The sequence below is a fragment of the Nostoc sp. DedSLP03 genome (assembly GCF_034530815.1).
Lineage (GTDB): Bacteria > Cyanobacteriota > Cyanobacteriia > Cyanobacteriales > Nostocaceae > Nostoc.
Window position 1 is genome coordinate 115,344 of the sequence record NZ_JAVRCK010000004.1, and the last position, 57,671, is coordinate 173,014.

53 protein-coding genes (2 of these 53 cut by a window edge) are annotated in these 57,671 nt (G+C 41.3%); 23 read left to right on the plus strand and 30 right to left on the minus strand.

The window, feature by feature from the left end; all coding sequences use genetic code 11:
• Positions 1-770, minus strand: the 5' portion of a protein-coding gene (locus RM368_RS03310) for an AI-2E family transporter (RefSeq protein ID WP_322692727.1). It extends 316 nt beyond the left edge of the window; only the first 770 of its 1,086 coding nucleotides appear in the window; its start codon is at positions 768-770; its stop codon lies off the left edge, out of view.
• A 127-nt stretch (positions 771-897) separates the two neighbouring features.
• On the opposite strand from RM368_RS03310, the gene pdxH reads away from it, so the two are divergent.
• Positions 898-1,542: a pyridoxamine 5'-phosphate oxidase gene (gene pdxH / locus RM368_RS03315; RefSeq protein WP_322692728.1), complete on the plus strand. Its 645-nt coding sequence runs from the start codon at positions 898-900 to the stop codon at positions 1,540-1,542.
• Positions 1,543-1,704: 162 nt separating this feature from the next.
• On the opposite strand, the gene RM368_RS03320 is transcribed toward pdxH, so the two are convergent.
• Positions 1,705-2,328 (minus strand): FMN-dependent NADH-azoreductase, encoded by a 624-nt coding sequence (locus tag RM368_RS03320; RefSeq protein WP_322692729.1) that lies wholly within the window; start codon positions 2,326-2,328, stop codon positions 1,705-1,707.
• Between the two features lie 192 nt (positions 2,329-2,520).
• On the opposite strand from RM368_RS03320, the gene RM368_RS03325 reads away from it, so the two are divergent.
• Positions 2,521-2,829 carry a helix-turn-helix domain-containing protein gene (locus tag RM368_RS03325; protein ID WP_322692783.1) on the plus strand — a complete coding sequence of 103 codons (309 nt, stop codon included), beginning with the start codon at positions 2,521-2,523 and terminating at the stop codon, positions 2,827-2,829.
• A gap of 233 nt (positions 2,830-3,062) precedes the next feature.
• Here RM368_RS03325 and RM368_RS03330 read toward each other — a convergent pair whose 3' ends face one another.
• The 4 genes from RM368_RS03330 to RM368_RS03345 all read right to left on the minus strand — a co-directional run bounded on the left by RM368_RS03330 (position 3,063) and on the right by RM368_RS03345 (position 6,500).
• Entirely contained in the window at positions 3,063-3,197 is a 135-nt protein-coding gene (locus RM368_RS03330) for a hypothetical protein (RefSeq protein WP_322692730.1), read from the minus strand.
• Positions 3,198-3,218: 21 nt separating this feature from the next.
• Positions 3,219-4,796: a hypothetical protein gene (locus RM368_RS03335; protein WP_322692731.1), complete on the minus strand. Its 1,578-nt coding sequence runs from the start codon at positions 4,794-4,796 to the stop codon at positions 3,219-3,221.
• 222 nt (positions 4,797-5,018) lie between these two features.
• On the minus strand, positions 5,019-5,921 hold the full coding sequence (locus tag RM368_RS03340; RefSeq protein ID WP_322692732.1) for a DUF3153 domain-containing protein: 903 nt from the start codon (positions 5,919-5,921) through the stop codon (positions 5,019-5,021).
• Positions 5,922-5,957: 36 nt separating this feature from the next.
• Positions 5,958-6,500, minus strand: a complete 543-nt coding sequence (locus RM368_RS03345; RefSeq protein ID WP_322692733.1) for a tetratricopeptide repeat protein — start codon at positions 6,498-6,500, stop codon at positions 5,958-5,960.
• A gap of 170 nt (positions 6,501-6,670) precedes the next feature.
• Between RM368_RS03345 and RM368_RS03350 the strand changes: the two genes are divergently transcribed.
• Positions 6,671-7,129 (plus strand): hypothetical protein, encoded by a 459-nt coding sequence (locus RM368_RS03350; RefSeq protein ID WP_322692734.1) that lies wholly within the window; start codon positions 6,671-6,673, stop codon positions 7,127-7,129.
• Between the two features lie 71 nt (positions 7,130-7,200).
• On the opposite strand, the gene argB is transcribed toward RM368_RS03350, so the two are convergent.
• Entirely contained in the window at positions 7,201-8,097 is an 897-nt protein-coding gene (argB, locus tag RM368_RS03355) for an acetylglutamate kinase (protein ID WP_322692735.1), read from the minus strand.
• Positions 8,098-8,595: 498 nt separating this feature from the next.
• On the opposite strand from argB, the gene RM368_RS03360 reads away from it, so the two are divergent.
• On the plus strand, positions 8,596-9,198 hold the full coding sequence (locus tag RM368_RS03360; protein ID WP_322692736.1) for a Uma2 family endonuclease: 603 nt from the start codon (positions 8,596-8,598) through the stop codon (positions 9,196-9,198).
• Positions 9,199-9,209: 11 nt separating this feature from the next.
• Here the strand turns inward: RM368_RS03360 and RM368_RS03365 are convergent, their stop codons facing one another.
• Positions 9,210-9,755 carry a shikimate kinase gene (locus RM368_RS03365; RefSeq protein ID WP_322692784.1) on the minus strand — a complete coding sequence of 182 codons (546 nt, stop codon included), beginning with the start codon at positions 9,753-9,755 and terminating at the stop codon, positions 9,210-9,212.
• Between the two features lie 795 nt (positions 9,756-10,550).
• Between RM368_RS03365 and RM368_RS03370 the strand changes: the two genes are divergently transcribed.
• Positions 10,551-10,745 carry a hypothetical protein gene (locus tag RM368_RS03370; protein ID WP_289797223.1) on the plus strand — a complete coding sequence of 65 codons (195 nt, stop codon included), beginning with the start codon at positions 10,551-10,553 and terminating at the stop codon, positions 10,743-10,745.
• A gap of 19 nt (positions 10,746-10,764) precedes the next feature.
• On the opposite strand, the gene RM368_RS03375 is transcribed toward RM368_RS03370, so the two are convergent.
• The 3 genes from RM368_RS03375 to RM368_RS03385 all read right to left on the minus strand — a co-directional run bounded on the left by RM368_RS03375 (position 10,765) and on the right by RM368_RS03385 (position 14,750).
• Complete coding sequence (locus RM368_RS03375) at positions 10,765-11,466, minus strand: LapA family protein (protein WP_322692785.1); 702 nt, start codon at positions 11,464-11,466, stop codon at positions 10,765-10,767.
• A gap of 291 nt (positions 11,467-11,757) precedes the next feature.
• On the minus strand, positions 11,758-12,378 hold the full coding sequence (locus RM368_RS03380; protein ID WP_179065018.1) for a flavin prenyltransferase UbiX: 621 nt from the start codon (positions 12,376-12,378) through the stop codon (positions 11,758-11,760).
• 17 nt (positions 12,379-12,395) lie between these two features.
• Positions 12,396-14,750, minus strand: a complete 2,355-nt coding sequence (locus RM368_RS03385) for a ribonuclease R family protein (protein WP_322692737.1) — start codon at positions 14,748-14,750, stop codon at positions 12,396-12,398.
• A 1,084-nt stretch (positions 14,751-15,834) separates the two neighbouring features.
• Here RM368_RS03385 and RM368_RS03390 point away from each other — a divergent pair.
• Positions 15,835-16,722 (plus strand): hypothetical protein, encoded by an 888-nt coding sequence (locus RM368_RS03390; RefSeq protein ID WP_322692738.1) that lies wholly within the window; start codon positions 15,835-15,837, stop codon positions 16,720-16,722.
• 94 nt (positions 16,723-16,816) lie between these two features.
• Complete coding sequence (locus tag RM368_RS03395) at positions 16,817-17,671, plus strand: hypothetical protein (RefSeq protein WP_322692739.1); 855 nt, start codon at positions 16,817-16,819, stop codon at positions 17,669-17,671.
• A gap of 405 nt (positions 17,672-18,076) precedes the next feature.
• Here the strand turns inward: RM368_RS03395 and RM368_RS03400 are convergent, their stop codons facing one another.
• Both RM368_RS03400 and clpP read right to left on the minus strand, forming a co-directional pair.
• Entirely contained in the window at positions 18,077-18,550 is a 474-nt protein-coding gene (locus RM368_RS03400) for a hypothetical protein (RefSeq protein WP_322670747.1), read from the minus strand.
• A 649-nt stretch (positions 18,551-19,199) separates the two neighbouring features.
• Positions 19,200-19,811 carry an ATP-dependent Clp endopeptidase proteolytic subunit ClpP gene (clpP, locus tag RM368_RS03405; RefSeq protein ID WP_322692740.1) on the minus strand — a complete coding sequence of 204 codons (612 nt, stop codon included), beginning with the start codon at positions 19,809-19,811 and terminating at the stop codon, positions 19,200-19,202.
• A gap of 450 nt (positions 19,812-20,261) precedes the next feature.
• Between clpP and RM368_RS03410 the strand changes: the two genes are divergently transcribed.
• The 5 genes from RM368_RS03410 to RM368_RS03430 all read left to right on the plus strand — a co-directional run bounded on the left by RM368_RS03410 (position 20,262) and on the right by RM368_RS03430 (position 24,651).
• Complete coding sequence (locus tag RM368_RS03410; RefSeq protein ID WP_322692787.1) at positions 20,262-20,444, plus strand: hypothetical protein; 183 nt, start codon at positions 20,262-20,264, stop codon at positions 20,442-20,444.
• A 345-nt stretch (positions 20,445-20,789) separates the two neighbouring features.
• Positions 20,790-22,847, plus strand: a complete 2,058-nt coding sequence (locus RM368_RS03415; protein ID WP_322692741.1) for a thioredoxin domain-containing protein — start codon at positions 20,790-20,792, stop codon at positions 22,845-22,847.
• 25 nt (positions 22,848-22,872) lie between these two features.
• Complete coding sequence (locus tag RM368_RS03420) at positions 22,873-23,250, plus strand: VOC family protein (RefSeq protein ID WP_322692742.1); 378 nt, start codon at positions 22,873-22,875, stop codon at positions 23,248-23,250.
• Between the two features lies 1 nt (position 23,251).
• Entirely contained in the window at positions 23,252-23,848 is a 597-nt protein-coding gene (locus RM368_RS03425) for a molybdenum cofactor guanylyltransferase (RefSeq protein WP_322692743.1), read from the plus strand.
• A gap of 176 nt (positions 23,849-24,024) precedes the next feature.
• Positions 24,025-24,651, plus strand: coding sequence for a chloramphenicol phosphotransferase CPT family protein (locus tag RM368_RS03430; protein WP_322692744.1), 627 nt, complete (start codon positions 24,025-24,027; stop codon positions 24,649-24,651).
• Between the two features lie 112 nt (positions 24,652-24,763).
• Here the strand turns inward: RM368_RS03430 and RM368_RS03435 are convergent, their stop codons facing one another.
• The 5 genes from RM368_RS03435 to RM368_RS03455 all read right to left on the minus strand — a co-directional run bounded on the left by RM368_RS03435 (position 24,764) and on the right by RM368_RS03455 (position 30,027).
• Complete coding sequence (locus RM368_RS03435) at positions 24,764-26,260, minus strand: family 10 glycosylhydrolase (protein WP_322692745.1); 1,497 nt, start codon at positions 26,258-26,260, stop codon at positions 24,764-24,766.
• A 737-nt stretch (positions 26,261-26,997) separates the two neighbouring features.
• A complete protein-coding gene (psb27, locus tag RM368_RS03440) occupies positions 26,998-27,402 on the minus strand; it encodes a photosystem II protein Psb27 (RefSeq protein ID WP_322692746.1) in 405 nt (134 codons plus the stop codon).
• Positions 27,403-27,632: 230 nt separating this feature from the next.
• Positions 27,633-28,331, minus strand: coding sequence for a phosphatase PAP2 family protein (locus RM368_RS03445; RefSeq protein WP_322692747.1), 699 nt, complete (start codon positions 28,329-28,331; stop codon positions 27,633-27,635).
• A gap of 28 nt (positions 28,332-28,359) precedes the next feature.
• A complete protein-coding gene (locus RM368_RS03450; RefSeq protein ID WP_322692748.1) occupies positions 28,360-29,097 on the minus strand; it encodes a hypothetical protein in 738 nt (245 codons plus the stop codon).
• Positions 29,098-29,256: 159 nt separating this feature from the next.
• Entirely contained in the window at positions 29,257-30,027 is a 771-nt protein-coding gene (locus RM368_RS03455) for a hypothetical protein (protein ID WP_322692749.1), read from the minus strand.
• Positions 30,028-30,303: 276 nt separating this feature from the next.
• Here RM368_RS03455 and RM368_RS03460 point away from each other — a divergent pair, with 276 nt between their 5' ends.
• Positions 30,304-30,789, plus strand: coding sequence for a PepSY domain-containing protein (locus RM368_RS03460; RefSeq protein WP_322692750.1), 486 nt, complete (start codon positions 30,304-30,306; stop codon positions 30,787-30,789).
• A gap of 23 nt (positions 30,790-30,812) precedes the next feature.
• Here RM368_RS03460 and RM368_RS03465 read toward each other — a convergent pair whose 3' ends face one another.
• Together RM368_RS03465 and RM368_RS03470 are read right to left on the minus strand one after the other, a co-directional pair.
• Positions 30,813-32,045: a HAMP domain-containing histidine kinase gene (locus RM368_RS03465; protein WP_322692751.1), complete on the minus strand. Its 1,233-nt coding sequence runs from the start codon at positions 32,043-32,045 to the stop codon at positions 30,813-30,815.
• Positions 32,046-32,081: 36 nt separating this feature from the next.
• On the minus strand, positions 32,082-32,756 hold the full coding sequence (locus RM368_RS03470) for a response regulator transcription factor (protein WP_322692752.1): 675 nt from the start codon (positions 32,754-32,756) through the stop codon (positions 32,082-32,084).
• Positions 32,757-33,167: 411 nt separating this feature from the next.
• On the opposite strand from RM368_RS03470, the gene RM368_RS03475 reads away from it, so the two are divergent.
• Together RM368_RS03475 and RM368_RS03480 are read left to right on the plus strand one after the other, a co-directional pair.
• A complete protein-coding gene (locus RM368_RS03475) occupies positions 33,168-33,413 on the plus strand; it encodes a hypothetical protein (RefSeq protein ID WP_322692753.1) in 246 nt (81 codons plus the stop codon).
• Between the two features lie 23 nt (positions 33,414-33,436).
• Positions 33,437-34,108: a hypothetical protein gene (locus tag RM368_RS03480; protein WP_322692754.1), complete on the plus strand. Its 672-nt coding sequence runs from the start codon at positions 33,437-33,439 to the stop codon at positions 34,106-34,108.
• A 146-nt stretch (positions 34,109-34,254) separates the two neighbouring features.
• On the opposite strand, the gene cofH is transcribed toward RM368_RS03480, so the two are convergent.
• From cofH to RM368_RS03495, 3 genes are all read right to left on the minus strand, one after another.
• On the minus strand, positions 34,255-35,397 hold the full coding sequence (cofH, locus tag RM368_RS03485; protein WP_322692755.1) for a 7,8-didemethyl-8-hydroxy-5-deazariboflavin synthase subunit CofH: 1,143 nt from the start codon (positions 35,395-35,397) through the stop codon (positions 34,255-34,257).
• A 261-nt stretch (positions 35,398-35,658) separates the two neighbouring features.
• Entirely contained in the window at positions 35,659-36,828 is a 1,170-nt protein-coding gene (locus RM368_RS03490; protein WP_322692756.1) for a hypothetical protein, read from the minus strand.
• 309 nt (positions 36,829-37,137) lie between these two features.
• Positions 37,138-37,329 (minus strand): CbtB domain-containing protein, encoded by a 192-nt coding sequence (locus tag RM368_RS03495; RefSeq protein WP_292740972.1) that lies wholly within the window; start codon positions 37,327-37,329, stop codon positions 37,138-37,140.
• Between the two features lie 701 nt (positions 37,330-38,030).
• On the opposite strand from RM368_RS03495, the gene RM368_RS03500 reads away from it, so the two are divergent.
• From RM368_RS03500 to RM368_RS03515, 4 genes are all read left to right on the plus strand, one after another.
• Positions 38,031-39,056 (plus strand): multicopper oxidase domain-containing protein, encoded by a 1,026-nt coding sequence (locus RM368_RS03500; RefSeq protein ID WP_322692757.1) that lies wholly within the window; start codon positions 38,031-38,033, stop codon positions 39,054-39,056.
• A gap of 172 nt (positions 39,057-39,228) precedes the next feature.
• Entirely contained in the window at positions 39,229-40,266 is a 1,038-nt protein-coding gene (locus tag RM368_RS03505; RefSeq protein WP_322692758.1) for a helix-hairpin-helix domain-containing protein, read from the plus strand.
• A 179-nt stretch (positions 40,267-40,445) separates the two neighbouring features.
• Entirely contained in the window at positions 40,446-40,883 is a 438-nt protein-coding gene (locus RM368_RS03510) for a ferritin-like domain-containing protein (RefSeq protein ID WP_322670732.1), read from the plus strand.
• A 141-nt stretch (positions 40,884-41,024) separates the two neighbouring features.
• The gene (locus tag RM368_RS03515; RefSeq protein ID WP_322692759.1) at positions 41,025-41,993 is read left to right on the plus strand and encodes an FTR1 family protein; all 969 of its coding nucleotides are present in this window, start codon (positions 41,025-41,027) and stop codon (positions 41,991-41,993) included.
• Positions 41,994-42,277: 284 nt separating this feature from the next.
• Here the strand turns inward: RM368_RS03515 and RM368_RS03520 are convergent, their stop codons facing one another.
• Complete coding sequence (locus tag RM368_RS03520; protein WP_322692760.1) at positions 42,278-43,204, minus strand: ABC transporter substrate-binding protein; 927 nt, start codon at positions 43,202-43,204, stop codon at positions 42,278-42,280.
• A 143-nt stretch (positions 43,205-43,347) separates the two neighbouring features.
• Entirely contained in the window at positions 43,348-46,293 is a 2,946-nt protein-coding gene (gene polA, locus RM368_RS03525; RefSeq protein WP_322692761.1) for a DNA polymerase I, read from the minus strand.
• Between the two features lie 590 nt (positions 46,294-46,883).
• Here polA and RM368_RS03530 point away from each other — a divergent pair.
• The 3 genes from RM368_RS03530 (at position 46,884) to RM368_RS03540 (ending at position 50,745) form a co-directional block, all read left to right on the plus strand.
• Complete coding sequence (locus RM368_RS03530; protein ID WP_322692762.1) at positions 46,884-48,260, plus strand: dihydrolipoyl dehydrogenase family protein; 1,377 nt, start codon at positions 46,884-46,886, stop codon at positions 48,258-48,260.
• Between the two features lie 581 nt (positions 48,261-48,841).
• Positions 48,842-49,546: a PEP-CTERM sorting domain-containing protein gene (locus RM368_RS03535; RefSeq protein WP_322692763.1), complete on the plus strand. Its 705-nt coding sequence runs from the start codon at positions 48,842-48,844 to the stop codon at positions 49,544-49,546.
• Between the two features lie 347 nt (positions 49,547-49,893).
• Positions 49,894-50,745, plus strand: a complete 852-nt coding sequence (locus RM368_RS03540; protein WP_322692764.1) for a Cof-type HAD-IIB family hydrolase — start codon at positions 49,894-49,896, stop codon at positions 50,743-50,745.
• Positions 50,746-50,925: 180 nt separating this feature from the next.
• On the opposite strand, the gene RM368_RS03545 is transcribed toward RM368_RS03540, so the two are convergent.
• The gene (locus tag RM368_RS03545) at positions 50,926-51,807 is read right to left on the minus strand and encodes a DALR anticodon-binding domain-containing protein (RefSeq protein ID WP_322692765.1); all 882 of its coding nucleotides are present in this window, start codon (positions 51,805-51,807) and stop codon (positions 50,926-50,928) included.
• 311 nt (positions 51,808-52,118) lie between these two features.
• Between RM368_RS03545 and RM368_RS03550 the strand changes: the two genes are divergently transcribed.
• The gene (locus tag RM368_RS03550; RefSeq protein ID WP_012412419.1) at positions 52,119-52,838 is read left to right on the plus strand and encodes a Crp/Fnr family transcriptional regulator; all 720 of its coding nucleotides are present in this window, start codon (positions 52,119-52,121) and stop codon (positions 52,836-52,838) included.
• A gap of 56 nt (positions 52,839-52,894) precedes the next feature.
• Here the strand turns inward: RM368_RS03550 and RM368_RS03555 are convergent, their stop codons facing one another.
• The 4 genes from RM368_RS03555 to RM368_RS03570 form a co-directional block, all read right to left on the minus strand.
• Complete coding sequence (locus RM368_RS03555) at positions 52,895-53,941, minus strand: PstS family phosphate ABC transporter substrate-binding protein (RefSeq protein ID WP_322692766.1); 1,047 nt, start codon at positions 53,939-53,941, stop codon at positions 52,895-52,897.
• A gap of 303 nt (positions 53,942-54,244) precedes the next feature.
• Entirely contained in the window at positions 54,245-55,642 is a 1,398-nt protein-coding gene (locus RM368_RS03560) for an ABC transporter substrate-binding protein (RefSeq protein ID WP_322692767.1), read from the minus strand.
• Positions 55,643-55,843: 201 nt separating this feature from the next.
• Positions 55,844-57,244 carry a serine/threonine-protein kinase gene (locus RM368_RS03565; RefSeq protein ID WP_322692768.1) on the minus strand — a complete coding sequence of 467 codons (1,401 nt, stop codon included), beginning with the start codon at positions 57,242-57,244 and terminating at the stop codon, positions 55,844-55,846.
• Between the two features lie 218 nt (positions 57,245-57,462).
• Positions 57,463-57,671 carry the end of a LysR family transcriptional regulator gene (locus RM368_RS03570; RefSeq protein WP_322692769.1) on the minus strand. The gene runs 805 nt beyond the window's last position, so the window shows 209 of its 1,014 coding nt (coding positions 806-1,014); its start codon lies beyond the right edge, outside the window — the gene reads right to left on this strand; its stop codon occupies positions 57,463-57,465.

Consider the following 57,671-nt stretch of genomic DNA (forward strand, 5'->3'; position numbering starts at 1 on the left):
CCGAGAGACGCCCCAATAAAGGGAATGAGTTCTGAAATACCGATTAAAATGGCAAACAACAGGGCAAAAGGCACCTTTATGACTAAGAAAATTGGTGTCAGAGTTAGCACCATGAACAATCCTAGTAACAGCTGGCCAAGGAAGAAGTTCTGAAAGTTTAAGCGCAAAGATGTGGTGAGGGGATCTCCAATGTTAGAGGGTAAAAGATTGATCAGACCATACCAGACGCGATCGCCATATAAAAGCATATAAAATGCAAGCACAATGACTAACACTAAGTCAACTAATCCAGAAAGTAGTGTTCCAGCAAATCCTACTGCACCAGAAGCTAGCTGTTGCACTACATTTTGAATGTTGGCATTGATTTGACTGCTCACAACCCTCAGATCGATTGGCAAACGTCGTTGCTTTGCCAACATCTCAAACTGCTCTAGGTTTGCTTGACTAGCGCCTAACCAATCAGGAATTTTATTTAACAGTTGGATTGTTTGGTCAACGATCAACGGCACTAGGGTAACGCCCAGAATCCCAAGCAGGGTTAATGTTGCAAGTAAAACTATAATCACCGCCTGAGTGCGCGTGATCCGGGCACGTTCAAAGAACTTAACCGGGTAATTGAGCAGAAAAGCCAGAATCGCCGCAATGCTCAAAACAGTAATGGGATGCTGGAAATAGCGAAACAGCAAGGATAGTAGCCAGATATTGAGAGCGATAACTGGACCGCTCAGACCATAAATTAACAGACGTCGAAGGGAGGTCGAACGGCGCATCTGACGCAACCTATTTTAAATATTTCTTGAGAGAATTTGTAAAATTCTTGATGGCACTGATTATCATCATAGATATTTTTAACAAAGATATATATAAGCGTATCTGATAGCAAGGAAACAAATCACAATGGACAAAACTGTAGCTGGCCTTCGCAAAGACTACACCTTGGAAGGCTTGAGCGAACTCGAAGTAGAACTCAATCCTTTTATCCAATTTAAAAAATGGTTCGATCAGGCTCTAGCAGCACAACTCCCTGAACCGAATGCCATGACCATTGCCACAGCCACACCAGACGGTAAGCCTTCAGCCAGAATGGTGCTGCTTAAGGATTTTGATCGACGGGGCTTTACCTTCTTTACTAACTACAATAGTCACAAAGGACAAGAATTAGCAGAAAATCCCCAGGCCGCTTTAGTCTTTTGGTGGGCAGAACTGGAACGTCAAGTCCGAATTTCGGGGTATGTGGAGAAAGTTTCCGAAACTGAGTCTGACCAATATTTTCACAGTCGCCCAGCTAACAGTCGCCTGGGTGCATGGGTATCTAATCAAAGCGAGGTCATAGAAAGTCGAGAAGTCTTAGAGCGGCGCTTGCAAGAGTTTCAAAGCAAACATGAAAATCAGGAGATTCTTCGACCACCTCATTGGGGCGGCTTACGAGTTATCCCTACAGAAATTGAGTTTTGGCAAGGACGCCCTAGCCGTCTGCACGATCGCTTGCTCTATAGCCGTTTAGATAATAGCACTTGGAAGATTGAGCGGTTGTCACCCTAAAGAAGCAGGGGTAGCAGCACTTCGGCTTCGCTCAGTGACCGGGAGGTAGAGGAGACAAGGGGACAAGGGGGAATTCTTAAACAAGTCTCTCCCTTGTCTCTCTCCTCTTCCTTGTCTACCTTGTCTCTTCTCCATGCCCAATTCCCAATGCCCCGCATCACATTACCACTGGGCGATCGCATCTTGAATTGCTGCCTTTGCTTCTGATAGAGATTGGGTACGGGCATCACCTTCATTCAGGCTGTTAGCGTTAATAAATTGAATATCTGTAATCCCAATAAAGCCGAAAATTGCCCGCAGGTAGGGTTCTTGGAAATCATAAGCAAGAAAAGGAGATGTCGCGCTAAAGTCACCGCCGCGAGCTGTGATGATAACTGCTTTTTTGCCCTGGACTAACCCCTTAAAACCTTGAGCATCTAAGGCAACAGTTCGGTTAATGCGAACGATTTGGTCGATGTAAGCCTTAAAGGTGGAAGGTATATTGAAGTTATACATTGGCACTCCAAAGACGTAGCGATCGGCTGCCAAAAACTCATCAACCAGTTCGTCAGAAATCCTAAGTGCCTCAGTTAATTCTGGAGTATGGGTTTCTGGTGGTGAAAATGCCGCCGCAATCCAAGCTTCATCAACGTGAGGAACTGGGTGATGCCCTAAATCTCGATAGGCATAGGCGATCGCATCTTCAGGATGTGCTGCCTTCCAAGCACTGACGAATTCCTTAGATAATTCTCTGGAGTGCGATCGTTCACCACGAGGGCTGGAATCAATATGTAGAATGTTTACCACAAATATCTCCTGATTAACTAGGATTTCTGCTTTTACTTTTTTTGAATCTTTATCTCAAAGCATTACATCAGATACTAAAAGTAACTAGTTACTAAAGTAAAGTAGTTACTTTATAGTAACTATCGGATAATTTTGGCTAACTTATCGATGTCTGCTTCTACAAATCCTGATGCTTGCCCAATCAGTATTTTGATGTCCTTATTATCGGGGCCCTGGACAATGTACATACTATGGGTGTTGTGTAGTCGCGGCCCTATTCGCTTTGGTGCATTGAAGCGCCAAGTAGAAGGCATATCAACTAAAGTGCTGACAGAAAGACTGAGGATGCTTGAGGCAGCAGAAATTATTTATCGCCAGTATGAACCAACTATCCCACCTCAAGTCACTTACGGTCTTACAGAACGCGGACAGGAACTCATTGAAATCCTTCATCAACTCAATGCACTTGCTGAACGTTGGTATGGCAGCGAACAACGAGAACATAGCAATAGTAATGTTTGATATGATGTTCTGCAAATTGCCCATAGTTCTCGCATTATCCCTACCCAACCCTTACGGCACTTGCTTTATGCAGGGAAGTTGTCCACCGCAGTGCCTCACTTTGGCAAAGTGAAGCACTGCGGCAGGGTGGGTGGGGTAGTTATTATGGGTGTAATTGAGCAGACTTGATATGATTGTAGGAACTTTGGATTAAAAAAACGCAAAACTCCTTTTTGAAGGGACTACAAGCCTCTTTAAAAAGGCTGTACTGGTCGTTCCGGTCCCTCAGTTTTGGGGGGTTTTCCGATGGTTGGTGGTGGTTTTGGTTTTGATATTTTTGGTTTTGATTTTTTTTCAGAGTCATCCTTTGGTTCTTGGTTATCACTCATTTTGATTCATCTCCTTTTTAATTACAACGACTGAACTATTTTGATGACTTCTTGTATATGCTTGGCAAATTCCTTGCCTCTCAATATGGGAAGTTCGGGAACTTCATTTAATTTCTTCAACAGTGGGAATGTCAATTCCGCAACAACTTTACCAATGCCTTGTAACTCTGGATCTTTACCTGCCCAATCCCAGAATAGGCGATCGCGGTCTCTGACGAGGGAATAAACCAAGTAGCAACGGGCTTTTAGAACTGCGTTTTCTACACTGAGGTTTTGACGGTGAGCGATCGCATACCAACATGCCAGGTCATATAAAACACGGTAGTTTAACTCTGATGTGTCATCCCATTCCAACAAAATATGCTCAATTTTCTGTTTTGCTGCTTGAATCTCAATTTCATCACCTGTTAATAGCCCAGCAATGCTTTTGCGAACTGTAATCCGACGTTCAACAGATACATCCTGACATTTTTCTAGGGCCTCATCGTATTGTAGAATCGCCTGACGTTGCCAATGAATACCTTCCTTACCTTCAGATTCTTGTCCCAAGATACTATATGTTTCAGCCAAATTTTCGTAGGGTTGATACCAGTGTGGGTACAAATATATCGCTTGTTTAAAATCCTCAATCGCTAACTGGTAAAAGAAGTTGCCATGATCGGGGGCGCTAGCTTGATTGAGAGTGCCAAAAAAGTTATGTATCTGTCCTTGATAACGCTGGCGTCGGCGACCAAAGTAGCTCCAAGGTACTGCTACTACCATTTCCCGTCTACACAGTTCTAGTGCTAGCCAACGAGCAGATGGTTTTAGAAGCCTCCTGTAGCGGTCTTTAAGTGTCTGTGTTGACGACTTATTTTGAGTTTCTGCTGGCTTGTGATCATCTAACTCCCAAATGGTGTAGAGCTTAGAGGACAGGCGACCTTCTATATTTGTGATTTCAAAGGTAATCCCTAACTTGCTATATTCTTTTCCTTGACTTTGAAGGATAGTAGTAACTTTAGTGCCAAAAGGTGGGAATATTACTTTAAGTAGTTGCACTACTGGATCTATTTGGTCAGGCGTGAACTCGTTGAGTGAAGCCACTAATTCAGCGAGACGTTGTTCTGGAGTTGCTTGTGGTAGTGGCAACATATCACGAGGACGATAGGTTTCTGGCCCAACACTTTTAATATGCTCCTTCATTCGCTGCCGGACACTTTTCATCTCTTGTACCAGCATTTCTCGTGCTAGTTGGCTCAAACCTGGTAATACTCTGTCCAGTTCTTCATCAGCGCCAGAATAATTGCTGAAGTTATCGATAATCAGTTGGGATGAGCGGTAGGCAATTAGTAAGACGAGCCGATAAAGTACGATAATACTTAGTACAGCAACTACTCCTTTTGCCAAGGAAAAAGCGATCGTAGTTAAGCTTTTATCAAGTGCTTCCAAATCCTCTGCAAATGTCCTTAGGGGAACTGTCTTCTTGGACTTGCTAGGTATTGCTATTGCAGTAGGTTTTGGGGTAGCAGTGAACCGTGGTCTAGATATGTTCGTTTGGGTAAAAGCTGGGGTAGAGGTGAGAGGCAACAAAGCCAACAATAAGAAAATGTAAGCGTTCACAGGTTCAATATTTTCAGCTTCTAGTAAGTGGTAAATGTTACTTGCTCATCATAAACTACCAAGAGGTTCCCAAAATTTATGGTGAAAATTTTTAACAACTATCGACGAACAATTTCTTTGGCTAATTCGTTATGACTCATTTTTACAAAACGCTGGGTAAAGTGTAAAAAAGCCGATGTATTCTCCATCGGCTTCGCTAACAATATTCAACAAATAAATAGTCTACTGTTCCTGAATAGCTGCTGCTTTCGGAGGAAACTGAATTCTGGGATCTGGCATGAAATTGTATCTCAAGTACAATCCTCCTGAGACAAACAAGATAATTAACAACCCACCGATCCCAAGGGGACTAGGAAGCCAGAAAACTACTTCTATATGATTTAGCTCACCAGGCTGGAGTTTCCACACTAATCGATTGCCATTTTTTTCTGGCTCAATTGCAGTTTCAGTTAGTTGAATATTTTTAGCTCCCCAAGGAGTCTTCAAGCTAAATTCCAAATCGAGAATTGAACCAGCATTAGCTAGTACATTACCTTTGCTAGCAATTAGAGAGAGCGATCGCAAATCCAAATCATAAATCAACCGATTTCGGACTAAAAGTAAAAAATTATTCTCCTCCAAGAGGACGTTTGATTCAATTTTCGGCAGTTCTGAGTTAGATTCGCTCTGTACAGACTCAGAGGGTTGATTCGCACGGGAGTTAAAGAATTCGTTGAACTTCTCTTGCAATTCCCTACCACTGCTAAAAGGAATTGTGACGATGATTTCTTCTGGGGAAACTCGCTGTGCTTTACCCTCAAGTTGACGGGCGCGGCGTTCTATGCTCTTTAACCACTCATACACCGAATCGCCGCTAAAAGTGGTTAGCCGTTCTCCCAACTTAATATGCTGTACTAGTTCGCCACTATTTGAGTTGTCAAAGTTAAGCCCCACATCGTACTTCACACAGCCAGTCAGTAGCAGAGATGTTAACAGCACGAGCCACAGAATAGGATTTCGGATGGGAAAGATCCGGTTTATTCGATTTCGACCATTCACTCGTGAAGGCAATTTCATATTTGCCAACACAAAATTAAACGATCTGACTAACCACAAGAAAATCTTTCCGAAAATTGAAGAATTCATAACTATAAATCTCCCCAAAAGTCAACAGATTTATTATCAGCCAGGGGTTCCGGAAAAATTCAACCAAACCAAGTACGAGATGGTTAAACCAATGGCAATTAGCGCCACCCAGATAAAGCGATTATCTCTGGTATTGACCTGACTGAGGTCAACAAATTCTCGCTCGGCAGGTTTAGGCTTTTGCTCCCCAGAAGATTTAGTAGACTTAGCAGGTACAGAAATTTTGAGTTCATTATCGGCTAATGCGCCCAAATCGGGGATTTCGGTCATCCATTCGCTGGGTCTTTTTAGCTTTGGTGCTTTTAAGATATAAAGCATCCGCCGCGCTTGTTTGCTGATTTCAAAATGGGCATGGCGTTTGAGTCTTTCGCAAAGAGCGATCGCATCATCCGTGCGTCCAGCCGCTTCATAAGCTGTCACTAAATGAATTTCTACTTCGCCCCCAAGACGAGAATTACGAGCTAATAGAGCGCTGGCCTTTTCTAAATTTTCTACGGCTTTGCGGTATTGCCCATTCTCAAAGGCGACTTTCCCAGCCTGGTAGCGAGTTTTAGCAATTTCTAGACTTTCTGTATTCACGTCTTATACAAAAATTAGCACTATTTTCATTTTGCCAATGCCAGCAATCTTTTTGTAATCTTTTCAAAAGCTGCCAATCTGAAAGTGGATAAACTTCTAAAATTTTAAGTAAGTAGCTGCGACTATTTTCTGATTAAAAATTCCGGTATCTTATGCAGGTGAGCAAAATTATGTTGAAAATCAAGCATTCGCAACTGAATTGGCTCTTAGCAGGTATGACTTTAGCAGTGATGGGTGTAAGCATTGCTCCAGCTTCCGCCCAGCGCGCGTTCGTAAATGATGGTGGTTATGGAGTCAGGCGATCGCATTCCGCCGAGCGCGTGTTCGTAAATGATGGTGGTTATGGTTATGGAGTCAGGCGATCGTCGCCTTCTGTGGGTTCCTTTATTTATGGTAGTCCGATTCCCACACCTATGCTTGTAGACCCAACAACAGGACTGATACCACAACGCAATCATTACCGCGATTATTCCTATCCCCAGTTTAGGCAAAACGTGAGAAATTTCACGCCGATCGATCCAACAATTCGAGATTCAACCCTAATTAATCCAGTAATTATCAATAATTCATGGCCTCGTACACCATTTAGCGGTGGGCGATCGCGGGTTATTATTACCTATCCCCGGTAGAGTAGGGAGATGAGGGGATAATAAGAACTTTTTACTCCTCACTCCTCACTTCTCACTCAGCACTCAGCACTCTAATAGGTAAACTGCGAACCGAGAATCATTGTCCCAATCCCAACATCAGTAAAGATTTCTAGTAACAGGGCGTGGGGAATGCGGCCATCAATGATGTGTGCGGCACGAACTCCTTGAGCAAGCGATCGCACACAACAATTCACTTTGGGAATCATCCCACCGCTAACTATACCATCAGCAATCAACTCGCGGGCTTCACGAATATCTACTTTCGGAATCAAAGTAGATTGGTCTTTGTAATCTTTTAAAATTCCACTGGTGTCAGTCAGTAAAATTAACTTTTCTGCCCCTAATGCTGCGGCAATTTCTCCAGCTACAGTATCGGCGTTAATATTATAAGCTTGTCCCGTTTCGTCTGCGGCGACGCTAGAAACTACCGGAATATAGCCATTGCTAGCGAGGGTTTCCAAAATCTTGATATTCACATTGGTGACTTCCCCCACAAAGCCGATGCCTTCTTCACCTTGAGAACGGGCTGTAAATAGATTACCGTCTTTACCGCAAAGTCCTACAGCCAATCCACCAGCTTGGTTAATCAGGGAGACAATTTCTTTATTAACTCGACCAACTAAAACCATTTCCACCACATCCATTGTGGCGGCATCAGTGACTCGCAGACCATTTTTAAACTGTGGTTCGATGCCCAGCTTATCTAACCAACTGTTAATTTCTGGGCCACCGCCGTGGACTACAATCGGACGCAAGCCCACGCAGGATAAGAATACAATGTCGCGGATAACTTTGTCTTTGAGTGCGCTATCTTTCATTGCTGCGCCACCATATTTGACAACAACAGTGCGACCTGTGAATTGTTGAATATAAGGTAGTGCTTCGCTGAGTACACGTACACGAGTGGCTTCAGCTTGCCTGATGTATTCAGAATCGTTGACCGTCATGAGGAGCCTAACAGAGAGAGTTAAAACCTATGCAGTCAGTGTAGAAGACTTTGTACCTTGTAACAATATCTCATAGCTGCCAAGAGCAAAATAAGCTTTTTGGGTTCTATCGATCCCTTTATGGAGATTTAACACTAAAATGCCAGGATAGTAGGCAGCGTCACCCACACTTAAAAAAGCGCAGGTTTTTGGGGTTGCGTAGACGCTTTGCGGCTTGCTATCAGACATCGCGCATCGTAAGCGCAAACCGAATTATTGGAAACAAACAAATAATTTTATTTAGGGCTAATCTCAAATGCTAAATCAGCACGATAAAAACATACATTTAATTCTAAGAAAAAATTCATCTGTCCTAAAACAAGGGGAGCATTTCTGTCTCTTGTCCAAGCAAAAGCTAATTCCACATTTGGAAATTGTTCGACTTGTTGCTATCACAACCAATGCTCTTGCTTCAAATCTCTAGAATTGAAATCATTCGGCTGAAGCTAGAAAATGAAAATGACTACGCTGCTAATTCAAACTGAAAGCACACCCCTAACGGTAAATTTCCCCTCGCTGGTGCAGATGACAAAAGAGCAGTTCTATGAGTTCTGCCAAGCCAATAGAGATTTACGAATTGAGCGCACTGCTAATGGGGAAGTCATCATTATGCCACCAGCTTTTTCAGATACGGGCAACCGTAACTTTAACATTGCTGCACAGCTTGGATATTGGACTGAACAAGATGGTACTGGCATAGGCTTTGACTCCAGTACAGGTTTTACGCTACCTAATGGAGCGATACGTTCCCCTAATGCTTCTTGGATTGAACTGGAGCGTTGGAACGCCTTAACAGATGCACAAAAAGCCTCATTTGCACCAATTTGTCCCTGCTTTGTGATTGAGTTACGCTCCTCTAGCGACCGCCCGATCAAATTACAAGAGAAAATGCAGGAGTACATCGATAACGGTGCATCATTAGGCTGGTTAATCGATCGGCAGAATCGAAAAGTCTACATTTACCGTCCGAATCGAGAAGTTGAAATTTTGGAAAATCCCGAAGCAGTTAATGGTAATCCAGAATTACCAGGATTTATCCTACGGATGGGCAAAATTTGGTAATTTGAGTCTTCTTAATGAGAAACTTGTGTTTTGAGAACGCCAGGAATTGCCTCAAGTATTTGCTTGGCAACATCTTCAGGTGTATCTCCCTCTCGCTCGATGATGTGCAAATCGGCTTGAGAGTAAAGTGGTGTTCGTTGTTTGAGGAGCGATCGCAACTTACCTTTAGGATCGGCATCTTGCAGCAGTGGTCTTGTGGTATCCTCAGCTAAACGACTGTAAATTATCTCCACTGGCGTATCTAGCCACACTATCAAACCGTGGTGCAAGTAACCCCAATTTTCTTGCCGCAGTACAATTCCGCCACCAGTTGCGATAGTTAACTTTGTAAAAGCACAAACTTGTGAAAGTACGTCGCTTTCTAACTGGCGAAACTTGGCTTCACCAACTTCTGCAAATAACTGATTGATAGATTTACCTGTTGCTTGAACAATTACATCATCGGTATCTACAAACCCATAACCCAGTTCTTTTGCTAGTAAGCGCCCTACTGTCGTCTTACCAACGCCCATAATACCAATTAAGTACAGGTTGACTCCTTGTAATAAGCTGCTCACCAGTTGCTTCGCTCCAATTATAAGTTTTGAGTGCTGAGTCACAGCTTTAAATTATAAACTCAACGATTCAATCTAGGACTTAAAAATACGGAGTTTGATACATAATCGCGCAAACTCTAATAGTTTACTACGACTTGATGCCGATATTAGTAATTTACGCAGGCATACAAAAACAAAATAAACCTTCAATAATTTTATTTTCAACAAATATCAAAGTTTTTCACTTTGTCTATCTCAAATTTACTTATAACTTTTATAACTTGCAATTAGTTTTAAAATCTGCAAACTCATCTTCTATTTTAAGAGGAACGAAATGACATAATTACCGTTATTAATGTATTTAAAGTAACTTATGCAATAAATTAACGATTCTTCTCTGAAATTATCATCAGTAATAACTGATGAATTTCTTAGAAATGTAGTAATTTACCTGAAGTAACTAGGTAATTGCTGCATAATAATGCCTATGCTTAACCAAAAAATTAACCTAACTTGTTTGAAACTTTATTTAAACAATATCTGTCTATCTGAATAATCAGGGTTTTTACTCTGATGGTTAATTTTAAGTATACATAATACTGTGTTTCTAACAGCACAGGGTCGTTATTCTAAAAGTTCACTTATAACAAGACCCGCTCAATTAAATGTTTCTAATAAAGGTGTAAATAATGACTGATTTACCGCGATCGCCCAAAAAAAACTTGCAAAAAAATTGAAGTTTCGACACAAAGACTACTGCATATTCCACCCCGATAAGTCTGAATGAATAAATATAGAATGAATGAGGTGTCAACCATGACTCGAATTCGTGACGTTGTAGAAAGAGCTTTAGCAACTGGTTATTTGACAGTTGAAGCTGAAGATCAACTACGACAACTGTTGACTACTCGATATGACTTGGAAGATTTTAATGCTTTCATGACTTTGCAAGAAGCCGCCATGACTGGTAAGGTCAAGCAGGAGTCTAGAGAGCGGTGTGGCATTAAATAGAGATGTCGCCTGCTACATCTCACTGACGGGGGCGTTTACCATCATCTTCAAAATCATCATCATCCTCAAAAAATTCCCAATCATCATCATCGGCTTGATTGGTAGTTGGCGGCTGGTAAGGGGGGATAATTACTCGATAATCAGCATCGTAAATTGATTCAGTTTTTCCCGCTGCCGTATTTTTTGGCTCGCGGTAGCTGTAGGAGTAAACTGAACCAGACCGAGAGCTGCTTTTGGCTTCTGATTGACGTTCGTAAGTTGTTGAGTCTCTAGGTTGTTGAGCTTGAGAATTAGGAATAGGCGCTTCTTGTGACTTTTCATCAAAGTTCCAATCATCATCTCTACTGCTATTTGTCTCCCAATCATCAAATTCCTCACTGCTAGACTCTTCATTTTTACTAGCTGGTGGTGGAGGACTAGCAGGGCGAGATGTCGGTTCTTGTCTTTGAGTTGCCTTCGCACGACTTGAAGGGGCGGTTGCTCTATTAGAAGTTTGGCGTTGTCCTGCCACAAAATAATTGGATAAATTAAATAAGGTAGCAATCAATATTGATGTGAAAGCACCAGTGGCAGTACTGAACAAAATCCATATCGCTAGTGGTAATGGTTGAGTTCGCACGCCCAAAAATACTAGCGATAGAGCAGGTGAGAAATTTTGGACTAATAACAGCGTTAGTCCTCCCAGTACTGCCACCAATAGAATTAAGCGAATTACAGCCATAGCAATTTTGTCGATTGTCAATTATCAGCAGTCAATTATCAATAGTCAGCGATCGGTCTAGTTATTCTTCACTAATTACTGTTCGCTGACTACTGACACTATCAGCCATCTCTATCATTACCTTTTTAGGACTATTGTGAAATTTACAATAGACTTCTTGGCATTTGTCGGGGTAAAGGTGAAGGGGAAAAGGGTAAAGAAACTCAAAACCTTTCCCCTTTAACCTTTACCCTTTTCCCTGTCTTGGAAAAATATATTTTTGCAAGAGGTCTAATAAATCTACTCAGGGTGTTAGCGACGACCTTGCCACCGCTGAATTGGAATACAGTCAATATCTAGTTGATCTAAAGCACGGGCAACTACAAAATCAACTAAATCTTCGATGGTTTGGGGATTGTGATACCAGGCGGGAATAGCGGGGACAACTCTAACTCCAACTTCTGCTAAAGAAGTTAAGTTACGCAAGTGGATGAGGCTAAAAGGCGTTTCACGCGGGACAATAACTAGCTTTCTCCCTTCTTTGAGTTGGACATCTGCTGCCCGTTCTAGTAAATCGGAACTCAAGCCAACTGCTAGCTTTGCTACTGTACTCATGCTGCATGGAATAATCATCATCCCCAGAGTGGCAAAGGAACCGCTGGCAATTCCGGCTCCGACATCGCTCCAAGGATGACACCGGAGTTTACCGGCAAGTGCAACACCGGCTTGCTCTCGCCAGAATTGTTCTTGCCCAGTTGGTTCTGGTGGCATCCGAATTTCCTGTTCTGACTGCCAAACCATGTAAGTTGATTTAGAGGCAACCAATTCAATGCTATACTCTGCTTCTAGCAAAAATTTGATCGCGCGAACAGCGTAAATCAGACCAGATGCGCCTGATACGCCTAAAATTAAAGGTTTGGTGTTATTTGACACGTAATTTGTAGTGGATTTTACTCGTCTTCAGAGTAAGGATCTAGGTCATCAGGCTCCATATCATTTGGTAAGTAGAGGTCTGAAAGGTCTTCACGGGAATCATTGCCAGTTAAACCTTTGGCAATGCCATCGCTGCCGACTGTTACCAAATCAATTTGCTGACGGTAGTAATCGACACTCTTAACTTGGACGGCGACGCGATCGCCTAATCGATAAGAAGCGCGATTTTTGCGCCCAAACAGTGCTTGTTGTCTGGCGCGATATTCATACCAATCATCTTTGAGAGAACTGACGTGTACCAATCCCTCTACTCGCAAAGGCACACCAGGATTACTGCTGGACTCCACCTCAGCCGCGGGCACTTCAATTTCCACAAAGAAACCGTAGGATTGAACCCCAGTAATCACGCCTTGAAATACCTGACCGATGCGTTGCTTCATTAGTTGGGCTTTTTGCAGTCCGGCTAAATCAGCTTCGGCTTCTTGAACTTCTTTTTCTCGGTCGTTGATTTGGACAATTACCCTAGTCAAATCGCTTTGCAGTTCTTGTTGCAATTCTGGGGGTAAAACGTTCCAGTTAATTTCCTCGTGGCTAGAGGAGTGGCGCAAGTTAACGCGCTCTCTGACACGGGTATTGCGGCGATCGCGTCCGTTTTCCAGTAGCGTATAATACACTCTCTGCATCAGCAAATCTGGGAACCGCCGCAAGGGAGCGCTAAAGTGAACATATTGCGGTAATGCCAGACCAAAGTGAGATCCTTTGGTGGTACTGTATGCAGACGGCTTCAGTGTATCTTGTAATAAGTAAGTAAGAACTTGCTCGGAGGGAGATTCAGCAAAAGCTGTGGTCAAGTGTTGGTAATCTAAAGGTTGGATATCAACTTCTGGATCTAATGTGAGGTCAACGCCTAAATTGACTGCCAATTTCAGCATTTCCTGGACATCTTCAACATCAGGTGTGCCTTGAACTCGCCAGATAGCCGGAACACCAAGAGCATTTAAGTGAGTTGCAAACAGTTGATTAACTAATAACACCAACTCCGTGAGTAGCGATCGCACTGGTAAATCATTCACCACCACAGCGCCGAGAATCCCCTCATCATAATAGGCGTTTTGGCTAGGCGGCAGATTCAACTGGAGGCTACCACGATTTAATCGTACCTGTTTCACGGCTGTTTGCAAGGCTTGGAGGTCTTGCAGGATTTGGAAAACCTGGGATGATTTATCTTCAGCTTCACCTGTAAGAATTGCTTGGGCTTCTTCTGTACTCAGTGCAGTCTCGATATTGATTACACTGGGTTGAATTTCCCATTCCAGTACTTCTCCCGATTGGGGATCGATGGTAATTAAAAAAGAGATGGTTAAGCGATCGCTCCCAGGTACTAAAGAACAGCGTTCTGCTACAGCTGGGGGCAAGATTGGCAGCACCAATTCTCCTAGATACACTGATTTGCCTCGTTTGAGTGCTTCTCTATCTAAGGCTTCGTCAGGTTGGACATAGTGAGAAACATCGGTAATATGAACGCCCAAAAGCCAATTTCCAGCTAAGTTTTTTTCTAAACTAAAAGCGTTTTCTATAACTTTGGTATCGCTATTTACTCCTTCAATCGTGAGAGTAAACAAATTACGTAAATCCAGCCGATTTTTCAGGTCTGCTTTCAGGAGCTTTTTGGGCAACCTCGCAGCTGCTTCTAAAACATTATCTGGAAAAGTCCGGGAAAGGTCGTGTTTGCACGTAACTAAATCTATATCAGCAGCAGCTTCGGCATCGCTACCGAGGATTTGCACCACTCGACCAAGGGGAGGATATTGTGCCAACGGGTAACGCAAAACTTCCACATGAACCAGATGATCGATCGCTTCTTCTAACTTTGCCCCGTTCGGTTGAATCTTGAGTTCAAACAGTAAGCGATCGTCTAAAGGCACAGCCCGAAAACCAGTTTCTACCTGCTTAATTCGTGCCAGTAAAGTGTGGTTAGAGCGTTCGAGAATCAGCTTCACCTCCCCTTCGGGAGAGCGACGGCGACTGCCTTCTTTGAGAACTCTTACCAAAACGCGATCGCCATTCCAAGCATTACTCAAATGGCTTTCGCGGATGTAAATATCCTCGGCTCCTTCCACATCTTGAATAGCAAAGCAAAAGCCTTTACTAGAACAACGGAGTTTTGCCTCGATTATTCCTTCTTCTGAAACACGGCGGTACTTGCCCCGTTCCTTCACTAAAATACCGATTTTTTCCAGAACATCTAAGGCAATGTGAAGTTTTTGTAAACTTTTTTCATCTTCACAGCCAAGTTTCTTTTCTAAAACCTTCCGAGCTACCAATTTATCATCGGTGAAATTGGCAAGGAGTGTAGCGATTGAAAATTCCATGCAGTGAACCGACCTTTGGTCAAAACATCATTTGTTGTTTAATCTGGTTCTTTTCTGTATACTCTCACGGCTTACAGAAACAAGCTGGAAACTAATTGCTCTGAAGCAAGCTTCCTAAGTTCTAAGGAAAGGAAGCCCGACCCAGTAAGAGCGGGAAACTACTCTCGCAGTTCCTTTGCAAAGAAGCCGACCCACGGACAACTCTGGGCGTTTACGAACTTCTCACTGCACGATGCTCTCAGAATTTGCCTGCGTTCAAGTCCCTTCACCTAACCAAACTTAAGATTGCACGCCTGATTAAAATTTAGCCCCGCTAGTTAATTACGCGACGGGTTTTTAAGAAGCTGGGTTTAGAGAATCCATACTGCCCAAAAGCGCTATGCAAGGGAGCCACTGCGGTGAGGTAGCCCCCGTCTTGGCGTTTCCCGTCGATAGCGCAGCGTTAGCGAGTTATCGAGCGTCTGGGGTCTCCCCAAGTAAAGGAGGCAGTGCGGTCTTGGGGTCTCCCCAAGTGGAGCAACTGCCGTCAAGTGGCATGGAAACTACAGGTGTTTGATTGTCTAGAGAGAAGGTAATTTTACGCCATTAGACTCTGATTTTTAACTAAAAGGAACTGCTGGTGAACCCAATTTTCCCACATGTAGAATCGGTAACAATTAGGTAAGCAGCTTAATAAGCAGCGAGGGCGAACCTTATCTCCATTATTGTAGATTTAGAGCGCACTTCCAGAAAATAGTTCTAGATATAGACTTGGGTAATCAGTATAGCATTGCAAGCAAGACTACCCAGATAAGTTAGCACTGACCAAAAATTTCGTCAAAAAAGAGCTACTGCTACAATTGGGACACTAGGCAAAGCAAGAATATCATCTTGACGGCTGCTTAGAGGAGAGAATTATACCTACTCATCGCCTGCCAAGAAGCTAGATGATACATAGTAGGCAATTAAAAATGAATAAATGCAATATTGGCAGGCATCCTGAGTATCGAGTAGATGTAAATTAAAGTAAGGGCAGCCGATCTCGCTTGAATATACAGGCAGTATCAACCCCGTTATTAAAAATATTTAGATTGGTAGCAGTATTATGTTGGCTCAATTCCAGAGCTTGTATCCCAAGGGCAATTTGATTTCTGAATTAGTGCAAATTTTTCAAGGAAAATATATTGTTCGGGCAAGCGTGCAAATTGAAGGCGTAACCCGTGCTACGGGTATGGCAGCGGCAGAAACAATAGAAGCAGCAGAAGACCAAGCTAGAAACAGGGCGCTGATAGTTTTGGGTATTACAAACGCACCACCAGAATCAGTAGCGTTAACCTCAAATCCAGTTTCCCCAGCACAGCTAAATCCTGACTTAAATATTAATAAAGCTGGATTGAGTGAGCCTGCTGCTTATTCCTCTGCAAAAAATGAGGATTTTGTTAGTACTCAGTGGCCAGCAGTCAGCGACAAAGAAATCTCTATACCGCCTTCCAAACAACGGAATATCAAACCAGAAGTAGTAACAAGCAGTAAGGAACAATACGGGTACAGCAATGCTGCGCCTCTAAACGATACCTATACCCAGGATTTAGGTCAAAACTTTCCTATGACTGCCAAGCAGGAGCTAGAATTCGATCCGCCAGTTGAGAACTTGGAAATAAATTTTGATAACCAGCCAGAAAATCAAACCTTTCCGGCAATTTCTGCCAACAATGTCACACCATTTACACCCCGGACTTACAGCCCTCAAGAAAATGCCACTAGCCCGTCAGTGACAGGAAAGAGAAAGAAAAAAGCTGAACCCGTAGATTTATCAGATGTAATTGCGAAAACAGATGTCGAACTTCAGCGCTTAGGCTGGACACCAGAACAGGGACGGGAGCATCTGATTGAAACCTACGGTAAGCGCGGGCGGACTTTGCTCACTGAAGAAGAATTACACGGATTCCTCAAATACTTACAATCTCAGCCAGACCCAATAGCAGGATTTTGATTTGTCATTTGTCATTTGTCATTGGTCATTAGTCATTTGTAAGGGCTAATGACTAATAACATCGGCTCTTGAAACAGTAACGAAGCTATGATCTGTGAATTTTTCTGAAGTAATTGCTCAAACAAACGTTGAAATGCAGCGACTAGGGTGGACAATAGACCAGGGACGGGAACATCTGATAAAAAATTATGGTAAGCGATCGCGTACTTTACTAACACAATTAGAATTACTAGACTTCCTTCAATACCTTGAATCTCAACCATTAGAGCGAGTTGTGAGTGCCAAAATTAATGTTGACATCGAACAGTTATGTTGGATGGAACAGCAGGGACAAATTAATTCTGAAATCGAACGGTTATGTTGGATGAAAGAGGAGGAACAGGAGTATGTTACAACAACTTCTAGCAAGCAAAGTCAGAATTCGCCTACTCAAGAAGAACTATTAGAATTACTCAAATATTTTGAAGCTCAACCTATAGTAGAATACCCCAGCAATCTTGATGCAGAATATGAAGAGTTCCAATATCTCTCTACATACTCAGAAGAATCAGACAATGTAATTACTAGAATATCTTCTGAGGATTTATCTCGGATATTAGCTAAGACCGATGTCCAAATGCAGCGTTTAGGCTGGACAACAGAACGGGGACGGGAGCATCTGATTAAAACTTATGGTAAGCGATCGCGTACTTTGCTGACAGAAGCAGAATTACTAGACTTCCGGCAATACCTTGCATCCCTTGCATCTCAACCAACACCAGCAGATTTGTCGGATGTAATTGCTAAAACTGATGTCGAAATACAGCGTTTAGGCTGGACACCAGAACAAGGACGGGAACATCTGATTGAAACCTATGGTAAGCGCGGGCGGACTTTGCTGACTGAAGAAGAACTACACGGATTCCTCAAATACTTACAATCTCAGCCAAACCCAATAGCGGGATTTTGATTAGTCATTTGTGATTTTTCATTTGTAATTAGGGCTTACGCATACTCTACGAATTCTCGGCGCTCTTCTTTTCGATACGCTGCGCGTTGGCGTCAGCCTCTCACAGAGAAGGTGGTTCGATAAATTAAGCTTTTTAGCAATTTTTGCATAACTCCTAGTAATAACTAATACGAATTTGCCAAAGATAGTATTATTTGGACGGAAATAAAACTGTGATTAACTATGCCTCGTGTGCGAATTGAAATTGTACCGCACCTGGGCTATCCAGAATTGATTCGTCTAGAACTTATGTATTGACAAAGAAGACAATTAGTGGATTAGGGTTAACGAGGGAAAAATACCCTCTTGAGTTGAGAAAGATCAAAAGTGCGATCGCGCTTTTGATCGGCGAGTTTACAGGATTGATTACACCCGTGCATCTACACTGACTTGATACTGAACTTTGTTTGAGCTAAACTGTCTGCTCCGGATAATGACGAAGTAATTTCCTGCGGCTAGATTCTGGCGTGTAATTTGGTGGGAAAATGAGTCGCGACTTTGGCCAATCACTTCGCCTTGATTGCGATCAATTTGACCATTGTTGTTTGAATCCCTAACTAATAACAAATCTGTCCGTCCTCCGTTCGGGGCAACGCCTTCCAGTCTTAAACGTAAATTAGAGCGCCCCGTAAGTAGGACTTTTCTAAAGTCTTCTAAGTCATCGGTGGTGGTCACATCGCCTTTAATCTGAAGAAATCCTTGACCACTATTCAAATTACCTTCAAAATCGGCTGCAAAAATGCTATTGTCGTTATCGGGTGTCGCAAAAGCTGGGGAAACCAATCCACAAGTTAATAAAGTTAGCAACGTTAGCTTAAGACTTGATTTGAAGCAATTCATGATGTTTCTTCCTGAAGATAAATGTATTGATTTTTGGTATTACACACTGTACAAAATGACTTAGTGTCTTTGTAATCTAAATCTAAATTAAGCTTTTAATAAAAAAAATACAGTCTGAAAAAGACCTTAATAGTATGAAGTTGAAAATAAAATTTAAATTGCTTGGTATTATTTAGTCACAAAAAGTTTGTTTTGATAACATCGCTGCACTCCAGCAAACTAGTTTTGAGGCTAGTGTAAAGCGACAAATTATGGTTATTCACAACTTTTGACGATCCTATGTCAGGATCGAAATGTGTATCTTCAGACAATCAAAAGTTGGAAATTATTCAATATCTGCTACCGGATCGAGACTACCTTCATCTCGACAAATAGGATCTTGACGCTTTAAAATCGAGTTTTTACAGCTATTTTCAGGTAAATGAACCACAAATAGACCTCACTTCCATTCCTCTCTCCTACGAGGAGAGAGGCTTTGATTTTCTCCCCAACGCTAGTAGGGAAGGGGCTGGGGTTAGGTCTCATAATTGTGGTCTAAATACATAAAAACTGCTGTAATTCAAATAACCCCTCTTCAGTTATGAAAAGGGGTTATTTTTAGGGTTTAAAAAATTAAAAGTGGTAAATCACTATTTACCAATCGTGACTATTAATTAAGAACAGCAACTGCTGGGCGGCTACCAGCGGAGTGACGGTCAATTACTTGGTCAATCAAACCGTAGTCCCTGGCTTCCTCTGGCGACATGAAAAAGTCACGTTCAGTATCTTCAGCAATCCGCTCAATTGGTTGACCTGTATGTTCGGCTAAATAGTCATTTAGCCGCCGCTTATGATAGAGAATTTCCCGCGCCTGAATTTCAATATCAGTCGCCTGTCCTTGAGCGCCGCCTAAAGGTTGATGAATCATAATCCGAGAATGGGGTAGACTCATCCGCTTACCCTTAGTACCCGCGCTGAGGAGAAAAGCGCCCATACTCGCCGCCAATCCGGTACAAATTGTACAGACATCAGGGCGAATATGTTTCATAGTGTCAAAAATGCCCATACCAGCCGTCACCGAACCACCGGGAGAATTGATGTACATATAAATGTCTTTCTCCGGGTCTTCAGCATCCAAATACAGCAGTTGGGCAACAATCAAGTTGGCAATATTGTTATCAACTTGTTGTCCCAAAAAGATGATGCGCTCACGTAACAGCCGTGAGTAGATGTCAAAGGCGCGTTCACCTCGACCCGATTGTTCAATAACGATAGGAATCATGGAAGCGTGTTTGTGGCTACTTTAAATACATTTTATCGGTGACAGCACGAAACTGGGGCTGATCTCTACTATTCCCAGATGGATATAAGTAAATCTTGCCTATTCTGTCTTATTCAACAAAGGAGCAAAATTTGCTTTTGCAATAGATTCAACCTCCAAGGGCACTTTTTAGCGACAAAAGCTGTCTAAGAAAATATCCCGGTTTCGGGAAGAATAAATCAAAAAACTTCGATTGTCGCCAATCTTATATCTCGGACTGTGCTGTACAACCTTGGCGATGTATCGACTAGACCGATAACCGAAATCCGATTTGCTTAGGGAATTATGTTAACGAGCAGTAACATTTTAAACATTTTTTTAGGATTTCCTTCGGCATTTATCAAGTTATTTTTGTTAGATTCGGTAAATCGTGAGTACGAGGTGTATTTAGAATAACCAGTCGCAGTTGAAATGCTATCCATTCACAAGAGACGTGCCATGCTGGAAAAACTTATACAAGCCGCCATCATCACCTTCTTGCTCCATCTGATAGCAGGACTTAGCCCAAATACTTTAATACAAACAAAGACAGCATCACCTGTGCGAGAAACGCCACCAAATATTGTTAGCTTGCTATTGCGATCTTTTCAATAAAAATGTTTCATAAATTGCAATGGTGTAAGTAAGAAGGCGTACATAAACCCAATTATTTGGGACTGAGAAAAAATAAATTATCCTAAATTATTTGTAGATTTGTAGAGGCACAAGGCCTTGCGCCCCTACGTTCGCTGAAAGTCCCTTAGATAAAAATAATTAATTGCTTTGTAGTTAGCGCTGACTACAAAACTGCATTTTTTACACCAACTTACTTAGGCGAGATAAAAAACAAAGGGATAATTCGCTCGTTGAGTTTCTTACTTAATGTATATAGCTGTCTTAAGGTAACATTCTTGAGAACGGGGTAGACTGAGCAAAGAAGGCAACTACTGGCATTTGATCATGACTAATCGCCTTGCTGAAGCTAAGAGCCTCTATCTCCGCAAACACGCCGAAAACCCAATTGATTGGTGGCCTTGGTGTGATGAAGCACTTGCAACTGCAAGGGCGCAAAATAAACCGATTTTTCTTTCCATTGGCTATTCTAGTTGCCACTGGTGTACTGTCATGGAAGGCGAAGCTTTTTCTGATATTGCGATCGCTGACTACATGAATGCTAATTATCTTCCCATCAAAGTAGACAGGGAAGAAAGACCAGACCTCGATAGCATTTATATGCAAGCTTTGCAGATGATGAGCGGTCAAGGGGGTTGGCCTTTAAATATTTTTCTTTCCCCAGAAGATTTAGTACCGTTTTACGCTGGTACTTATTTCCCTGTAGACCCCCGCTATGGTCGTCCGGGATTTTTGCAAGTTTTGCAAGCGCTTCGCCGTTATTACGATACAGAAAAACAAGAATTACAACAACGCAAAGCCCTAATTATTGAGTCTCTGCTTACGTCTGCGGTGTTGCAAGACGGTACAACAGATGAGCTTGAAGACCATGAATTACTCCGCCAAGGTTGGGAAACCAGTACAGGCGTAATTACTCCTAATCAATCTGGCAACAGTTTTCCGATGATTCCCTATACAGAATTAGCACTGCGGGGAACTCGATTTAATTTTGAATCTCGCTATGATGGCAAGCAAGTTTGCACCCAAAGGGGACTAGACTTGGCGCTGGGGGGCATTTATGACCATGTAGGCGGTGGTTTTCATCGCTATACTGTTGACCCGACTTGGACAGTACCCCACTTTGAAAAGATGCTCTACGACAATGGACAGGTTGTCGAGTATCTGGCTTCTTTATGGAGTGCAGGAGTACAAGAGCCAGCCTTTGAGAGGGCAATTGCTGGAACTGTACAATGGCTGAAGCGGGAAATGACTGCGCCTGAAGGTTACTTCTATGCTGCTCAAGATGCCGATAGCTTCACTGAATCTACGGCGGTAGAACCAGAAGAAGGAGCCTTTTATGTTTGGAGTTACAGCGAACTACAACAACTGTTAACGCCTGAAGAATTAACACAATTACAACAGCAGTTTACGGTGACGCCTAACGGCAACTTTGAAGGACGTAATGTTTTGCAAAGACGCCATTCAGGTCAACTGAGTGCAACGCTGGAAATGACACTGAGTAAACTGTTTACCGCTCGTTATGGCGTTAATTCTGAGTCCCTGGAAACTTTTCCCCCGGCTCGCAACAATCAAGAAGCAAAAACCACTAACTGGCCAGGTCGCATTCCCTCGGTGACAGATACAAAGATGATTGTCGCCTGGAATAGCTTGATGATTTCTGGGCTAGCTAAGGCTGCTGGGGTTTTCCAACAACCTTTGTACCTGGAATTAGCAGCACGAGCGGCGAATTTTATTTTGGAAAATCAGTTTGTCGATGGGCGTTTCCAGAGACTCAACTATCAAGGAGAACCAACCGTTTTAGCGCAGTCTGAAGATTACGCTTTGTTTGTTAAAGCTCTCTTGGATTTACAAGCTTGCAACCCTGAGCATGAGCAATGGTTAAAAAATGCGATCGCTATCCAAGATGAATTCAACCAATTTCTCTGGAGTGTAGAGTTAGGTGGATATCATAATACATCAAGTGATTCTAGTCAAGATTTAATCGTCAGAGAACGTAGTTACGCAGATAATGCCACACCATCAGCTAATGGAATTGCGATCGCTAACCTTGTGCGTCTGGCCCTACTCACCGATAATCTAGATTATTTAGATTTAGCAGAACTTGGTTTGAAAGCTTTTAGGAGTATAATGCATCGCGCTCCCCAAGCTTGTCCCAGTTTGTTTACAGGTTTGGATTGGTATCGTAATTCTACCTTGATTCGTAGCACCAGCGAGCAAATAAACGCTTTGATTCCCAAGTATTTACCCGCGGCTGTGTTTGCCATCACATCTGATTTACCAGAGGGAAGCGTTGGGTTAGTTTGCCAAGGTTTGAAGTGCCTTGCTCCAGCAGCAAATGTAGAGCATTTATTGCAGCAAGTCCAGAAAAGTCAGAATAGAGGATAATTTTGGCAACATCAGACGCATAACCATGAATAAACCGCCTGTACTTGGAAACATCAGTCCTATTATTCCTGCTGGTGGCGATATGAAAAAAGCGATCGCTTTCTATGAACAACTTGGTTTTACAACAATCCATAAAGAAGGCGATCCGGTCACTATGGCAATTATTAAACGCGACTTTGCAGAAATTTTTCTGCAAAAAAATGATGATCGATACCTAGCGGAATGGACAACTTTTCGGATTAAAGTTGATGGTATTGAGCAACTTTATCAGGAATTTCAGGCACTAGGCGGACAAATTATTCATCCCAACGGTCAATTGCAAACGAAACCTTGGGGAATAAAGGAGTTTGCGATTATTGATGTAGCTGGTGTGTGCATTACGTTTTTTGAGCCAGAAAACTAACATGACTACCCGCAGCAAATTAACCGCCATAGTTTTAGCAGGCGGTAAAAGTTCTCGCATGGGTCAAGATAAAGCCTTGATTCCTATTCAAGGAGTGCCGTTGTTACAGCGAGTTTGTGGGATTGCCAAAGGCTGTGCTGATGTTGTTTATGTAGTCACTCCCTGGCCAGAACGCTATCAAGACTTGCTTTTGCTCGGTTGTCAGTTTATCCGAGAAGTTCCTTTGTCTGGAGAATCTTTAGCCCACGGGCCTTTAGTTGGATTTGCTCAAGGGCTAGCTGAAGTAGAGACAGAATGGGTGCTGTTGCTAGCTTGCGATTTGCCGAGGTTGCGGGTTGAGGTGTTGCAAGATTGGATAACTAGACTCGATCGCGTGGAGGATAATGCGATCGCAGCTTTAGCCTATCATCCCAAAGGCTGGGAACCTCTGTGTGGTTTCTATCGCCTTCGCTGTTTGCCACAACTTCTAGAGTTTATCAACCAAGGGGGGCGATCGTTTCAGCAGTGGCTTCGGCAATATCCGGTAGAAGTTTTGCCTTTAGCAGAACCCGAAATGCTATTTAACTGTAATACACCAGAGGACTTGGCTTTAAATTGAGTTGAAAAGTAGGGACTTAATCGCGAACTGAACCTGCCGAAATTCTAATATATCTACACGCAGCGTCTTGATTCTGAATTCTGAATTCTGACTCCTGAATTCTTGCCTATTCAAAGTTTTAGCCCTAACGTGGAACTGCTAACTATATGTATTAATTAAGGATGCGAGGAGGAATCATGGGGCAGACACAGGAGCTAGGACAAATTATCATCCTGAATGGTGTCCCGCGATCGGGGAAGTCGAGCATTGTCGCAGTGATTCAGGAGACATTTGATGGTCTGTGGATGAATTTGGGTGTTGATAGATTTATGCAAATGACTCCCGCACGATACCTTCCTGGGATTGGTTTGCGGCCAGGGGGAGAACGCCAGGACATCGAACCCTTTGTTCCCGTTCTTTACAGCGCCATGTATGAGTCTATCGCTGCCCACAGCCGCTTGGGTCTGAATGTCGTGGTTGATGTCGGACACCATGACGCTTACGCAATAAAGCGGGGTATTCTGGCCGATAGTGCCCGACGTTTGAAGGGATTGCCGGTTTTGTTTGTAGGCGTTCACTGCCCCATCGAGATCGTTATGGAACGACGACAAAACACGGGGTGGAATGTGGGAAGTACAGCTGACTCTCCAATACCACATCCGGTTCAGTTATGGCAACGTGAAGTCCACATCCCTGGCATCTATGACCTGGAAGTGGATACTTCTTTGTTAAGCCCAGGTGCGTGTGCTGAGATGATACGCCAGTACCTCGCAGATAGTCCAATCCCGTCGGCATTCCAACGACTCGCTACACACTATACTTAACCTGTAGTTATGACTGTGTTAACTATATTTGGTATGAATTTGTAAAGTGTGATTCTATCAGTTAAAAGTTAAAAGGGAAATTCAATCCCTTTTTACTAATTCTGCAAGAAGTCTACTTAACTCGACAGAATTTGCGATCGCTATCATTCTGAGGATATTGCCAAGAATAGGCAAAGTGGCTAACTCCCTTCAGTTGGGGGGCAAATTGGCGGAGTGCCTGCATTTGCACTTCTAGGGATGGACGATTACTAACAGATTTTCCCCACTGACCGGCTAAAGCTGGGATTATCTGCGTACCCGGTTTTGCCATACTCAAAACCCGTTGCACTTGCGACACGATACAACTGGCATTACCGCAATTTCCATAAGCCATAGGATGCCACTCTAATGTATTGGGGAACCGATCCCAAGGTTGCAAACGAGAATCATACCCTTGTCCAACAGTTTGGTTGCCATCAGGAAAAAACACCACTCCTGTAGAAACACCTTGCTGCTTCGCTGGGTAACTAGCGATGGTGACAAAATCTAGAATTCCTTGCATAGCGTGGGCAACGGCAAGCTGCCACAAGTCCCATTGTAAAATTCTTTGTCTATCGGTTGCAGGCAGGATTGACTTTTGCGCTAGTGGGTTGCGTCCTTGCCAAAGAGGTTCACCTTCTTGAGGATAAAGTTTATCAACTTCAGCTACATCTCCCCCAGTGACAAATCCTTTGCTTAAAAAGCGACGAATCAAGTCCAGCGCTTTGTAATTCTGTGCCCGTTTAAATAAAGCTTCTTGGGTTGCGGGACTAAATAACCATAAATCTGAAACTTTAGTGGCGATAGAATCACTTCCCGCTTGGCGAGGATAACGCACGTAATCCAATAGCAAGCCATCTGGACGACGGCGCAAAACTTGTTGTACTAATTGGTAATAATCGCGTTTTGCTTGCAGGTTGTAGGGGTCGATAAATAGTTGAGAGCCATTATCTACCACATATAAACTTGTTTGACCTTTGCCATTACGAGCGATCGCACTTGCTCTATCTGGGCGCTGGGCGTAAGTATAGCCGAAATTTGTGGTAAACATCCAGGCATAGACCTTCAAACCACGTTGCCGACCTTTTTTAATTGCCGTAGCGAGTATATCAATATTTTCTGCCCCTGGAGTGCGAATCACAGCAGGCCAAACTGTCGGGTTAGCTCTTGCTGGTAATAGTACCTGCCCATCGTAAAATACTTCTATATAAACTTGGTTATAGCCGCCATTAACAATCCGATCCATAACCTGATCGATTATTCCTGGCTGAACGTCACAGGGATACAAGCGTAACCAAAGGGCTTGAGTTTGCGGCCAAGTTCGAGAGCGACATTGCTTTAATTTCTGCGCCTGTTCTTGTATTATGCTTTGGTAGCGCGTTTGAGCATCTTGTTTGCCTTTGAGTGCTGACAAACGTAAGCTTTCTTTTTGTTGCGCCGCAGCTGATGATAACTGACAATACTCATTTACTTGCGCCCTTGCGGGTTCGCTTCCCAAGTTGGGGAGCAAAAAACTACTAGTAAAAACAACAGCAAATAAGCGTCGCCAAAATAATATCGATATTGCAACCTTCAAGGGACAGTTAGACATACCTACCAGTAGATGAACAAATTCAAAAGAGTTTCAGACAGGGATTTAAATTCTGACTGTAACTTGTTTACCACAGGGTAACTGAGAAAAGACAGAGTGGCTCTAACTCTGAGCTACGTTTTGACGTTCAGTCTTAAAGCCTTTAATTTGTGATAATCATCGATCCCAATTCAATTAATTGTGGGCAACGTGTATCGAATTATATAGTTAAATACTAAGGGTTTTAAAACCTATTTTTTTAAGACTCTCAAAGGTCTATTTCTGTTGCCGTATTTTGTATAGCGGTTTTCAGTGTATTTAAGTAGATATTAAAACTTCACCCTCAATGTGAATGCATCGACTTGCATTGTGAATGCATCAGCTTGCATTGTGAATGCATCAGCTTGCATTGTGAATGCATTGGCTTGCATTGTGAATGCATCGACTTGCATTGTGAATGCATCGACTTGCATTGTGAATGCATTGGCTTGCATTGTGAATGCATTGGCTTGCATTGTGAATGCATCGACTTGCATTATTGTTACAGCATTTTTCAAGTAAATGAGCTATAAAATGCAGGACTTACGCATCAGATATAAAGAGTTTCTGCCTTCTGCCTTCTGCCTGGTTGTTGAGCGTAGCGATGCACTGAGCCGGTCGTTGTGTCGAAACACTGTCTCCTGTTAATAAACAAAATAGCCAAGAGCCAAAATTTTTGACTCCTGACTATTGATGATGGAGTAAGCAATAGTTAATAACTAACCGCCACGTTTCAACGCCGCCTCTACCTGTTGCAACTCTTTTTCTAGACGAGTTTTGAGTTTTTCGGGTACAGGACGATTTGGGTAAGAACTGTAATGTCCAGCCAGAGAATTGAGGGCTGTTCGTATGGTTGTAAACGAGCCAAGACCAGAAACAGAGTTAACTCGCTGGTAGCGAGCTGAAAAGTCATTAATTTTTTGCCGCGCTTCTGCTTGAATTGCTGCCTTGTCTGGTGAATCTTGTGAAAGATCCAGAGCTTGTCTCATAATATTGACCACAGCTAAGGTGTCTTGACGATAATCCCCAGTCAAACTATCTGGACTGCCAGAACAACCCATTAAGCCGATAGCTACAACTAAAACCAGCGCAAGCAAACGCGACCAATAGCGCTTCATATGCATTAAGTAAAACAATACGTAAATCAACGTCCATCCTATCTTGGATTGGTAACTTGGGGATCAATTGAGTGAAGAGTGAAGAGTAGGGAATAGAAAGCAGGGCTGTTTCATTCCCTCAAAGGCGCTAATCTACAAGCATCTTGGGCAAAAATCAGGTGATTAAAAAATCTGATTGGACAATTATCATTGCTATGTTTTCTCTGAGAAGTTATGGAATTAGAGGTTGATAGGATTTAATCAACTAAATTTCCCTGCCTCAATCTTTGCAATTTCAGCATCGTAATACATATCATCAGCCACAAAAAACCAACTCCATAACCTGCAATTATGTCTGTGGGCCAATGGACTCCTAAATATAAGCGGCTGATACCAATAGCAGCAATAAAAATAACTGTCAAACTGTAAATAATTTTAGCAAAATGGGGATAATGAATTGCCAATTCGTAAGCAATAAAACCATAAAGCACCATAGAACCTAGCGCATGACCGCTAGGAAAACTAAAAGATTTTTCAGAAATCAAGCGATGCCACAGTTCAGGGCGAGGTTTAGAAAAAAGCAACTTTAGCCCTGTATTTAAAATTAACCCTCCCAAGCAAACAAGTACAAAAATTTTTGCTTCTTCTCGATAGCGTTTCCACCAAAGTAACAAGAAAGTTGCGCCTGCAACTATAACCACTGTACTAGGATTACCAAGATTTGTAATAAACAGCATTAAATTATCTAAATGCGGATTGGCAAACTGATGTAGCCATAACAAAAAACTAGTATCAAATGTAAAAGCTTCTTGCTCCAAAACCTCTTCAGCTAATTTTGCTAAAACAAAAAGTACGAGCAGACAACTAGCAAGTCCAACAATACCAACTGTGGCAATTAAGGGAGCAAAACGAGGATGTATATGACGCAACCAGAAACTAGAAATTTTTCGGAGCATACTTTAATCTCATTCATCATTAGAAGTCTTAGCCATTATTAGTTTTTTTCTGATTTAGAGTTGTAAATATAATACAAACTCCAAGTATTGACACAAGGACTATGGATGAGCCGATAGTTCCAAAATCGAGGCCACCTTTTGCGTGTGATTTTGTCATAATATCCCCCAGGGTTGCACCAAATGGTCTAGTTAAGACAAACGCAATCCAAAACAACATAACTTGGGAAATTTGAGTATAATAATGTGCTGCCAATACTAAGGCAAGCAAACCAGCAATTAGGAGCGCTCCTCCTGCAAATCCAAGTCCAGAAGTATCAGCCAGGAAATCGCCCAAGGCAGTTCCCAAAGTATTTGAAAATAGAATTGCAGTCCAATAAAGCAACTCAATTTTAGGTGTTTTGATGTTATTAACGGACAGAGATCCAACACTAAATCGCCAGAACACTAAAATAGCCAAGAGAATGGTGACTAAAATTGTAGTCCCCGCAGCGTAGCCCAGACCTAAAGTGCGATCCATGTAATCTGACATTGTTGTACCAGCCGTGCTAGTTGAAAGGATGACAGTCCAATAAAGTAATGGATGATAGCTTTTCGATATCAATTGAGACACAAGAGTAGTTAAAAACACTCCAATTAATATCATCGAGCTAATGGCGTAGCCGACATTTAGCGTCATCGATAAAAGGTCTCCTGCCGTCTCTCCCAGAGTTGTGGCACATATCTTCATGATCCAAAAGAAGGCAGTGATTTGTGGAAGTTTACTCATTTTAGATCCTACTTACTGTCGGGTTATTATAATTTATTGGAACTTACGATTTCATCGTAGTGGAAAGAGTCAATAACCACCAAATCAACAGATCGCAAACAGAAAAATGCCCAATATCGAGAAGGCGATCGCTAATTATTCTTGGCGGTCAATCGGCTGTCAAGCTAATTTCTTTTGCTTAAAGCTTAAGTAAATAACCAAACTGATAATTATAGAAAGAAAAAGTATGCTGGTTCCGACAGTACCAAAACCAAAGCCACCATTTGTAGGAGATTGGGATAGTAAATCACCTATCGATGCTCCAAGCGGACGAGTCAAGATGTAAGCTAACCAGAATGCCAAAACTGCATTCATCCACAAGTAATAATAACTAATGGTTATAATTGCAATTGAAGCACCAAATACCAGTGCTGATTGTGCATAACCTAATTTCAAAGACTCTGCCAATAGGTCTCCTGTTGCAGTGCCCAAGGCAAAGGTAAACAAAACAGCTACCCAATAAAAAAGCTCTCTTTTAGCTGTATTGATAGAGTGCATAGCTAATGTCTTTTCGTTTAAATACCAGAGCGCAAAAACTGCCAACAAGGAAATACTAAAAATTACAGTAGTTGTTACCAAACTAACTCCAAGCTCGTCTACTAATCTATCAGTAATCAATGTGCCAACGATACTTATCAAAACGACCACAAACCAGAAACTTGTTGGAACATAACGTTTAAGCTTAAATTGATTTAACAGTGCAATCAGTAACACACCGCTCATAATGTAGGATGTAACGCCTAAACCAAGGTTCAGGGTTGCTGACAGAAAATCTGCTGCGGTTTCACCTACTGTGGTTGCCAAAACCTTAATAATCCAGAAGTAAATTGTAACTTTTGGAACCCTGTTTAGAATCTTATTCATATTCTTTATCTTTTTTGATTTTTCCATAGAAGTGAGATGACATCACATTTTAAAGTTATCTGTGTTGCCATAAATTACTGAGTGATTGTACTTTACACAGCAAAAGTCAAGAAATAGTCAAGATTTTATTGAAAAAGTAATTTTGTCCGAATATAGGCACTAGAAATAACTAAAATTTATTATTAAAAATTAATTTCACTACTTGATATGAAATTTGTTAACTTCAAACCAATCTTGACTATTTCTTGACTTTTATTACTTACTGTGAAAATACAAAGCCAGACTTCAAGGGATTTTACAAGTATGAAGACTTCAACAAAAATTATTTTGGCAGCAGCTTTTGTTGGTACTTTGGGATTTGCTGGATTGTCGAGAGTTGTTTCTGCAAAACAACCACAATCTTTCGTAGCAATTGCACGTCAGCATCATAGTGCTATCCAAGTTGCTGAAGCCAGTGATGGAGATGGTGAAACCAACGACGATGCACAAGAAGCGGCAAAACTGCAACCGCTAGCTAAAATTACAGCACAACAAGCACAGCAAGCAAGTGAAGCATCGGTGGGAGGTAAAGCCAAAAGTGTCAAACTCGAAAATGAAGATGGCAACTTAATTTATGCTGTAGAAATTGGTCAGCAAGAAGTTACAGTAGATGCTGGTAACGGCAAAGTTCTCTATGTTGAAAATGCCAATCAACAAGATGAGAAGAATGAAGCCACTCGTCCCAAGAGTAGTATTCAAGTTAAAGAAAGTCGTGATGGCGATCGCGAAACCAATGATGATGGTAAGTAAGTAGGGAACTTAAAATCAAATTGTTAAGAAGTTGGTAAACGCACAGTAAAACAACTACCAACTTCTAATTGACTCGTAACACTAATTAATCCATTGTGATTTTGGGCGATTGCTTGAGCGATCGCTAGCCCTAAACCAGAACCACCTGACCAATAAGCACGAGATCGATCTGCTCGCCAAAAACGCTCAAAAACCTTGTCAATATCCTCTGGTGCAATTCCTACGCCTGTATCTTGCACGTTGACATAAAGCTGGGAACCCACACGACTGGTTTTAATTTCTACTACGCCTCCTGATGATGTATAGTAGAGCGCATTCTCAATTAAATTAGTAAACAGTCGCGTTAATTGAACTGAATCACCTATTAGCTGAAGATTAGCAATTAATTGAATTTTCAAATTAATTTGTTTGGCATCAGCTTGAGGTTTATACAGTTGGATTAGGTTCTCTAATATTGACGTTAAATTGAGAGTATCCCTATTTTGATTGGAAACTCTATCAGTGCGTGCTAACATCAGTAAGTCTTCTGTGAGGCGAGTCATTTGGTTGGTAGCGTTGGCGATCGCCTGAAATTTTTCTGCGTCTTTTGGGCCTATTTCTTCTGGATATTCCAGGGCTAACTCAGCATTAATTTTAATAGCCATTAACGGACTGCGTAGTTCGTGGGAAGCATCAGCAGTAAATTGTTTGAGTCTTTCAAAACTCTCTTCAATGGGTTGCATTGCTTGATGAGTTAGTAAAATTCCGCCAATACCACTCAGAACCAAAGTTATAATAATCCCACCGCTTAATCCCCAATCCAATTTTTGGAGAGTTTCATCAAATTCTTCTAAAGATTGACTTACCCTTACATACCCAACTAGCTCACCATTATCGCTAGCAATAATTGGTACATTTACTGCTTGGATGGGGATTTTACCAGTCTGAAATTGTACTATTTTTTTGGGGGAAAAAGGCAAGTTTAAAACAGTTTTTCCCTGTTGGTTAATCAAATTTCCTTGAGTATCAAACCACTGCAAAGCTTGATGAGAAGCAATTAAGTCTTGTGGACGAAAGTCACTTTCAACTGTCAGGCGACCTTCTTCCAACTCTACATTTGCAGCAGCACCTTTTCCTATTGCTATGAGTTTATCTGTAATTTGTTCAGTCAAGCTGCGAGTGAAAGCAAATCGGACTGCGATCGCAAATATTGCCAGTAGCGATGCGAACACAACTAAATAAGACAACAATAAACGATATCTGATTCTTTGAAACACATTTTTTCTGCTCTAAAAAATTTAGATAAAATTATTTTAATTGTGTCCTAAACGATAACCAATGCCATAGATATTTTCAATCAAATCTTCTGAACTTCCAGATGCTCTAAGTTTATTCCGCAAATTTGTAATATGAGTTTTAATACTTCCTTCTCCCGAAGATTTATCAAAATCCCACAATTTATCAAGAATTGCCGAACGAGTGATAACTTGATTTGGATTTTTTAGAAAATATTCTAATATCATATATTCTTTAGGAGTTAATGATATGATATTGCCTGCATAAGTAACCTGTTGAGTTGCTGGGTCTAGTTGCAAATCACCGTGGATTAAAATCTGGGGACGAATCTCTGGAGTTCTTCGAGCTAAAGCTCTGATGCGTGCTGCTAATTCTTTTAATTCAAATGGCTTAACCAAATAATCATCAGCACCAGCATCGAGTCCGATAATTTTGTCGCCTGTTGTATCTCGTGCCGTCAACATTAAAATTAGAACATTAGATGAAGCAGCGCGTAAACGCTTACATAAAGCAATTCCATCTAATTTAGGAAGCATTAAATCTAACAAAATTAGCTCATATAATGCTGATTGCGACCATTCCCAAGCTGCCAACCCATCATTTGTTATATCCACAATATGGTGTTGTCTTCTTAAAAATTCAGCTAATGGCTTCGCAATGCGATCGTCATCTTCAACTAGCAAAATTCTCATATACTCCATCTCTAAATTATTAAGGTCTTCTAATACGAACGAGGAATATCTTACCTACAAGGTTAATCTTAATTTTTTTATCATATTTTATTAATTTTAACTTAATCTGAGCTGATTAATGTTTCCTATGAGCGCTCAAGATATGCAATCCCAATTAAGCTGATTCATCAAATGATAGATTCCTAAGTTAAATGCTTACTTCAATAGGGGTAACGACAAATAGAGGAATTTAAACTTTTGCTATTTAGTAACTAAATACCTTTGTAAGCGAGTGTATTTACAAATTTTCGTATTGTTTTAGCTTATTCATATTCGGATCTATAACTATTAATTGGCGTTGATTCATAACGCTAATAACCACAAGCCTAAAACAATACATAGGGTACTTTATCAGCAAAGGAAATAAATAGAATGACTCGATTTAGTAATTCTTATCTACCTACTGTTTTCAAAACAGTGATTTTTAGCACAGTTATTTTAACAGGGCAGACATTTTTACAATTTAATAACTCAGCAGCAACAGCAGCCAGCCTTTACCAACATATATTGCTTTTATCAGTTGATGGACTGCATGATGCTGATATCGACGATCCTTTGCTTCAACCTTATTTATCAAATATTAATAATTTACAAGCAAATGGTGTTACTTACACATAGTTAATGCATTGAAGCAACAAAATTTGTTTGATTCAACATTAGTGGTATTGACAGCAAAACACGGTCAAAGTCCCCGTCAAGGAACAGCTACCCTGATTTCCGAAAACACATTTACAGATGTTTTAGAAAAAGCTGGGATTACCGTAAATCATGCAACACAAGATGATATTGGGTTGTTTTGGCTTGCAGATCAAAGCCAAGCTGATACTGCGACAACTCTTTTAAAAAATCTCAAAAATCCGGCGATTAATGAGATTTTATCTGGTAACGCATTACAACAAGCAGGCTTTGGTAATCCTTTGTCAGATGACCGTACACCAGATTTCATTATCAAATTGAATCCTGGATATGTGATTTCAGATAGTACAAAAAGGGCTGAACATGGAGGTTTTTCAGATGACGATACCCATGTTGGATTGATTGCTGCTAGCGGTATTTTAGCTTCTGGACTCAAAGGTACAATCCAAACACAGTCTGTAAAAACAACTCAAATAGCTGTTACTGCTCTAGATGCGTTGGGTTTAAATCCCAATTTATTACAGGGTGCGGTGAAGGAAGATACTAAAAAGTTACCAGGGTTAGAAATTTCTGATATTGATGCAGTTCCAGAGCCAAATACAAATATTGGCTTGTTATCTTTTATAGGCTTGATGTTAACTGCCTCTCTATGTAGACAACGCAAAGAAATCAGTTAAGGGTTGAAGATTAGCTTTTTTAAGCTGACTTGTAAAATCTGTTTTTTCTCTTTGATTGCTCTGTGCCTTTGCGGTTGAAAAGCAATTTATTTAACCACAGAGGCACAGAGAACACAGAGTAAGGAGATTGAAGAGGAATTTTTTTCTTAACTCCTAATTTTCTGATAAAGAGTATTTCGTTGTTGATAAGGTCTTCCTAAAGAAGCGATCGCAGTTTGTAAAGTTTCCACTTCCATACACGTACCGCCTAAAGCACCTGCCATTGTGGTAATGTGTTCCTCCATCAAGGTGCCACCGATATCGTTGCAACCCCAAGCTAAGGATTCTGTCGCGCCTGTAAGTCCTAGTTTTACCCAACTCTGCTGATGGTTGGGAATCCAATTACCTAAGTAAATCCGCGCTACAGCCCCTAATAGCAGTGCATCACTTAAAACTGGTTGATCGCGTCCGACACGGCGACGTAAGGATTTGGGCGCTTCTTGACCTACGAAGGGTAATAAAATAAACTCTGTAATCCTGGCTGGATATCCCCGATTGATGGCAGTTTTTTGGAGCGATCGCAATTTTTCTAAATGTCCGATTTGCTGTTCGTGGGTTTCAATATGCCCGGATAACATGGTGCTGGTAGTATGCAAGCCTAATTTATGAGCGGTACTGACAATTTCTAGCCAAGTGGCTGTGTCAATCTTCTCTGGACACAATATTCGCCTAACTTCATCGTCTAATACTTCTGCTGCTGTTCCCGGCATTGAGCCAACACCAGCATCGCGTAAAGCAGCAATCACCTCAGCATATTCCAGTCCGTCAAGTCTGGCGATAAATTGCACTTCTTGAGGAGAGAAAGCATGGAGATGTATGTGGGGAAATTTCTGTTTAATGGTTTCTACGACTTTGAGATAATAGGGCAAAGATTTACCATTTATCAGTGCTTGTGGATTTAATCCCCCCTGCATACAGATTTCTGTTGCACCCCGTTTTACTGCATCTGTGGCTTTTTCCAAAATTTGCGCCGAATCTAACCAGTATGCATCGGCATCACCATCATCTCGACGGAATGCACAAAAACTACAGTGTTGCTCACAAATATTAGTAAAGTTAATATTACGGTTAATTATGTAGGTGACAGTATCGCCTGCTTGAGTGTGGCGAAGTGTATCGGATGTAGTACGTATTGCGGCGATCGCCTCTGGCTCTGTTTGTTGTAACAATACGACTCCCTCTTCCGAGGACAAGTCGTATCCCATCAAAGCACGTTCTAGAATTGTTTCAAACGCAATTTTTGTCAGCATTACTTTCTTAATTTCTCGGTAAATCTTAATTTTATGAGCTTGTAAATAATAAAATTCTACTTAATAAATATAGTAATTTATTGAAAATACCAAATTTGAATATAAGTTTTACCTTGAAAGGAGTTAAAAGAGCTTATTTAATAACACTACTTTAGTTTATAAAACCCATTAATAAAAAAATAGTTATGGTTCAACCACAACTATTTTAATAGATTAATCTACATCTTTGTATTAGCAGGAATTTTTAGTACAATGATATTACTAATTTGTCCTTGCTTGTGGTTTTCGTCGATTTTGTATTAACAATCCAATCGCCATACCAATACCGACAAAGGCTGTAAAGTAGAATAAACCAATCAATCGGATGTAAATTGGTGGTGCGATCGCTTCAACTTCAACTTCCTGCGCTACTTTCACTGGTGTAAATTGACGGCTAGATCCTGGTAAAGGAGTTGCTTCCACCTCGATTTTGTGGGGTGAACCATCGAAAAATTGTTCAAGCCATGTTAACTTCCCTTGTTCGTCGGGAATACCTTTGTAGTCAAAGACTGTTAAATTGTGTTCTGCGGCGATCGCTTTCACTTGCAATGCTACATCTGTTATAGGTTGTCCGGTTGTGCTATCTTTCACCTGTAGCGCTAAATTCGCAAGTTTTCCGACAGTTGCGTTTTTATCTCCCTCTAGATTGATTTCTAATCCCTGAGATTTTTGAGATGATGGTGCGATCGTTTCAGTATTAGTTGAGTGATGTTCGCTGCCATGAGCTTCTGCAACTTCTGCACTAATATTGATAACTAATAGGGTTACTATAGCCACTACAGTTAATGCACTTAATAAAAGGCGGACTGACTGTGGTGCAATTTCTCCTTGTTGTAGTTCTTCTTGTCCGCCAATAATCCAACCACCTAACAATCCAAGTGACAGTAAAATGGCTGCAATGACAGCAAAATATTTATATTTGATTGGATTTTCGTGGACATTTAAATTTAAGGTTTGTTCATAAGCAGCAAAAGTGTTTGCTACTAAAGGTGACACTTTAACTAATAGCTGGTAATTACCACGGATAGGTAACATCTGCTGAATTTCTAGTTTACCATCAGGTGCATTGGCATTCATTTGCAACAATTTTGTCCCCTCAACAATGGGAAAATCTGTTGTTAACCAAGGATTACGCGGTGGTGTCAAAATTTGTAAATTAATTTTGGCATTTGTTAAAGATTTACCCGCAGAATCAACAGCTTGTAAAGTCAAAGTAACAGGAGATTGTGGTTTTTCTGCTTCTGCTTCAAAGGGGAGAATACGTTCTAAAGGTGGGTTGGTAGAAAGTAAGACTCTGGACGTAGGAACTTGGGAATTTCCCACAAAGGAATAAAGAACTGACAAAACAATGCAAACAGTGCTGATAACTCCAAAAAGTCGATATTTTTTCATACAAACTTACGGTAAATGTGAAGCTTATGTAATTTCTGCAAGTTAAGCTTTCATAGCAGTGGATGAAAGTTACTCCCGATTATTACTAAGTAAAAAAATCCCAGTCAAAGAATTAGTCAGAAATCAGACATCATCTTAAATCAAGTTAAGGTGATGTAGAGATGATAAACAAAGCATCTCTACAAAACCTAAAAGTTATTTTCCAGCAAAAAACTGGCGCGAAATTTGCACTATTTTAGCGTCGTAACTTTGTTATGTGATGTAGCAAAGCTTCATGCACCTAAATAAAAATCTTGTGATTATGATAATTTAGTGACATGCAACGCCTAATGTGTGGTGACGCGCTGAGTGTGCTGTGTTATGAACCGCAGGATAGGTAGAGAATAAAACAGTCCAGATAACTAAAGAAGATAGAAGCATATAAAGCGTTACCTGAACAGGTTTGGATAAGGTAATACCTGCGGTCTTCTGCAATAGTGAAATATGAGAAAAAGTAGTCATTTTTGACCTCCTAATAATAAATTTGGGTAATTCATCAATCCAAGGGCATAACGCCACTTGATTGCAAAAAGATATACCATCAACTTTGTATTTGACAAGTGTGTATCAGATGTATTATGTAATTCGACTTTAGTGAATACTATACTATCCTTTGACATCGAGCGATCGCGATGCAGAAATCTACACATAAAGTCCATACAAATAACAAAAGAATGACACATGATTTTGAGTGACGGCATTTTCAGCGTTGCTAACACGAAGGTAACAGATAAAAATTAAAAATTAAAAGTTCTTACATTGCCAAGCATTCAAAATTCCTTGAATAAAGGTAACTTATATTATCTCTAAACCAATTCAATACACTAGAGATTAGCAATAGTTTCTTGCTTGTGTCCATAATCAAGGTGCTATTATACTCATTGTTTCTACTGGAAGTATTGCTGAAGCAATCAGCATATCAGGAATATGTATGAACCAGTTAGTTTTCTCTAAATATTATTTATACATATCCGAGCGTATAAATACAGTGAAAATCACGAAAATATTGCGAAAGTTTTTAGAGTTCATCTAGATTTAACAACTTAACTGGCAATTTAGAAGGACTTAAAAATTATTGACAATAATTATTAATTCCTCTAATATCTAAAAGCAATTGCAAATCTTTTGCAATTCTTTTTTGGTGCTAACTGTAATTAAATGTCATGCCCAACAACTTCGCTCTAAGTAACGGAAAACCTTGGAGCCGCCGTCAACTATTGCAGCTGGGACTAGTAGGTGCTGGAATAACTGGTGCAGCTGGACTTTGGCAAATGCTAAATCTACCAAGTAAGTCAATCGTTAAAGTGCCACCATTCGATAGTTCAGCACCAGACGATGTTACTAACCCAATGAAGATGTTGAGAGATTTTGATTATGGGACAGTGAAGCAAGAAAATGGGCGGACTATCCGGGAATTTCAGTTAACTGCTGGTTCTTCCATCATCAAACTCAATAGTGCTGTCTCTTATAACATCTGGGATTTAAACGGTCGCATACCAGGGCCAACGCTACGGGCAAAACAGGGCGATCGCATTCGGGTACTATTTCTCAACAACGCTGGACATTCTCACTCTTTACATTTTCATGGCGTTCACCCAGCAGAAATGGATGGTGTTCGCCCAATCAGCAATGGTAGCGCCACAATCTACGAATTTGATGCTGAACCTTATGGCGTTCATTTATACCACTGCCATATTGAACCAGTCACCCGTCACATTGCCAAGGGACTCTACGGAATGTTTATCATCGATCCACCGACTCCCCGTCCCCCGGCTGATGAAATTGTACTAGTGATGGGTGGATATGACGTAAATGATGATAGCCATAACGATTATTACGCCTTCAACGGTCTGCCCCACTATTACATGCATAACCCCATTAGCATTTACAAAGATCAGTTGATTCGGCTGTATGTCCTCAATATCATTGAATACGATCCGGCAGTGACGTTTCATCTCCACGCCAACTTCTTTGATGTCTATCGCTACGGCATGACTATGACTCCTAGCGAAAAAGCAGATGTGATTACGATGGGTGTCGCAGAAAGGCACATTTTAGAATTTGCTTTTCGTTATCCAGGTAAGTATATGTTCCATCCCCATCAAGATGCGATCGCAGAAAACGGTTGCATGGGTCAATTTGAAGTACTTGCTGATAGTAACTCTCAAAATGATGTTAAACATTCCTGACAATATTCTTAGTAATTTGTAATCAATTTATTAAAAGTTTAGCAAACTAGTTGATAAAAAATCTCATTATATGCAACAGTAAAATCTATGACAATCTGTCAAACAAACTACTTTCTAAGTAATAGTTTGAAATGTTTCAATTAATACCTTTTAATTCGTGTGAGGAGCAAAGATGATAAAACTTCGTTATATATGTTTAGCAGCAGCAACAGCGGTAATAGTTACCTTGAGTTCCTGTAGTAGTACGCCAACCGCAGAAAATCCATCAGCGCCAGTTGCTAGCACTCCCGCTACAGAGGCAGTAAGTAATAACAGTCATAGCGGTCACAGTAGCAAAGAAAAAATTAACATTAACAGCGCTATATTGTCAGAATTGGATAAGTTTGAAGCCAAACTAGGTGTTCCGGCTTTATCGAATAAAATCCAGGCAGGTCGTCCTTATGGAAAACCAGAAGATTTAGTTACTAAAAAAATAATTACTCAAGAGCAGTTCGACCAAATTAAAGACCAAGTTGGCGTTCAAGAAGTGGTACTTACAGGTGAGGCAAAAGATGTTGATTATATGTCTAAATTAGGCTTAATGAAAGGGCATCTTTTAGTAGCCAAAGAACTGCTGGATCAGAATCAGCCAAAACAAGCAGAACCTCATATTGGGCATCCAGTTGAAGAGATTTACGTTGATGTCGAAGATCAACTTAATGAACGCAAAGTCAAAGAATTTAAGACAACTTTAGTAAGTTTGCAAGATTTAGTGAAATCTAGTCCGAAAGATAGCAAAGTTAAAACTAATTTTACTTCTTCAATGCAAGCAGTTGATGGAGCGATCGCAGCTTTGCCAGAAGCTCAACGCTCAAAACCAGGATTTACGCTACAGGTAATTAACGAACTACTAGATTCAGCCAACTCCGAATATGGTGCGGCGATCGCAAATGGAAAAGTAACCGCGCCAATTGAGTATCAAGACTCCCGTGGTTTTGTCTTTTACGCCAATGAATTATACAAAGGAATTTCTAGTCAAGTAGCTCAAGCAGATCCCGAAGCACACAAAGCGATCGATGCTAGTTTTGCTGAACTAATAAAAGTTTGGCCCGCCGCCATCCCACCAGCAAAAGCAGTAAAAATTCCTAATGATGTTACCAAACTGGTGAAAACCATTGAGGAAAACTCTCAAAAAGTAGTTGATAAATCCAATACCCAAGCACAGCGATAACACTTTAATTTAATGGAAAGTATAGGTTAAGGAGTTTAAAATAGTTAGGAGTTAGGAGTTAAGAGTTATGAATTATGAATTATGAGTTATGAATCCCAAATTACTAACTCCTAACTTCCAACTCCTCACTTCTAACTCCTAACTAATTACACTCCCTTCGTTACTTTAACTAACAACTGATGCAAGAACTTGACCAGAAAAAGACTATTGACCTGCTGAACGCCATCATGGAATTTGAACTAGCAGGAGTAGTACGCTACACACATTATTCTTTGATGGTAACTGGCCCTAACCGGATTCCAATTGTAGCTTTTTTCAAAGCACAGGCAAGTGAATCTTTACTTCATGCCGAACAAGTGGGAGAAATTCTCACCGGTTTAGATGGGCATCCCTCCCTGAAAATTGCCCCAATGGAAGAAACCTACCAACATAAAGTCAAGGATATCTTGGAAGAAAGTTTATCCCATGAAAAAAAGGCATTGGATCTGTATAAAAAATTGCTCGAAACTGTCACCAATGCGAGCATTTACCTTGAAGAATTCGCTCGCGGTATGATTGGACAAGAAGAGATGCATAATCTCGAACTGAAAAAGATGCTACGCGATTTTGGTTCATAGTCATTAGTCATTAGTCCTTAGTCATTAGTCACTTGTACTGAGCGAAGTCGAAGTATTGGTCATTAGTCAAAAATAAATTCAAAGGACAGATGACAAAAGACAAAGGACTAATGACTAAGGACAAAAGAGAAAGGATAAAAGATGAATTTTAGTACTGCTCTACCTACTTTTGTAATAACACTTCGAGAAGGAGTGGAAGCTGCCCTTGTTGTTGGTATTGTGCTAGCTTTACTAAAAAAAGCTAAACAATCCCGGCTCAACTCATGGGTATATGCTGGTGTCGGCGTGGGCATTGTCGTCAGTGCCTTAATAGGTGTGCTATTCAGTTGGATAATTCAAGTACTGGGAGCCGCGAATCCTCAATACACCACCGTTGTTGAACCAGCGCTAGAAGGTGTGTTTAGTGTATTAGCGATCGCAATGCTCAGTTGGATGCTAATCTGGATGACTAAACAAGCCAGATTTATGAAAGCTACAGTTGAGGGAGCAGTAACAGAAGCGCTGACACAAAACTCAAATGCTGGCTGGGGTGTTTTTACTTTAATTTTAATTGCTGTTGTCCGCGAAGGCTTTGAAACTGTTCTCTTCATTGCAGCTAATTTTCAACAGGGATTAATGCCAGCCTTGGGCGCTATTGCTGGTTTGGTAGCCGCATCTGCCATTGGGGTGATGCTATTTAAATGGGGTGTCAAAATTAACATCCGCCAATTTTTCCAGGTAATGGGCATTTTATTAGTGTTGATTGTCGCTGGATTGGTAGTTTCAGCGTTGAAACATTTTGACGAAGCTGTAGCTAACCTTGCCCTTAGCAGTCGTGCCACAGAAAGTCTTTGTTTCTATTACGAACGTTTTACAAAAGTCCACTCTTGTATTTTGGGGCCAATGGTTTCCAATACTTCCACAATCTTACCTGACGAACAGTTTCCTGGGATTATTTTAAAATCTTTATTTGGCTATAGAGACAATCTTTATCTTGTGCAAGCAGTGGGATACGTGGGATTTTTACTCACCATTGGAGGACTGTATTTCCGCAGCCTTGGGGGTGCTTCTTCTGAAAGTAAAAAGAATATCCCTTTTGGTCAAAAACCAATTAGTTCTGCAAAAGATTAAAAGCACAATCATGTTGTTTCGTTTGTAGTCTCCCTTATTCCCAGTTTATGACTGGGAATTGCCTTTGCGATCGCTACGTTAATGTCGATTCAGAAATAGCTGCCTTAGTTAAAGCCACAGTTAATATTTTTGCCATTGTAATTGAATACAAATGTTTTAAAGGAATACCAATTAAAAAAAATAATGCAAAAAATCAACTATTTGTATAGACGCGATTAATCGCGTCTTTAGCCAAGAATGAAAAATAAAAACTTTAGATTTAGACATTCAACCAAGCAATGCTCTTATAGTGCAAACAACGCTTTCTTAAGCTGCTGACAAGCCTTTTCTATTGCATCTATACTACCCGGATTCACTAGGCCAAAATAATCAAACACATAAACTCGGTTATTTTTAGTTGCTTGTAATTGCTGCCAAAAAGCTTCCTTTTTCAACGAATCTAAAAGCGTCGCTTCCGAATTTCCTTGTGGAGGATTAACTAAAATTATCACCTCTGGATTTGCTTCTAAAACTTTCTCAGCCGAAAGCGTCACATAGCCACCAACTGGGCTTTTCCCTTGTAAATCTGCTGCTATATTTTTCGCCTGGAATTTTGCTAGCAAATCTCCTGCCCAACTGTTTTTATTCGGCGCTAAAATTGGTTGACGACTAACCAGCGCTAAAGTAGACGGACTCTGAGTTGGCTTATCTGGTAAGAAAGTTTTATAACGATTTAACAAAGGCTGAGGATCGGCATTAATTAATTCAGCAAGCTTTTTAGTAAGTTCTTCTAGAGATTCCCAGCTATTCACCTTAGTGAGCAAAGTTTGAATACCTAGCTGCTGAATTTTTTGAATTGGAATGTTAGAAAAACCTTCAGCACCAATAACTAAATCTGGTTTGAGTGCTACTACTTTCTCTAAATTTGGCGGATTTTGTCCTTCACTAACACGGGGAATATCCTTGAATCTTGAGTCATTCTTAAATAGTTTACTCCCAGTAATTCCGACAACTTTTGTTTGATCGAGTCGGGAGAGAATGTCAGCAGAAAGTGAAGAAAGAGCAACAACTCTTTTTGCTGAACCTTTTAGTAATTGCTGAGAGTTTGTGTTAGTCGCTTCAGTGGTATTTTCCACTTTGGTTTGTGGTTGCTGAGTAGTTACAGTGGTGCAAGCAACTAAAACTATACTCAACAAAACTGCGAAAGCAGATAAGAGCCAACGACGATGCATCTTAAAATTCCTTATAGTGAGTAAGAATGGTATAACAGTAACATTCGTAATTCGTAATTATTAATAACACTATCGGTTTTATTACGAATTACGAATTACAAATTATGAATTATTAATGTAATTGTTCCAATCCCTAGTTCAACTTACTTCGTCTCCATCCAATTTTCACCAACACGCGCCTCCACAAGCAAAGGAACACTCAACTGCACTGCATTTTCCATTACCGATTTAATTTGTAGTTGTAATTCCTCCCACTCATTAGGGGGAATTTCAAACACTAATTCATCATGAACTTGCAACAACAAACGCGCCTGATAGTTCTTCAAAACCTCATGCAATCTCACCATTGCAATTTTGATGATATCAGCGTTAGAACCTTGAATTGGTGCATTAGCCGCGGAGCGTAATAAACCTGCATCAAAAGCACCCAAATTCTTCAATTTACTCAGATCGATATCTTCTGGGTTGCTGCCTTTTAATTTGCGTAAACTGTTATTAGTAAAGTCAAAATAGCGACGACGACCGAAAATAGTTTCTACATAACCAAGAGCGATCGCTTCTTTTTTCACTCGCTCCAAATATGCAAATACTTTCGGATATCGTTCATTAAACCGCTTAATGAACTCGTTGGCAACGGTCTTATCTATTCCAGTTGAGCGCGAAAATCTTAGAGAACCCATTCCATAAATCACGCCAAAATTGATAGTTTTTGCCATTCCTCGTTCTTCTGAGGTTATATTTTCTTTTTCAAACACTAACCGCGCCGTCACAGTGTGAACATCTTCATTTTGCTGATATGCTTGCACTAATATCGGCTCTTGACTTAAATGAGCCAAAATCCGCAATTCAATTTGTGAGTAATCAGCAGCCACCATTAACCAGCCAGGTTCGGGCAAAAATGCCTTCCGAATTTGGCGACTAAAAGCTGTACGAATAGGGATATTTTGTAAATTCGGATTAGATGAAGATAACCTACCAGTTGATGTTGCTGCTTGATTAAAATCAGTATGCACTCGCTGGGTATCTGGACGTACTAATGCAGGTAATGCATCAACATAAGTAGACTTTAATTTAGATAGGGTGCGATACTCAACGATCGCTTTAACAAATCCGGTGTTATCATCTTCTTGAAGTCTTTCTAGTGTTGCTGCATCTGTAGAGTAGCCCGTTTGAATTTTACGAGAATGTCTGGTGCTTAACCCCAATTTTTCAAATATAATTTGGCTCAATTGCTTAGGAGAACCCAAGTTAAAATTTTCTCCAGCTATTTCAGTTGCTTCCTCTTTTAATCTGGCTAACTCAGTTTCTAAATGCTGCGAAAGTTCTTGTAAATAAGCTGAATTAATCCGAACGCCTGTATATTCCATTTGGGCTAAAACAGCTTCTAGCGGCTGTTCAACTTCCACTAATAGCTTAGATAAAGCTGGAATTTTATCCAGTTCCTCACGCAATTTCGCCACTAAACCAAAGGTAGAGTAAGCATCCATACCGCAGTAATCTGCCACGGCGGGAATATCTATATCAGCAATGGTTTTGCCTTTAGGAACTAAATCTAAGTAACTTTTTGCTATCAATCCCAAATATCGCTGCGCTAAATCCATCAAATTATGGCTAGAATCTGGATTTAGAATATAACTCGCTAGCATGGGATCGAACACTACTCCCGCCAAATTAATTCCTTGAGTTCTAAGAACTAAGCGGTCAAATTTAGCATTTTGTAAAGCTTTGGGATAATCGGCACTTTCGAGAATTAGGCGTAGTGTTTCTAACACCAAATCTTTGTTTAAATTTTCCCCAGTTTTGTGCCCTAAAGGAATATAGGCTACTTCATCTGGTTGCGTTCCCCAACAGCAACCAATTCCTACTAATGCAGCATCTCTTGGTTCTAAATCGGTAGTTTCAGTATCCCAAGCAACGGGTGTTTCTGGATTAGTGAATTTTTGCAAAATTTTCACTAACTCAGTTAATTTGGCTTCGGTGTTAATGATGCGTGGTGTAATTGGAGAAGTAGATTGTTGGGGAAATGCGGCTGTATCACTAGCACTGAAAAACCACAAATCATTATCTTCATCAGCGCTTAATTCTGAGTTAGTAAAATAGGAATTACTTACATTTGTTTTAACTTCTTGCTTTTCTTCAACTTTGCCACCAAAACGTTGCTGAAGGTCGTTGATTTTGCCTAAAAAAGACTTAAATTCTAACTTTTCTAAAATTGGTGATAAAACGCTTGTATCAAAGCCTTTTAATTTGCAATCTTCTAAATCAAATTCTATCGGAACATCTAAAACTATGGTTGCCAAATAGCGAGACTTCTCGGCATCTTCTTTACCTGCTGCCAGTTTTTTCTGAGTTGCGCCTTTAATTTCATCTAATGCAGTATAAACATTCTCAAGTGAACCATAGGTATTCAGCAGTTGCACTGCTGTTTTTTCGCCAATTCCCTTGACACCAGGAATATTATCTGATTTATCACCACAAAGAGCTTTAAAATCAACAATTTGTGAAGGTAAAACGCCCATCTTCTCTTTGACTTGTTCTGCTTTAAATTCCGTGATGCTATTTGTAGAGCGCTTTAGGGCATCTGGACTAAAATTCAGAACAGTGATTTCTTTGTCAGAGTCGATCAGTTGAAATAAATCGCGATCGCCAGTCAGAATCTTCACTCTATACCCAGCCGCAGTTACTCGTTGTGCTAAGGTTCCCAAAACATCATCAGCCTCAAAACCGGGGGCAGTGAAAAAGGGTAGATTAAAGCCATTCAGCAACTCATGCAGGTTTTCCAAGTCGGGAATGAAATCTTCTGGTGTTTCTGGGCGATCGGCTTTATAAGTATCGTCCGCTTCGTGGCGAAAAGTTGCCTCAGCCAAATCAAAAGCGATCGCCATTGCTTGAGGCTGTTGTGTTGCCATTACCTCCAACAGGCACTTCACAAAACCAAAACATATACTGGTGGGAATCCCCGTTTTGGTACGCAATCCTCCATCTCGCCCTTTGGCGAAAGCAAAGTATGAGCGATAAGCCAAGGAGTGTCCATCTACGAGGATGAACGTGGGGCGGGTTGCAGTTGCAGAAGTGAAAGTTTCAGACATAGCCCTATTTTAGCCAGAAGCTTTGTCACATAGTTAGCAATTTCAAAGCTTTGGCTACCTTTATTGTTACTCGTTGATGTCAAGAAGCGGATAAACCCGCAGTTAACTGGTATTTTAAATTAAAGAACTTGAGTCAGACAACTGATTTATAGGTAGATAAGCCATCTTCGCAAGCAATCAGATCGTCAAAATAAGAGTGCTGAAATCAGTTATGTATCAATCGATCGAGTAGCAATTTATCGATAAATTGGCGATCGCGAATCCAGTTATCTTGACGACCCGAACCAGATACAGATTGAGAAACGCTCACAATTTATATAGGAGCCACATGAGTACAATCACGACTAAGGATGGTACGTAAATCTATTACAAGGACTGGGACACAGGAGAGCCTCTTGTCTTCAGCCACGGCTGGCCACTAAGTGCAAAAGGCATCGGGGCCGCGATCGCTAAACATCTGGTAGCTGAAGGTGCAAGCGTTGTAATTATGATTTCCACAATCATTGCACCTCCCTCAATAGCCAGAAAGTTTTTAACTTTGAGTGTGAAAATCTGATGAAAGCAAACTATCTCCAAGGAGTTTTGCGCTGATGGAAACAGCAGATGTCATTGTCATCGGCAGTGGTCAAGGAGGCATTCCACTGGCGGCTGATTTTGCCAATGAGGGACGTAAGGTTGTCTTGTTTGAGCGGGATGCTTTAGGTGGCAGTTGCATCAACTATGGCTGCACTCCGTCTAAAGCGTTCTTAGCAGCGGCTCATGCAGCAGGGCGATCGCGTCAGGCTAAGAAGTTAGGCATCCACACGGAAGTAGAGGTGGATTTTCCCGCTGTCATGGAGCGAGTTTGGGGAATCCGCAGCCGCTTTAATCAGGGGATTCGCCAGCGATTGGAGAGTGCGGGTGTCAAAGTCATTTGTGCCGAAGCTGCTTTTGTGGGTGAACGGACGGTCAAAGGTGGGGATGTTACCCTTGAGGCTCCTCTGGTAATCATTAACACGGGTACGTCCTCGCTGATTCCTGACATTCCCGGACTTGCAGGAACTCCTTATCTAACCAACCGCAACTTTTTTGACTTGAACACCTTACCAGCCCGTTTATTGGCGATTGGAGGCGGCTATATTGGCTTGGAATTGGGACAAGGACTAGCGCGTTTGGGCAGTGAGACCCACTTAATTGTCCGGGGCGATCGCGTCCTCGAACAGGAAGAGTCTGATGTCAGTGAGGTCTTAGCAGAAGCATTCAAGCAGGATGGGATTGCGCTTCATTTTGGAGTTAATGTAAATCACGTCGCCCATGAGAGTAATGTGTTTAAACTCACTTTGAGCAGTGGCGAACAACTTCAAGGAGAAGCGTTACTGGTTGCGATTGGACGGAAACCCAATACAAGTTCATTAAATGCAGCTGCCAGCAAAATTGAGCAAGACGATCGAGGATTTATTAAAATTGATGACCAGTTCCATACCACCTGTTCTGGAGTCTATGCCATCGGGGATGCTGCCAAACAGCCTGCCTTTACGCATGTGTCGTGGGAGGACTATCGCCGCTTAAAAGCAATTTTGTGTGGAGAAAACCGGACACGGAGCGATCGCGTTCTTGGCTATGCGGTCTACACAGAACCCCAAGTAGGGCGAGTGGGTATGACCTTAGAACAGGCTCAGAAACAAGGCATCAACGCGCGTGCTGTCACGTTACCTATGAGCCAAATTGCGCGTGCGATCGAGTGGGGGCATGACCTCGGATTTTATCGCATGGCGATCGACAGCGACACAGACAAAATTCTGGGAGCAACCCTGGTAGGATACGAAACTGCTGAACTGGTGCATGTTTTTTTATCCCTGATAGAAGCAGGAGCAACCTGGCAGTTGTTAGAGCGATCGGTTCACATCCATCCCACCTATGGTGAAGCTTTACCCAGTCTGGCACGGTTGCTGCTTGGAGATAATATGCCAGGGTGTCCGAATATGTGAAGAGGTTTTATTGATGTACAACGTCAGTTGGCATTAATAAGTAGATGCCTAAGCTAGGAAGACATCCTCCTGACTCGGCTACAAAACTGTTCTCTGTTTCGATTGCTCATTTACCTCTGGTACTAATGAGCTTTTTGTGCTTTTTATACAATTTAACGTCTACGTATTTACAGCTTTAGTACGGAAGCCAAGTAGAACCAACTCTTGGCAGGTATACCAGCCTAATTAAGTACGTGAGTATAAGCATAGTAACCAGATAGTAACTAGATCCCTAAGCGATCGCCAAAAGTCAAGGATCTATCTCCTGAGCCTTTTATGTTTAATTAGGTTGACCTAGCTTACATCTTAGGAACGAAGAAAAACTAGCTTAATATTTCGACATCAGATTACCACTATCAAAATCACTTTACCTTAACAAAACTTTATATATACCGTTGAAAAAGTCTATTTTTCAAATAAATTTAAACATAATAACTTTACATAAAATTACGTGTATTTATCAAGACTACAAGCAAAGTTTCAGAGTTAGAAATAGGTTAGTAATTCCGTAATCATTCTTTTCAGAAAGGCATCTTTTATCCATGACAACAAAACTATTCAACACTCTAGCTGCTGCTACAACCTTGGCAGGAATTGTTGCAACATCTGGAGCAGCTAATGCAGCTTCTCTCTCCTACAATAGTTCCACTAATTACGATTTCACAAACATCATTGATGCACCTCTGAGCGTCCAAAAATTTGACTCATCTTTGGGTACACTCAAGGGTATAACGATAAGTTTTACTGGCGACTTACTTGGAAATGCAGGTTTTGAAAACAGGAGTCCAACCGCGACTCAGGTGACAGTAAATCTTGCTAGTCAACTCAGTTTAAAACTAAATAATCAGTCTCTATTTGCGCTCAATCCACAAGATATATCGAGTTATCAAGCTGCTAAATATGACGGCATCACTGATTATAGTGGCACCTCTGGAAAGACTATTTCTAATTTAACTGCCACACAATCTGCTACTCAGTCTTTCACCAATACCCAATTCTTGCAGTCTTTCATCGGTAATGGCGACATAGACTTCTTGTTCTCAGCTTTAGCCAACTCAGTAGTTACAGGTTCGGGCAACATGAGATCCTATATTGATACTTATGCCAAAGCAGGTATCAAAGTAACTTATGACTACGATGAGGTGAAAGCAGTACCTGAGTCTTCTGCCACACTGGGAATTGGTTTAGTTGCTGGGCTTTGTTTGTTGTCACAACGCAAAAAAAGCTGGATCAAAATGTTTAATTAATAGGCTTTCTTGAATAGGTAAGTTTTTTCCATCTTATCTATCAAACAAGCTCTCTAATTTAAATAATGAAAAAACCCGATTCTCGAAAAAATCGGGTTTTTTTATTGCGCTTATATCCTCACGGTACTAGTCTGTGAAGTTTAAATTGATGGGTAAACAAGTTCGTAGTAAGGACTTTAGTCCTTAACTTTCTAAGCACGCTTTGTGCTTACGACAAACTTTTCATTACTAGCTTAGATATTGTAGTAAGTAAATTGGATTGACTAGATATGCCAATTTTTTCTACTACTCCCTACTAATCGCTAGAGCCTGTTAACCTCTTATTGGAACTTAAAATATAGGAAATCATGCAGAAAGCATCTACTGACAATCAGGCTGCTGCAAAAGACATTAAACTACTAGTTTTGGATATAGATGGCACGATCGCTGGACACTCTAACACTATCAGCGAACCTGTAAAGCAAGCAATATTTGCAGCGCAAGCACGAGGAATTCAAGTAGCGATCGCCACAGGTCGAATGTATCGTTCAGCCTTGCGCTTCCACCAAGATATTGGCTCTACCCTACCATTAATGGCCTATCAAGGAGCCTGGATTCAAGACCCGAACACCCAAAAAATTCATCGTCATTGGGTTGTTTCTAGAGAAATCGCCCACCAGTTACTCGACTATTTTGAAAAGCCTGAGTTGCGATCGCTTCTATCTGTTCACTTTTACATCAACGACCAGCTATACGTCCGTGAGTTAACCAGAGAAACCAAAATTTATGCAGAACGTTCTGGTATTATTGCGATTCCTGTAGGTGATTTGCGTCAAGCCTTAACGAATGAACCGACAAAAATTCTTGCTTTATCTGATGACACTGACGTAATCGACAAGCTATTAGGAAATTTGCGCCGTCAATACACACCTGCTGAACTTTATATGACAACCTCTGTTGCTACCTTTTTTGAAGCAACTAACGCCTCTGTAAATAAGGGAACTGCTATACGTTACCTAGCCGAAGAATTGCTGGGATTACAATTAGCCAACGTTATGGCGATTGGTGATAACTTCAATGATGTGGAAATGCTGGAGTATGCCGGACTTGGTGTAGCTATGGGCAACGCACCAGCAGGAGTGCAAGCGATCGCTAATTGGGTAGCTCCTAGCGTAGAGGAACATGGGGCAGCAGTAGCAATTGAAAAGTTTTTGCTGTAGTGCAGGCATTTTTTCAAATCTAACCCATACAAATCAGAAAGGACACCGACGACTGGCCGTGTTTCGTCTCGGTGCCCCTGCTGGTTCGCTCCTCACACAACAGCTAATGTATCCGAGGTGGTGCATTGAGTCAATAGCTATATAAAAAGTTTTTATTTTTACCTAAGCGACATTACCGATTTATAACTCCAAAGGCGCAAAAACCCCCAGATTTTCCTCTAGAACAAATCTTAATACTGATTGAGTAGCCATGAGCAATCCGAGTCTAGCTTGGGCCAGTTCTGGTGACGTAATTTTGATCTCACCCCAAATCCGACAATTAGACCAAAACTTTTCAAAAGCTTGGCTCAAATTCAGCGCTACTTTTTCCCATTTCACCGAACTGCTAACATCAGGGCACTCTATGTTGTCTACCACTTGTATTAATTCGCCAATTAGACGACGCTCATCTGAGTGATTGAGTTGTAGTGTTCCGTCGCAATTAAGCCAAGGTAGAGGGTTAGGAAAAATAACATCCCAAAAAGCTGGACTAGTATTTGGAATCGGTTCTCTAAGTTTAATCAACCCCTCTCGATGAGCCAGCAGCACTAGCGAACAGCAGCGTGCATGAGCATATTGAACAGTAAACAAATTGGGCATTGGGCATTGAGCATTAATTGCCTCCTCTGCTCCCCTGCTCCCCTGCTCACCTGCTCCCCAAGAACTCCCGACTACGAGACTATGTAACCAAGTCGCTAAGGCTGAGTTAGTTAATTCAAAATTTATCCAACCAGGGGGAACTATTTGAATGCTAAAAACGTCCTCACCAATCCCTGATAAATCTGAAGCGATCGCACTGGCAAGCTCCATCGCTTTTCGATTCTGAGATTTTGATAGTCGCAGAGACACACTTGAGGTATAGAAAACTCTATTGTCATCTCTACCTTTATGTAGAGGAATTTTTTCGTCTTTTATGTATTTACTTTCTGTTTTATAAGTATCAATGCTTATCGATTTTAGTAGGTAACTATATAATAGCTGTTTGATTGACGTATATTTGCTAACTGGTAATTTATGATGCACGTAATATTATTTAAATAGTCATGTAAGATATATTTGCTACATTTATGTCATCTACCTTGCGGTATAAATTTAATTTAGATGAAGAAAAATGAGAAGAGGATAAAATTTGATGAATAATCGATGAATAGTAAGTAAACTTTACTACCACCATTGTACAGTAGGAAGTATAACAAATAGTAGAGAGTAATTTGCTTTCTATTCTTTGGATTGGCTGGCGCTGTTAGGCGTTAAGCCTGCCTCGTCAACACAAAGACACTCCTTGCACCCTTTTATTTACGTCTTTGTCTTCAGCCGAACGCTCTTTGTTACCTATGCAATCTCCATCCTCCTTTTCTGAGGCATCACGGCCTTTTTTGACTTGGCAACGCATTCTTGACTGGGCTCAAGAACACTATCGTTGCCGCACCTTTAGCAAAGATGAGCGCATTCCAGCCCGGCCTGGATTGCTGTATTTGGTGCAAAGGGGTGCGATCCGCATGGTAGGAACCGCCCAAGTTAGTGCTACTGCCAGTCAGCTAACGTCTCGACGAATCAACAGAACCCCAGAAGAAGCGTTCTTGGGTTTTGTGGGAGCGGGACAGCCATTTGAAATTGTTGCTCAGTCACCATTCACACTCCAGGCTTACGCCCATGTCGATCAAACTGCGGTGCTGTGGATGTACTGGCATGATTTAGACAATTGGCCTCACTTCCGTCGCGAAGTTATGGATGCCTTTAGGTATCAGCACCAGCGTAAGCTGCTGTGGCTGAGTGCCTTGGGACAACGCCGCACAATTGACCGACTCTTAGGATTTCTCACATTGTTAATTGAGGAATATGGAGAGCCAGCAATGAGCGACACCGATCCTGATGTGATTCGCGGTTATTGTCTGCCCTTTCCCCTCACTCATGCCCAAATTGGTAGCGCGATTGGTTCGACTCGTGTCACCGTTACCCGCTTGATGGGTAAGCTGCGTCAACGTGGTTTAATCTTGACTCAAGGGGATAATCTCATTTGCTTGCCAGCAGAATCGATTAATAGAGCTGGTTAAGGTACAGTTCAGAGCGGCGATTTCCGCCACTCTGTCTTGAGTGCGATTCGCTCTTGTCAGCGAATTTTGACAAATCCGGCTTGGGTAATCAGTTGCTGTCCCTGCTCTGTCAACAGTAAGTTGGCGTAAGCGACACCTGCTTGCTGCTCAGTCTGACCATTCTGTTTGACCACCACAAACAGATTGCGGGTAATCGGGTATTTTCCTGATTGAAAAGCATCAATGTTCAATTTGTTCCGTTTACCAGGACATTCAGACGGGAGGACAGAAGGTTCTTGGTATGGAGCAATGTATTGCCCTTGCGTGCGCCCCAACGGCAAGGACTTGATTGAGCATTGAGGAATCACCTCTGGGGCAGAAGCGTAGTAGATGCTACCAGGACTATCAGCCAATTTTTGCAAGGCTTGGGTGGTTGTGGAGATAAATTCTACATTGGAGCTGAAAGCTTGACCACCCAAGATGTCTTGGACAAAAAGTTCGACAGTACCGCCATCAGCAATACGGCGAGAATAGGGCTTAATTGGGATATTGGGGCCGCCCACCTGGCTCCAATTATTGATTTTGCCTGTGTAAATTGACTTTAATTGTTCTACCGTTAGTCCTGGGATATTCAGGTTTGGGTTAACTGCAACCGCTAAACCATCAATTGCCACAGGAATTTGTTTCAAACTGAACCCACGCTGCTGGGCACGGCTTAATTCCGGATCTAGAACTGGTCGGGAAGATTGGGCAAAGGCTAGTTGACCGTCTATCAAGGACTGAATGCCAGTACCAGAACCAGGCGATGCATTGCTGGGTTCTACATAGCGCAGCCGTAACTCTGGCCGCGCGGCTTGAATTGCCGGATCGACTACTAGTCGAATCGGTGCCCAAGATGTACTGCCTCCGTAATTGAATAATCCTGTAGGAACATCCTTTACTGAAGTGAAAGTATTGCCACTAGGTTGTTCCGATTTGGTTTGGGGCGTTTTGGTGTTACCAGAATTAATTGTATTTAGATTGACACCAGATTTTCTAGTAAACCACCAAAAACCGCCAGCTATTAGCCCGACGGTGATGAGGATGGATAATACAAGAATAGTTGTTTCATTTTTTTGGGACATAGTATAATTACCCGCGCATCCATTCAATATAAGTGCTTGACTTGACAAGTGCTTGCTACTTGAGATTGTATTTGGAGGACGGGTGTTTTATTAAAACTGCTGACAAATCCTCACTTCTGACTACAAGAGATGCCAAGGTATAATAAATTTTCCTGGGATTAATCGTTTCTTTTCTCAAGACTTGAGTGTTAGTGAGGATAAGTTATTAGTTGATACTAAGAAATTTCCCCGTAAAGCTCAATTTCTCATCTTCAGGGTTTTTCCAGGTTAACTATTGGTTAATTTTTAATTTTTTATTGCTGATTAACGCACTGGTTCAAAGTCATAACCAGTGCGAGAGCGAGAACCAGGAACAATTTTTACAAGTTGCACTGAGGCATTGCGATCGCCTGATGCTAAAAACCGAATTGTACCAGAAGCACCAGTGGCAGAAAAGTCAGATGACAAGAGTGCTTGTTGGACTCCATCTCGCGTGGGATTGCGTTCTAATGCCGCAATTAGAGCGACAGTGGCATCATAACTGAGGGCGCTTCGCCAACTCACATCAGCGCCCCATAATTGCCGCGATTTCTGGGGAAAATCTGACTTCGGATTGCTATCAATATGCCAAGGAACTGCCAATACCATCCCCACAGCTTGTTCTCTGCCAATTTCCAAAGTTTTAGCGGTGTAAACATCATCTCCCGCCAACAAAGTTAACTTTTTCTGATTAATCTGAATTACTTGCAGCGCTTTATCGAGAGTTTCAGCGTTAGCAGCCAACATCAAAACTTCTGCACCTTGTTTAGTTGCTTGTTCTATACTTTTAGCCGCACTAAAATCCGCCTTGGATAAGTCAAATTCGCTGGCTACTTGTCCACCCTCTAAAGAAACGGATGAAACAAACTCAGACTTTAAAGACTGGCTATAGTTACTCTGAGAATTAAAGAAAACCACTGCATTTTTTTTCTGCAAGGTTCTCACCATATAGTTGGCTAAAGTTCTTGCAGCCATAAAATCACTGGGAACTGTCCGAAAAACGTAGCGGCTAAAGTTAGAAATTTTGACAGATGTACTAGTGGGAGATATGGCTACAAGTTGTCCAGAAGTATAGATAGTACCTGCGGCTAAGGTGGAATCGCTAGTATTCGGCCCAACTACACCCAATACTTCAGAATTGCTAACTAGGGTAGAAGCGATTTGCTTGGATATTTCTGGATTGTCGTCGTCATTAGCTATCCCTACCCTCAACGGTACTCCCTTAATTCCTCCTGAGCTATTGACTTGATTTTGGGCTTGGGCTATCCCGCGTAAAATTTCTAAAGCAACATTGGGGTCAGTGCCGAATGGTACAGAAGCAACGATGGTATAGCTCTTGGAAGAAGCGATTCGGGCATTGTTAAGAAAAATTAACGTTTCTGGATCGTTTCGATTGAGTTTTAGAGCAGCTGTGAAATTGGCGATCGCTTTATCATAACTTTTAGCTGCGATCGCCTGTACTCCTTCTTTTTTCGCAGCAGAAATGTCACCCAAAGTAAAAGATTTTTCCCCAAAACTAATGCGGTCTTGCAAGGATGAATTGTTGCCTGGTTGTTGATTTGGAAGAATGTTATTACCAATTTTGGCTCCATTGTTACTAAACCACCAAAACCCACCGCCAACAATGCCAGCTGTCAGCAGCAGGGCCAAAGCTAAAATTGTGGTTTCATTTTTTTGTGACATGAACAAGTTTAAATAAAGTAAAAATGTTTATTCTTTAAATGGTGCCAGTATCAGGTGATACTTTTCGTACTGCTTCTGTGGTAGTGCCAACACAACTAAACATTTGCAACAAAATTCTGTTTAGTGATGACAACGCCTAAAAAAAGACTAAATATTTCGTTTTTCTGAGACATTTATGTAGCTGTTAGCACCAGAAGTTTTTTAAAGTAAAAGAGATAATAATTTATAAATAAGTCGAAATACAGCTGTTAAGGAAACAGCTATTAAGCCTGCTCCCACTGCTAAAATCACCACTGACGGAAGGTCAAGACCTCCCCGTAAAAAGGGGACAAAAAAAATAATTGCAAAAGTAATTGTGGGAATAATTAATAAATCGAACTTTTCAATCCACCGCCTGGTTTGGGCAAAAATTAGTATACCTAAAATCAGGGCAGAAGTAATCAAAGTAACTATTGATGATTTTACTAGACCGAAGAGAGCGATCGCGATCAATGCACCCTCAAATCCACTAAATGCCGCCCCGCCCAATAATTCCAATGTAGAAAATGTTGGTTGAGTTGGCGGACGGCGGGGAACGACGGGATTAGAACCTTTTGACGGTTGTGGCGGAAGTGTTACAGAGGGTGAATTAAGTTGTATAGGGGTTAGAGGCTGTGAGTTAAGTGCATCTATAACCTCCTGGGCTGACTGGAAGCGCTGATTAGCAGCAGGTAGCAGCATTTTGTCTAATATATCAGTAAGGCGAGGGCTGACAGTCACTTGCGATCGCCATTTCCACTGGTTGCTATAGGCATCAAATAGTTTAACTGCTTCCTGATTTGTCAACAAGGTAATAAGAGTTACAGCTAATGCGTATAAATCTGTAGATGGGAATACTTGACCCCCAGCCATCTGTTCAGGCGGTGCAAATCCCATCGAATAAATTCCTGTGGAAGAAGCGGCAGAACCCAGTGCAACATTTGTTACTTGCTTAACTGCACCAAAATCTAGTAAAAAAAGTCTACCATCACGACGGCGCATGATGTTAGAAGGTTTAATATCTCTGTGGATAATGCCTCTATGATGGACAAACTTTAGTACCTTCAGAATTTCTTGCAGCACCTCCAACACTTGCTGTTCAGAAAATTTGCCTTGTTGAACTAATTCTTCCTCTAAGTTTTGCCCATCAATGTATTCTTGTACTAAGTAAAAAAATTGGTCTTGCTGTCCTGGTTGCAAACTATTAACTATCACTGGAAAGAAGGCGAATAAATCAGGTATTTGCTCGTGATCGTTACCAAGTTGTGCTAAAACTTCTGCTTCTCTTTCAAACATTAACTGCGCTTGTTGCAGTTGAGTTAAAGTTAAATTCCCCGATGGTTGAAACTGCTTAACCACGCATTGACGCATTCCTGGTATTCGGCGATCGCGTGCCAAAAATGCGGCTCCAAACCCGCCTCTTCCCAGCAGTTTAGTTGGCACGTATCGACCATCTAGCATCAATGGCATACCACAGGTAGTGCAATACTTTTGCTGGGTTGTTTTCAGTGTCGTAACATCATCTAAATCGGCAAAATAGTTTTGTGGGCGTGGACAACGCAAACGAGTGCAGTAAACTTCCATTTTCGTGATTAGTCATTAGTCATTGGTCATTGGTCATTGGTCATTGGTCATTGGTCATTGGTCATTGGTGAGCCAGCGACGGGTACATGGAGAGTTTTCCCATGAGCTACTGGCTGTCTTCGCAGCGCTAGCGAGGCACGAGCGTCACCCGAAAGGTCATTCGTATTTACAAAGAACAAAGGACAAAGGACAAATGACAAAGGACTAATTACTAGATTTTAGTCTTCACCTAATGAGGTGGGTGTTGCTACCTCCAATGTAGTTAACACTAGACTTTTTTGTGCTAATTTTAACACATCTTGATTCCATCCTGGGTTAGCAAACTGGGGCAAAATTTCTTGACTAAAGGCTTCTGCGGCCTTGGATCTATAGCGATTGGGATTACAAATCAGCCACAGCGTCCGTTTGACGACAACGCCTTCAATGG

Excerpts from the sequence above, each read along its gene's own strand:
- pdxH (WP_322692728.1), top strand. The coding sequence starts at position 898 with ATGGACAAAACTGTAGCTGGCCTTCGCAAAGACTACACCTTGGAAGGC.
- RM368_RS03325 (WP_322692783.1), top strand. The coding sequence starts at position 2,521 with ATGTCCTTATTATCGGGGCCCTGGACAATGTACATACTATGGGTGTTG.
- RM368_RS03330 (WP_322692730.1), bottom strand. The coding sequence starts at position 3,197 with ATGAGTGATAACCAAGAACCAAAGGATGACTCTGAAAAAAAATCAAAA.
- RM368_RS03340 (WP_322692732.1), bottom strand. The coding sequence starts at position 5,921 with ATGAATTCTTCAATTTTCGGAAAGATTTTCTTGTGGTTAGTCAGATCG.
- RM368_RS03350 (WP_322692734.1), top strand. The coding sequence starts at position 6,671 with ATGTTGAAAATCAAGCATTCGCAACTGAATTGGCTCTTAGCAGGTATG.
- argB (WP_322692735.1), bottom strand. The coding sequence starts at position 8,097 with ATGACGGTCAACGATTCTGAATACATCAGGCAAGCTGAAGCCACTCGT.
- RM368_RS03360 (WP_322692736.1), top strand. The coding sequence starts at position 8,596 with ATGACTACGCTGCTAATTCAAACTGAAAGCACACCCCTAACGGTAAAT.
- RM368_RS03370 (WP_289797223.1), top strand. The coding sequence starts at position 10,551 with ATGACTCGAATTCGTGACGTTGTAGAAAGAGCTTTAGCAACTGGTTAT.
- RM368_RS03375 (WP_322692785.1), bottom strand. The coding sequence starts at position 11,466 with ATGGCTGTAATTCGCTTAATTCTATTGGTGGCAGTACTGGGAGGACTA.
- RM368_RS03385 (WP_322692737.1), bottom strand. The coding sequence starts at position 14,750 with ATGGAATTTTCAATCGCTACACTCCTTGCCAATTTCACCGATGATAAA.
- RM368_RS03390 (WP_322692738.1), top strand. The coding sequence starts at position 15,835 with ATGTTGGCTCAATTCCAGAGCTTGTATCCCAAGGGCAATTTGATTTCT.
- RM368_RS03400 (WP_322670747.1), bottom strand. The coding sequence starts at position 18,550 with ATGAATTGCTTCAAATCAAGTCTTAAGCTAACGTTGCTAACTTTATTA.
- clpP (WP_322692740.1), bottom strand. The coding sequence starts at position 19,811 with ATGATTCCTATCGTTATTGAACAATCGGGTCGAGGTGAACGCGCCTTT.
- RM368_RS03410 (WP_322692787.1), top strand. The coding sequence starts at position 20,262 with ATGCTATCCATTCACAAGAGACGTGCCATGCTGGAAAAACTTATACAA.
- RM368_RS03415 (WP_322692741.1), top strand. The coding sequence starts at position 20,790 with ATGACTAATCGCCTTGCTGAAGCTAAGAGCCTCTATCTCCGCAAACAC.
- RM368_RS03420 (WP_322692742.1), top strand. The coding sequence starts at position 22,873 with ATGAATAAACCGCCTGTACTTGGAAACATCAGTCCTATTATTCCTGCT.
- RM368_RS03425 (WP_322692743.1), top strand. The coding sequence starts at position 23,252 with ATGACTACCCGCAGCAAATTAACCGCCATAGTTTTAGCAGGCGGTAAA.
- RM368_RS03430 (WP_322692744.1), top strand. The coding sequence starts at position 24,025 with ATGGGGCAGACACAGGAGCTAGGACAAATTATCATCCTGAATGGTGTC.
- RM368_RS03435 (WP_322692745.1), bottom strand. The coding sequence starts at position 26,260 with ATGTCTAACTGTCCCTTGAAGGTTGCAATATCGATATTATTTTGGCGA.
- psb27 (WP_322692746.1), bottom strand. The coding sequence starts at position 27,402 with ATGCATATGAAGCGCTATTGGTCGCGTTTGCTTGCGCTGGTTTTAGTT.
- RM368_RS03445 (WP_322692747.1), bottom strand. The coding sequence starts at position 28,331 with ATGCTCCGAAAAATTTCTAGTTTCTGGTTGCGTCATATACATCCTCGT.
- RM368_RS03450 (WP_322692748.1), bottom strand. The coding sequence starts at position 29,097 with ATGAGTAAACTTCCACAAATCACTGCCTTCTTTTGGATCATGAAGATA.
- RM368_RS03455 (WP_322692749.1), bottom strand. The coding sequence starts at position 30,027 with ATGGAAAAATCAAAAAAGATAAAGAATATGAATAAGATTCTAAACAGG.
- RM368_RS03460 (WP_322692750.1), top strand. The coding sequence starts at position 30,304 with ATGAAGACTTCAACAAAAATTATTTTGGCAGCAGCTTTTGTTGGTACT.
- RM368_RS03470 (WP_322692752.1), bottom strand. The coding sequence starts at position 32,756 with ATGAGAATTTTGCTAGTTGAAGATGACGATCGCATTGCGAAGCCATTA.
- RM368_RS03475 (WP_322692753.1), top strand. The coding sequence starts at position 33,168 with ATGACTCGATTTAGTAATTCTTATCTACCTACTGTTTTCAAAACAGTG.
- cofH (WP_322692755.1), bottom strand. The coding sequence starts at position 35,397 with ATGCTGACAAAAATTGCGTTTGAAACAATTCTAGAACGTGCTTTGATG.
- RM368_RS03490 (WP_322692756.1), bottom strand. The coding sequence starts at position 36,828 with ATGAAAAAATATCGACTTTTTGGAGTTATCAGCACTGTTTGCATTGTT.
- RM368_RS03495 (WP_292740972.1), bottom strand. The coding sequence starts at position 37,329 with ATGACTACTTTTTCTCATATTTCACTATTGCAGAAGACCGCAGGTATT.
- RM368_RS03500 (WP_322692757.1), top strand. The coding sequence starts at position 38,031 with ATGCCCAACAACTTCGCTCTAAGTAACGGAAAACCTTGGAGCCGCCGT.
- RM368_RS03505 (WP_322692758.1), top strand. The coding sequence starts at position 39,229 with ATGATAAAACTTCGTTATATATGTTTAGCAGCAGCAACAGCGGTAATA.
- RM368_RS03510 (WP_322670732.1), top strand. The coding sequence starts at position 40,446 with ATGCAAGAACTTGACCAGAAAAAGACTATTGACCTGCTGAACGCCATC.
- RM368_RS03515 (WP_322692759.1), top strand. The coding sequence starts at position 41,025 with ATGAATTTTAGTACTGCTCTACCTACTTTTGTAATAACACTTCGAGAA.
- RM368_RS03520 (WP_322692760.1), bottom strand. The coding sequence starts at position 43,204 with ATGCATCGTCGTTGGCTCTTATCTGCTTTCGCAGTTTTGTTGAGTATA.
- polA (WP_322692761.1), bottom strand. The coding sequence starts at position 46,293 with ATGTCTGAAACTTTCACTTCTGCAACTGCAACCCGCCCCACGTTCATC.
- RM368_RS03530 (WP_322692762.1), top strand. The coding sequence starts at position 46,884 with ATGGAAACAGCAGATGTCATTGTCATCGGCAGTGGTCAAGGAGGCATT.
- RM368_RS03535 (WP_322692763.1), top strand. The coding sequence starts at position 48,842 with ATGACAACAAAACTATTCAACACTCTAGCTGCTGCTACAACCTTGGCA.
- RM368_RS03540 (WP_322692764.1), top strand. The coding sequence starts at position 49,894 with ATGCAGAAAGCATCTACTGACAATCAGGCTGCTGCAAAAGACATTAAA.
- RM368_RS03550 (WP_012412419.1), top strand. The coding sequence starts at position 52,119 with ATGCAATCTCCATCCTCCTTTTCTGAGGCATCACGGCCTTTTTTGACT.
- RM368_RS03555 (WP_322692766.1), bottom strand. The coding sequence starts at position 53,941 with ATGTCCCAAAAAAATGAAACAACTATTCTTGTATTATCCATCCTCATC.
- RM368_RS03560 (WP_322692767.1), bottom strand. The coding sequence starts at position 55,642 with ATGTCACAAAAAAATGAAACCACAATTTTAGCTTTGGCCCTGCTGCTG.
- RM368_RS03565 (WP_322692768.1), bottom strand. The coding sequence starts at position 57,244 with ATGGAAGTTTACTGCACTCGTTTGCGTTGTCCACGCCCACAAAACTAT.